The sequence below is a fragment of the Chloroflexus sp. MS-G genome (assembly GCF_000735195.1).
Taxonomy (GTDB): Bacteria; Chloroflexota; Chloroflexia; order Chloroflexales; family Chloroflexaceae; genus Chloroflexus.
In genome coordinates, this window is the sequence record NZ_JPIM01000005.1 from 1 (window position 1) to 57,671 (window position 57,671).

50 protein-coding genes and 1 tRNA gene are annotated in these 57,671 nt (G+C 53.3%); 28 read left to right on the forward strand and 23 right to left on the reverse strand.

The annotated features are described in order from the left end of the window. Window positions 1–231 precede the first annotated feature (231 nt). Window positions 232–972, forward strand: a complete 741-nt coding sequence (locus JE47_RS0101565; RefSeq protein WP_031458078.1) for an arsenate reductase/protein-tyrosine-phosphatase family protein — start codon at window positions 232–234, stop codon at window positions 970–972. An 84-nt stretch (window positions 973–1,056) separates the two neighbouring features. Here JE47_RS0101565 and JE47_RS0101570 read toward each other — a convergent pair whose 3' ends face one another. Then, entirely contained in the window at window positions 1,057–2,055 is a 999-nt protein-coding gene (locus JE47_RS0101570) for a fumarylacetoacetate hydrolase family protein (protein ID WP_031458079.1), read from the reverse strand. 749 nt (window positions 2,056–2,804) lie between these two features. On the opposite strand from JE47_RS0101570, the gene JE47_RS0101575 reads away from it, so the two are divergent. Next, entirely contained in the window at window positions 2,805–3,464 is a 660-nt protein-coding gene (locus JE47_RS0101575) for a hypothetical protein (RefSeq protein ID WP_031458080.1), read from the forward strand. Between the two features lie 3 nt (window positions 3,465–3,467). Here the strand turns inward: JE47_RS0101575 and JE47_RS20250 are convergent, their stop codons facing one another. Further along, the gene (locus tag JE47_RS20250) at window positions 3,468–4,241 is read right to left on the reverse strand and encodes an FHA domain-containing protein (protein WP_051871044.1); all 774 of its coding nucleotides are present in this window, start codon (window positions 4,239–4,241) and stop codon (window positions 3,468–3,470) included. Window positions 4,242–4,433: 192 nt separating this feature from the next. After that, window positions 4,434–8,042, reverse strand: a complete 3,609-nt coding sequence (locus tag JE47_RS0101585) for a substrate-binding domain-containing protein (RefSeq protein WP_031458081.1) — start codon at window positions 8,040–8,042, stop codon at window positions 4,434–4,436. 138 nt (window positions 8,043–8,180) lie between these two features. Here JE47_RS0101585 and nadC point away from each other — a divergent pair, with 138 nt between their 5' ends. Further along, window positions 8,181–9,032 carry a carboxylating nicotinate-nucleotide diphosphorylase gene (gene nadC / locus JE47_RS0101590; RefSeq protein ID WP_031458082.1) on the forward strand — a complete coding sequence of 284 codons (852 nt, stop codon included), beginning with the start codon at window positions 8,181–8,183 and terminating at the stop codon, window positions 9,030–9,032. Window positions 9,033–9,040: 8 nt separating this feature from the next. Here the strand turns inward: nadC and JE47_RS0101595 are convergent, their stop codons facing one another. Beyond that, on the reverse strand, window positions 9,041–11,020 hold the full coding sequence (locus JE47_RS0101595; protein ID WP_031458083.1) for an NHL repeat-containing protein: 1,980 nt from the start codon (window positions 11,018–11,020) through the stop codon (window positions 9,041–9,043). Window positions 11,021–11,334: 314 nt separating this feature from the next. On the opposite strand from JE47_RS0101595, the gene JE47_RS0101600 reads away from it, so the two are divergent. The 3 genes from JE47_RS0101600 to JE47_RS0101610 are packed head-to-tail and all read left to right on the forward strand — an operon-like array spanning window position 11,335 to window position 14,770. Next, window positions 11,335–12,459, forward strand: a complete 1,125-nt coding sequence (locus tag JE47_RS0101600; protein WP_031458084.1) for a glycosyltransferase family 4 protein — start codon at window positions 11,335–11,337, stop codon at window positions 12,457–12,459. Further along, window positions 12,456–13,568, forward strand: coding sequence for a glycosyltransferase family 4 protein (locus JE47_RS0101605; protein ID WP_031458085.1), 1,113 nt, complete (start codon window positions 12,456–12,458; stop codon window positions 13,566–13,568). The genes JE47_RS0101600 and JE47_RS0101605 overlap by 4 nt, the downstream gene beginning before the upstream one ends. Then, window positions 13,565–14,770: a glycosyltransferase family 2 protein gene (locus tag JE47_RS0101610; RefSeq protein WP_031458086.1), complete on the forward strand. Its 1,206-nt coding sequence runs from the start codon at window positions 13,565–13,567 to the stop codon at window positions 14,768–14,770. Before JE47_RS0101605 ends, JE47_RS0101610 begins: the two co-directional genes overlap by 4 nt. A gap of 329 nt (window positions 14,771–15,099) precedes the next feature. Here JE47_RS0101610 and JE47_RS0101615 read toward each other — a convergent pair whose 3' ends face one another. The 7 genes from JE47_RS0101615 to JE47_RS0101645 all read right to left on the reverse strand — a co-directional run bounded on the left by JE47_RS0101615 (window position 15,100) and on the right by JE47_RS0101645 (window position 20,754). Next, window positions 15,100–15,900: a hypothetical protein gene (locus tag JE47_RS0101615; protein ID WP_031458087.1), complete on the reverse strand. Its 801-nt coding sequence runs from the start codon at window positions 15,898–15,900 to the stop codon at window positions 15,100–15,102. 49 nt (window positions 15,901–15,949) lie between these two features. Next, window positions 15,950–16,798 carry an endo alpha-1,4 polygalactosaminidase gene (locus JE47_RS0101620; RefSeq protein WP_035418817.1) on the reverse strand — a complete coding sequence of 283 codons (849 nt, stop codon included), beginning with the start codon at window positions 16,796–16,798 and terminating at the stop codon, window positions 15,950–15,952. A gap of 2 nt (window positions 16,799–16,800) precedes the next feature. Next, window positions 16,801–16,932 (reverse strand): hypothetical protein, encoded by a 132-nt coding sequence (locus tag JE47_RS22400; RefSeq protein ID WP_269077975.1) that lies wholly within the window; start codon window positions 16,930–16,932, stop codon window positions 16,801–16,803. 174 nt (window positions 16,933–17,106) lie between these two features. Then, window positions 17,107–18,642, reverse strand: coding sequence for an O-antigen ligase family protein (locus JE47_RS0101630; protein ID WP_031458089.1), 1,536 nt, complete (start codon window positions 18,640–18,642; stop codon window positions 17,107–17,109). Window positions 18,643–18,683: 41 nt separating this feature from the next. Continuing rightward, window positions 18,684–18,827, reverse strand: coding sequence for a hypothetical protein (locus JE47_RS21915; protein WP_173424540.1), 144 nt, complete (start codon window positions 18,825–18,827; stop codon window positions 18,684–18,686). Window positions 18,828–18,829: 2 nt separating this feature from the next. Then, window positions 18,830–19,579 (reverse strand): CpsD/CapB family tyrosine-protein kinase, encoded by a 750-nt coding sequence (locus JE47_RS0101640; RefSeq protein WP_236631101.1) that lies wholly within the window; start codon window positions 19,577–19,579, stop codon window positions 18,830–18,832. A 134-nt stretch (window positions 19,580–19,713) separates the two neighbouring features. Further along, complete coding sequence (locus JE47_RS0101645; RefSeq protein WP_031458091.1) at window positions 19,714–20,754, reverse strand: LPS biosynthesis protein; 1,041 nt, start codon at window positions 20,752–20,754, stop codon at window positions 19,714–19,716. A 324-nt stretch (window positions 20,755–21,078) separates the two neighbouring features. Between JE47_RS0101645 and JE47_RS0101650 the strand changes: the two genes are divergently transcribed. Beyond that, complete coding sequence (locus tag JE47_RS0101650) at window positions 21,079–21,642, forward strand: acyltransferase (RefSeq protein WP_031458092.1); 564 nt, start codon at window positions 21,079–21,081, stop codon at window positions 21,640–21,642. A 570-nt stretch (window positions 21,643–22,212) separates the two neighbouring features. Here the strand turns inward: JE47_RS0101650 and JE47_RS0101655 are convergent. Beyond that, the gene (locus JE47_RS0101655) at window positions 22,213–23,469 is read right to left on the reverse strand and encodes a hypothetical protein (RefSeq protein WP_031458093.1); all 1,257 of its coding nucleotides are present in this window, start codon (window positions 23,467–23,469) and stop codon (window positions 22,213–22,215) included. 1 nt (window position 23,470) lies between these two features. Further along, window positions 23,471–25,072, reverse strand: a complete 1,602-nt coding sequence (locus JE47_RS0101660) for an alpha-L-arabinofuranosidase (RefSeq protein WP_031458094.1) — start codon at window positions 25,070–25,072, stop codon at window positions 23,471–23,473. 769 nt (window positions 25,073–25,841) lie between these two features. Here JE47_RS0101660 and JE47_RS0101670 point away from each other — a divergent pair. The 9 genes from JE47_RS0101670 (at window position 25,842) to JE47_RS0101710 (ending at window position 35,258) form a co-directional block, all read left to right on the forward strand. Then, window positions 25,842–26,585, forward strand: coding sequence for a sugar transferase (locus JE47_RS0101670; RefSeq protein ID WP_031458096.1), 744 nt, complete (start codon window positions 25,842–25,844; stop codon window positions 26,583–26,585). Between the two features lie 12 nt (window positions 26,586–26,597). Further along, complete coding sequence (locus JE47_RS0101675) at window positions 26,598–28,118, forward strand: WecB/TagA/CpsF family glycosyltransferase (RefSeq protein ID WP_031458097.1); 1,521 nt, start codon at window positions 26,598–26,600, stop codon at window positions 28,116–28,118. Window positions 28,119–28,122: 4 nt separating this feature from the next. Next, window positions 28,123–29,826, forward strand: a complete 1,704-nt coding sequence (locus JE47_RS0101680; protein ID WP_031458098.1) for a sugar transferase — start codon at window positions 28,123–28,125, stop codon at window positions 29,824–29,826. 53 nt (window positions 29,827–29,879) lie between these two features. Beyond that, window positions 29,880–30,218 (forward strand): STAS domain-containing protein, encoded by a 339-nt coding sequence (locus JE47_RS0101685; RefSeq protein WP_031458099.1) that lies wholly within the window; start codon window positions 29,880–29,882, stop codon window positions 30,216–30,218. Further along, the gene (locus JE47_RS0101690) at window positions 30,211–31,752 is read left to right on the forward strand and encodes a PP2C family protein-serine/threonine phosphatase (RefSeq protein WP_152555980.1); all 1,542 of its coding nucleotides are present in this window, start codon (window positions 30,211–30,213) and stop codon (window positions 31,750–31,752) included. Before JE47_RS0101685 ends, JE47_RS0101690 begins: the two co-directional genes overlap by 8 nt. Continuing rightward, window positions 31,749–32,198, forward strand: coding sequence for an ATP-binding protein (locus JE47_RS0101695; protein WP_031458101.1), 450 nt, complete (start codon window positions 31,749–31,751; stop codon window positions 32,196–32,198). The genes JE47_RS0101690 and JE47_RS0101695 overlap by 4 nt, the downstream gene beginning before the upstream one ends. After that, the gene (locus JE47_RS0101700) at window positions 32,195–32,581 is read left to right on the forward strand and encodes a response regulator (RefSeq protein ID WP_031458102.1); all 387 of its coding nucleotides are present in this window, start codon (window positions 32,195–32,197) and stop codon (window positions 32,579–32,581) included. The genes JE47_RS0101695 and JE47_RS0101700 overlap by 4 nt, the downstream gene beginning before the upstream one ends. Before the next feature lie 170 nt (window positions 32,582–32,751). After that, entirely contained in the window at window positions 32,752–33,720 is a 969-nt protein-coding gene (locus JE47_RS0101705) for a glycosyltransferase family 2 protein (RefSeq protein ID WP_031458103.1), read from the forward strand. Continuing rightward, a complete protein-coding gene (locus JE47_RS0101710) occupies window positions 33,717–35,258 on the forward strand; it encodes a flippase (protein ID WP_031458104.1) in 1,542 nt (513 codons plus the stop codon). The genes JE47_RS0101705 and JE47_RS0101710 overlap by 4 nt, the downstream gene beginning before the upstream one ends. Before the next feature lie 324 nt (window positions 35,259–35,582). On the opposite strand, the gene JE47_RS0101715 is transcribed toward JE47_RS0101710, so the two are convergent. Beyond that, window positions 35,583–36,944 (reverse strand): MFS transporter, encoded by a 1,362-nt coding sequence (locus tag JE47_RS0101715; protein WP_031458105.1) that lies wholly within the window; start codon window positions 36,942–36,944, stop codon window positions 35,583–35,585. Between the two features lie 165 nt (window positions 36,945–37,109). Here JE47_RS0101715 and JE47_RS0101720 point away from each other — a divergent pair, with 165 nt between their 5' ends. Further along, on the forward strand, window positions 37,110–37,661 hold the full coding sequence (locus JE47_RS0101720) for a CvpA family protein (RefSeq protein ID WP_031458106.1): 552 nt from the start codon (window positions 37,110–37,112) through the stop codon (window positions 37,659–37,661). Between the two features lie 81 nt (window positions 37,662–37,742). Beyond that, complete coding sequence (locus JE47_RS0101725; protein ID WP_031458107.1) at window positions 37,743–40,199, forward strand: endonuclease MutS2; 2,457 nt, start codon at window positions 37,743–37,745, stop codon at window positions 40,197–40,199. Window positions 40,200–40,348: 149 nt separating this feature from the next. Here the strand turns inward: JE47_RS0101725 and JE47_RS0101735 are convergent. Then, window positions 40,349–40,424 (reverse strand) — tRNA-Lys (locus JE47_RS0101735). Window positions 40,425–40,532: 108 nt separating this feature from the next. Here JE47_RS0101735 and JE47_RS0101740 point away from each other — a divergent pair. Beyond that, window positions 40,533–42,440 (forward strand): VanW family protein, encoded by a 1,908-nt coding sequence (locus JE47_RS0101740; RefSeq protein WP_031458108.1) that lies wholly within the window; start codon window positions 40,533–40,535, stop codon window positions 42,438–42,440. Between the two features lie 57 nt (window positions 42,441–42,497). Further along, window positions 42,498–43,145, forward strand: a complete 648-nt coding sequence (locus JE47_RS0101745) for a TIGR04282 family arsenosugar biosynthesis glycosyltransferase (protein ID WP_236631102.1) — start codon at window positions 42,498–42,500, stop codon at window positions 43,143–43,145. Window positions 43,146–43,228: 83 nt separating this feature from the next. Here JE47_RS0101745 and JE47_RS0101750 read toward each other — a convergent pair whose 3' ends face one another. Then, complete coding sequence (locus JE47_RS0101750) at window positions 43,229–43,693, reverse strand: GNAT family N-acetyltransferase (protein WP_031458110.1); 465 nt, start codon at window positions 43,691–43,693, stop codon at window positions 43,229–43,231. A 487-nt stretch (window positions 43,694–44,180) separates the two neighbouring features. Between JE47_RS0101750 and JE47_RS0101755 the strand changes: the two genes are divergently transcribed. The 3 genes from JE47_RS0101755 to JE47_RS0101765 all read left to right on the forward strand — a co-directional run bounded on the left by JE47_RS0101755 (window position 44,181) and on the right by JE47_RS0101765 (window position 47,315). Continuing rightward, complete coding sequence (locus JE47_RS0101755; RefSeq protein WP_031458111.1) at window positions 44,181–45,422, forward strand: multidrug effflux MFS transporter; 1,242 nt, start codon at window positions 44,181–44,183, stop codon at window positions 45,420–45,422. Window positions 45,423–45,910: 488 nt separating this feature from the next. Then, window positions 45,911–46,384: an SRPBCC family protein gene (locus JE47_RS0101760; RefSeq protein WP_031458112.1), complete on the forward strand. Its 474-nt coding sequence runs from the start codon at window positions 45,911–45,913 to the stop codon at window positions 46,382–46,384. A gap of 100 nt (window positions 46,385–46,484) precedes the next feature. After that, the gene (locus tag JE47_RS0101765) at window positions 46,485–47,315 is read left to right on the forward strand and encodes a DUF92 domain-containing protein (protein ID WP_031458113.1); all 831 of its coding nucleotides are present in this window, start codon (window positions 46,485–46,487) and stop codon (window positions 47,313–47,315) included. Window positions 47,316–47,407: 92 nt separating this feature from the next. Here JE47_RS0101765 and JE47_RS0101770 read toward each other — a convergent pair whose 3' ends face one another. From JE47_RS0101770 to JE47_RS0101780, 3 genes are all read right to left on the reverse strand, one after another. Beyond that, window positions 47,408–47,935: a PspC domain-containing protein gene (locus JE47_RS0101770; RefSeq protein WP_031458114.1), complete on the reverse strand. Its 528-nt coding sequence runs from the start codon at window positions 47,933–47,935 to the stop codon at window positions 47,408–47,410. 202 nt (window positions 47,936–48,137) lie between these two features. Further along, complete coding sequence (locus JE47_RS0101775) at window positions 48,138–48,383, reverse strand: hypothetical protein (RefSeq protein ID WP_031458115.1); 246 nt, start codon at window positions 48,381–48,383, stop codon at window positions 48,138–48,140. Between the two features lie 37 nt (window positions 48,384–48,420). Continuing rightward, window positions 48,421–49,002, reverse strand: a complete 582-nt coding sequence (locus tag JE47_RS0101780) for a macro domain-containing protein (RefSeq protein WP_031458116.1) — start codon at window positions 49,000–49,002, stop codon at window positions 48,421–48,423. 322 nt (window positions 49,003–49,324) lie between these two features. On the opposite strand from JE47_RS0101780, the gene rsfS reads away from it, so the two are divergent. The 4 genes from rsfS to JE47_RS0101800 all read left to right on the forward strand — a co-directional run bounded on the left by rsfS (window position 49,325) and on the right by JE47_RS0101800 (window position 51,672). After that, window positions 49,325–49,657, forward strand: a complete 333-nt coding sequence (rsfS, locus tag JE47_RS0101785; RefSeq protein ID WP_031458117.1) for a ribosome silencing factor — start codon at window positions 49,325–49,327, stop codon at window positions 49,655–49,657. Between the two features lie 8 nt (window positions 49,658–49,665). Then, a complete protein-coding gene (locus tag JE47_RS0101790) occupies window positions 49,666–49,881 on the forward strand; it encodes a hypothetical protein (protein WP_028458358.1) in 216 nt (71 codons plus the stop codon). A 122-nt stretch (window positions 49,882–50,003) separates the two neighbouring features. Continuing rightward, window positions 50,004–50,705, forward strand: coding sequence for an SDR family oxidoreductase (locus JE47_RS0101795; protein WP_031458118.1), 702 nt, complete (start codon window positions 50,004–50,006; stop codon window positions 50,703–50,705). A 100-nt stretch (window positions 50,706–50,805) separates the two neighbouring features. Further along, on the forward strand, window positions 50,806–51,672 hold the full coding sequence (locus tag JE47_RS0101800) for a PAS domain-containing protein (RefSeq protein ID WP_031458119.1): 867 nt from the start codon (window positions 50,806–50,808) through the stop codon (window positions 51,670–51,672). A 370-nt stretch (window positions 51,673–52,042) separates the two neighbouring features. Here JE47_RS0101800 and JE47_RS0101805 read toward each other — a convergent pair whose 3' ends face one another. Continuing rightward, window positions 52,043–53,083, reverse strand: coding sequence for an NAD-dependent epimerase/dehydratase family protein (locus JE47_RS0101805; protein ID WP_031458120.1), 1,041 nt, complete (start codon window positions 53,081–53,083; stop codon window positions 52,043–52,045). 15 nt (window positions 53,084–53,098) lie between these two features. Next, a complete protein-coding gene (locus JE47_RS0101810) occupies window positions 53,099–54,316 on the reverse strand; it encodes a DUF190 domain-containing protein (RefSeq protein ID WP_031458121.1) in 1,218 nt (405 codons plus the stop codon). A gap of 196 nt (window positions 54,317–54,512) precedes the next feature. Here JE47_RS0101810 and JE47_RS0101815 point away from each other — a divergent pair, with 196 nt between their 5' ends. Next, the gene (locus JE47_RS0101815; protein ID WP_031458122.1) at window positions 54,513–54,812 is read left to right on the forward strand and encodes an FHA domain-containing protein; all 300 of its coding nucleotides are present in this window, start codon (window positions 54,513–54,515) and stop codon (window positions 54,810–54,812) included. A gap of 61 nt (window positions 54,813–54,873) precedes the next feature. Here the strand turns inward: JE47_RS0101815 and JE47_RS0101820 are convergent, their stop codons facing one another. Both JE47_RS0101820 and JE47_RS0101825 read right to left on the reverse strand, forming a co-directional pair. Further along, the gene (locus JE47_RS0101820; RefSeq protein WP_031458123.1) at window positions 54,874–56,112 is read right to left on the reverse strand and encodes a hypothetical protein; all 1,239 of its coding nucleotides are present in this window, start codon (window positions 56,110–56,112) and stop codon (window positions 54,874–54,876) included. Between the two features lie 98 nt (window positions 56,113–56,210). Beyond that, complete coding sequence (locus tag JE47_RS0101825) at window positions 56,211–57,647, reverse strand: MFS transporter (protein ID WP_035418825.1); 1,437 nt, start codon at window positions 57,645–57,647, stop codon at window positions 56,211–56,213. Window positions 57,648–57,671: the final 24 nt, after the last annotated feature.

Sequence of the window (57,671 nt, forward strand, 5' to 3'; positions counted from 1 at the left end):
GGGGCGCGATCATCGGTAGTAAGGATGGGATCATCCATCGTCAGTGTACCTGCGCTGGTGCATCGGTGAACCGAAGCAGAGAACGCTGCCCCCTCTCTGATCCACGGTTCCGCTTGCTGGTACAAGATCTTCATCTACCCCAGTAAACACTCAATATAGACGAGTTGTCAAACTTTATCGGCGCTGGTATGCTAGGCAGCAGGATCACCTTGCAGATAAAAGCGAATCGCTATGGGTACAATATCTTCGCCATCAGCACTCACCGGCTTACGTCTCCTGGCCGACGAGACGCGATGGAAACTGATCACAATGCTGCGGGACAGTGATCGACCGGTTCATGAATTAGTAGCAGGCATCGGGCTGGCACAGAACCTGGTTTCATACCACCTGAACATCTTGCGCCAGGCCGGATTTATCAATATGCACCGCAGTGATGTAGACAAGCGCATTATCTACTATAGCCTCAATCTATTGGCGTTTACCGATTTGCTTGAGCAGATTGGGTACGAATTAGCGCTACCAAACACATTACCGCCTCGTTTACCGTCGATTAAAGTTGCATTTCTATGCCGGGCCAACAGTGCCCGTTCGCAAATGGCCGAGGCGTGGTTACGAGTACTAAGCGGAGGTCAAGTTCAGGCGATGAGTGCCGGTACGTCGCCGCAGCCGATTCATCCGCTGGCGGTTGCAGTGATGAAAGAGGTCGGCATAGCGATTGATCAGCAGATCGCCAAATCAATCAACGCCATTATCGATCAGCAACCTGACCTCATCGTGACGGTATGTGACATCGCCCGCGAGGAGTGTCCAGTGTGGCCAGAGGCTGTACGCTATATCCACTGGAGCATCGCCGATCCAGCAGCGGTAACCGGTAGTTATGAACAACGGTACGCAGCCTTCGTGGTTGCACGTGATGAATTGCGGGAACGGGTTCGTGGCTTGTTGGCGCTCCTGCCACGTTGGTTTGCCTAAAACACCTTCCTTCGCGCCGAAAGAGAGCTGGTTGAGCACCCGCCGCTGCCTAAGCAATCAGAGTATGAGCAAGAACCTACCAGACTACTCTGGCAACTGCCCGATTGACGAGCGCAATTGCCCCAGTTCAGCGCACACCAGCACCACCTCATCACCATGACGTAACCATGGCCCACTGTCACCGTGAATATCGAGTAGACACCCACCAGCAGCCACTCCGCTCACGATAATTTCCCCTGGCTGTAGCCAGGTATCCTGGCTGGCAAAAGCTATCAGTTCAGCGAACGTAAAACGCATCAAGCCGGTATGATAATAGCCAACTTCACGACCATTGATCATCAGACGTAACGTCAACAACAAACGGCCATCATCGTCACGGTAGTATTCGAGTTCATCGGGAGTTACCAGCCACGGCCCAAGCGAGGTTGCAAAATCACGCGGACGACGTGCATTCAGCAGCGGATCACGAACCGTCCAGGCATTCACCAACAGATACCCGGCAATATACGCATCAGCCTCTTCGGGCGCAATATCACGGCCCGAACGACCAATCACACACCCTAACGCCATACCGCAGTCGAGTGGCGCCATCGTTGGCAATTCGATCCGTTCATCAGGGCCGTAGATGGCCGTATGTCCGGCAAAACGGAATGCAGGCTGATGGCGATCACCGACCCAATACCCTGCCGCCTGACGTAATGCTGCGGTTCGATCATCAACGAACGCATCAAATTCGCGCAAGGCAATAACTTGAGGTAACGGTGCCACAATGCGCACCTGAGTAACGGGTAAAATCAACGCCGTATCACCGATGGTTAACCCACCGTGCCAATCGAAATCGCCGGCTGTGGCTGTATCGTCACTACCCATCAGATTGACCACAGCCTGCACAATCTCAGCGGCAGTCGCCAGATTAACCTCTGGGTGATCAGCGCGTAGCAGAGTGAGCATATCCCAGGACACATCAGAGGCATCCTCGCTCACCAAAGGAGCGGCAGCAGCCAGATCGATAATTGTGTCGCCGAGCAGGACGCCCGCACGGGCAGGTCCACCATTAGGCGGAATAAAACTGACGAGACGCACAATAGACTCCCTTTATCAAACTACTATGCTCTATCCCATATCATACCAGGTTGTGCTGCGTGGAGTACCAGCTAAAGGAGTTGGGAAAGAGAAAATAGGAGTGAGAGGGCGGGTTCCACAGCTGCCCAGGCCCCCCTCCCCTACCAGGTTGAGAGAGGACGAGGACCAGGGTGAAGGAGATGGGTAAGGAGAAGTTATGGATGAGAGAGTAGTTACAAATCTGCCCGCAGTGCGTGCGTCCAGACGCACGTTGGTGCACCGATGCTGTTCGGCGCCCAACCCACCCTTTTGGCGCGTTCCTGAGACGGTCGTGGGTTCTGCCAATGTAGGACACGGGCCCACGCACGACCCGCATACCTCGTTTTAGAAATAGTGATACCGGCTAGTCAATTAACTGCCGCTGCAAGACGCGGGCTAGCCACTCGCGCACCCAGGCCACCAGCGCAGCCAGAGAGCGGCGTGAGAGTGGGAAAGATGCGCATCAGCGAGCACAACCAAAAACTGCAAACGTTGAAAAGCCCTACCCATGCACCACAGGATGTAGAGATAGTCAGGACGAACGGCTGTCTAAACTGACCCGGTTCGGGCGAGCGTCGCGATAACGCTGTGCAGCATGCGGGCAAAAATGCACACATCTACGCAACAATTTGCAGGTTTCTGATCTAGGCAAACTGTGCAAAGCATGCTAAGATATTGCATATAAACAACTCTTGTACACGGCAATCAAAAACAAACGGAGTACTATCATTATGGAGTTTGAACTGACCAAACAATGCACTCTGAGTCGCCTGGATCAGTACATTCTGTTCTACTGGCTCATCTCATTGTTGATCGGCATCCCACTCCTGGGTGATTGGCTAAGGAGCTGGAACGTACCGCTAACCCTCGCGAATCCCTGGTTTGTCGTGTTTTTGCTGGTCAGCTTCGCTTTTAGTCAGGTACTATACGTGATGGTCGCACGCCACGATGGCCGACCCTTTTTGATGGGGCCTACCATCATCTTCAGCATCGGTAACGGCGTCATCGAAACATTGGCATTTGCTACTGTCTATCGCCTAGGAGACTGGATTGGCAACGGGCTGGCAGCTCAGTTCTGGCCGAGTCTGGTAGGACCACTAGGCTTTGCGGTTGGCTTTACCGCATTTGTGATATACGGTGGTGTGATTCACGGATTATTCTGGCTGCCATACCTCCCCCCTCACCTCGACGACTCGCCGCGCTCAATGCGGATTCGCAAGCTACGACCACTTGCCGAGATGGCATTGGTGTTGGGCTGGAGTCTGTGCCTCTATCTTTACCAAGACATCTGGACGGTTATTTTTATTCATATTCTGGTTGATCTTGGCCTTATGTTACGTGTGCGACCGCCGGTCTTTCTGATAGCAAGCCGTCAGAGTATGACCGAGTAGCGACTAGCGAGTACGTTCGCGAGTAAGCCGTAGACGCACAGTTGCGCCTAGCCAGAAATCTTCTTCGCCAACAGGCGTCGGAGTATGTGGACGGAGTCTTCTCCGTACCGGGCCGGTGAACACGCCAGAGTGACTGGCAAGATCAACGATCTGCACATTCGTCTCTCCGGCGATCAGGTGGGCGTGCCGCAGCGCGATGTCTGCGCCGAAGACAAGCAGGTGGCAGGCGGGATCGCTGCCTACGGTGAACATCCCGCTGGGGATAGCAACCGTTCGTTCGCCCTGCTCATCGCACAGATGCACATACCAGGTTGGTGCAGGTGCTGATACCGATGTCGGTATTGCGCTGGCCCGCCAACGTTTGACGAGCCGCACGCCCAGTAATCCGGCCACAACTAGCCCAACCAGGAACAATTCGCCCAACCACGACAGCTCGGTTGGGGGCGTCATCATGAGGGCAGCCTGCTGACCACAACCATAAATCGTTACCATCCTGGGTAACGATCCCGCGAATTGCGCTCGCCAGCGTGGATGCTCCAACGCGGTGAGCCGTTGGGGCCGTTGCAGAGCCCCATCTTTCGTCCAGATATACAGGTCTTGCGGCGGATAAGGACACTGCACCAGCAATGCCCATCCGGTTGAGGAGAGCTGTTCAACGCCGAGAATGAGGGGTGATGGCGGCGATAGAGGTACCGGAGGCGTTGTCGTAGCGGCTAGCAAAACCGGCCAGACAACGATCAGCGTAAGCAGGGCGATCGGTGGGATTCGACGATTCATAGGCTCTCCTCACACGGTTGTGCTTTCAATATATAAACCGTATGAGAAGGCAAAAAGTTACACGATTCTGACAGAGTTTTGATGGACAGTTTGCATCAGTAGACTCCCAACTGCTGTGCGTGCTGATCCGTCTCGCTACCGTCGGCAGGGTCAGGTTCGGACGATCGTCATGCGTGAAACCGATCATCACCGTTACACGGTTCCATTGCCGCCCAGCCGTCGATACTCTTCGGGTGAAAGCCCAACCTCCTTGCGGAACACACGACTGAAATAGCTACTGCTGGAAAAACCCACTTCCAGAGCAATGTTGGTAATGCTTTTGTCACTCTCAACGAGAAGCCGACGCGCCTGCAAAACCCGATACCGGTTGAGATATTCTACCGGCGTTGTACCCAGCTCCTGCCGAAAACAGTGGGTCAGATAGTCTTCACTCATCCCGACATAGTGTGCAATATCCTGGCGAGTAATCGGATGAGCATAATAGCTATGGATATAAGCCATTGCTTTCCGAACCAGGATTTGTGCCTGATCGCTCAGACGACGTCGACGTTCGAGGGCGGTCTGCAAATGGGCGAGGGTTTCACTCGCGCTGAACATACCTTTACTGAGCACGGTGGTAACCCCTTGACTGAGACGCGCCATGTCTTCCTCGGTAAGGGTGCGCCCGGTAATGACAATGACCGGAATCTCGCGCAACTGTGAATGTTCACGCATCATCTGCAACAAGGTAAAGCCATCCATCTCCGGCATCATCAAATCCAGCAACACCAGATGAACCGCTTGTTGGTGAAGGATGTTCAGAGCTTCACGTCCAGAACGCGCACACAATACCCGATGTAGTGCACCGTGCGACTGCACGATGCGGGCATGGAGTTCGAGCGTATCAGGATCATCGTCAACCACAAGCACGGTATAGGTGGTAGCCGCAGGATCGGTATTGAGCCAGTACTGATCAAGCACGCGCGTTAAATCGGCCAATTCAATCGGCTTGGTGAGATAATTCAACTCGATGATTGCACCGTGGTGTTCGCTCATTCCATAACATAGCAACGGCAGATTACGTGTAGCAGGATTGGCTTTGAGAACGCGAACCGTTTGCCACCATACCTGATCACCTTCAGTAGCATTGAGAACAACGGCACTGTAATTTCGTGCCGAAAGTTCGCTTAACCAGGCCGCACTTTCTTCAACGGAGAAGAAGTGCACAATAAAACCACGTTTTTCCAGATAGTGTTGAAGACGTTCATCGTTCCGTTTGGAAAGCAACAACACATGTGGTCGGACTGAGACAGACGACGGTTGACGACGTGGTTTCCCGATAGGTCGGGCAATTGTTGGAAGACGGAAGAAAAACGTTGATCCTTCACCTTCGATACCACTCGAATGCACACCGATGGTTCCACCGTGGAGCGCGACCAGTCGTTTACAGATTGCCAATCCCAAGCCGATACCGCTGTAGCCACGCTCGATACTGCGCTCTGAACGCTGAAACTCATCAAAAATATGAGCCTGCTCGGCTGCCGAAAGACCAAGCCCGGTGTCACGCACCGAAATGGTCACGGCATCGGCTTCGGTCGTCACCGAAAGACTAACACTCCCCTGACTCGTGAATTTAATCGCATTGACCACCAGATTCAGCGCGATCTGATGTAAGCGTGTGCGATCACCCCACACCCACGGCCCTGCGGCTGGAATGGCATCATGCCAGACGAGATGTTTATCGGCGGCCATTTGCCGACCGATATCGGCTACGGCGCGCATAACCTCACCGACATCAACAACCTCATAAACCAAACGTAACTGACCAGCATCACTACTGGTTAGATCAAGGACATCACCGATCAAGCGACTGAGATGGCGGGCATGGGCATGAATCCGCTTTAGATCATGACGAACCTGCGTCGGCAATTGCTGAACGCCTTCAGCACTCTCACGTAACAGCAAATCACTCATCCCGACGATGAGATTGAGCGGTGTTTGCAATTCATGGCTTACCATTGAAAGAAACCGGCTTTTGAGCCGATTCGCTTCTTCAGCCAGACGGCGTCCTTCGTTAGCCGTGCGATGGAGCTGTGCCGCATTCAGTGCAGCACTGATCTGCTGTACAATAGTGCCATAGAGATCAAGCTGTGCACAGTCAAACACCACAAAACCGGCCTCACCATCAACCCTAGGTAATGGGATCAGAGTAAGACGAAATGGCTCTCTGCTATCCAACCATTGTGCAGGGGGAAAAGTACGGCTCCGAATACGGATGACCGGCTGTTGCGGCATTGTAATCGCCCGCAACCGACACCACGCCACTGGATCATCGCGTTCTGTTTCAAAAAAACCGATCCACAGCAATGGTATCTGTAATTCAGGTAAATACCTTGCCAGGATGTCGTAAATATCGCTCTCGGCCAGAGCAGTCAGTAAACGCGCCGTAAGACGACCAACCCGGTTGCTGATTTGTTGTTGGCCATAACGGTAATGCCAGTGTTGAAAACGCATTGCCGAACTTATGGTGATACGGGCTTCATCGAGCAGCTTCTGTGCCCGCTCATGAAGGGAAGCATTGAGCAAACGGGGGTATACATCGCGTAGAAACGAAATCGCTAACTGCCAGTCGTGAGCATCAGCACCGGTTAAGGCCACCTGTTGCAGCAGCCGGGCAAGAGTTGCGCGAAACCGGTCAGGATCGGCAGATTGAACACTTGCAAGGAATGATTCGAGCAATTGCTGGCAGAAATGCGTAAGCTCCTCACGAGTAAAGCCATGCAAACGTTGACCGAGCAGCTCAGTCATTGACAGAATAACCGACGCCTGCACATTGGCATACGCCAGTGCATCAACCTGGAGAGTAATCATTTCCAGGGTATCGGCCAACACTGCATTCTGACTACACCCGCACGACTCACGAATGATCAGCCGGGTTGGTACCTGTATCAATGTCGGCAAAAGTTCGCGGTCGCGGATATGACGTACCATAAGTTCCAGCGCCTGATAGCCCAGCTTGAACAACGGTATCTGTACTGAGGTCAATGCTGGCTCGGCCAATAGGGCTTCAGGTCGATCATCAAAACCGATGATGACAACGTCATCCGGTATCCGTTTTCCATGGTCGCGGAGAGCGGCCATCGCACCGAGTGCCGATTCATCGTTACTCGCCAGAACAGCCGTAAACGGCACATGAGTGGCAAGCAACCGTTTCATGGCACTGTAGCCACCAGAGAACACATGATTCCCAAAAACGATCAGGCGTGGATCAACTTCGATACCAAATCGGGCCATTCCATCCTGAAAAGCGCGCAGCCGATCCCCTGTGTCACCTTCCAGATCGTGTTGGCTACCGGCAATAAAGGCAATCTGCCGATGACCATGCTCGATAAGATGGTGCAGAGCCTGTTGAATACCGGCAGTATTATCGGCAACAATGGTTGGCCCCACTTCCCCTGAACCGACAAAGATGATCGGATGGCCAGCCGCACGGATCGCCTGCACCATCTGCGAACGTTCTGGCCGTTGGAGGGGGTTGATAACAATCAACCCATGGGTATTCCATGGCCCAACCGGAACAAAATTCGTTCCCTCAGCAACCGCAAACCAGGCCGGTTGTGGTGGGTCGTCAATCTGTGCCGATGGCCCCATTCCGCAGGCCAATAGCAAGTTACAACCCATGTCGTGTGCTGCCTGACGAATACCGAGATAGATTGGACTCAGGTAGCTCATCGTCAAGGCAGTACCGTAAAATTGCCAACCGGCGATAACACCGATGGTTGGGCGACGCGAGCGATGCACCATTGCGCGAGTTTTTTGCATAGGCTTCTTGAATGCTACGTGCCGATATATTCTATGATAATACAGTTTCGCATCATCGGTAGATAAGTGCATGACGGTATCAACATACTTGGATACAATAGATGGTGTTTGAGACGAACCAGCAATAAGGATGAACCCATGGAACTTCCTCTTCACATCATTGAAGCCGTTGTTGCCCAGGCCCTGGCCGAAGACATTGGCCACGGCGACCTCACCACCCAAACGGCTATTCCGGCAGCCGTTCAGAGTACAGCACATATCGTCACCCGTGAAGCTGGCGTGGTAGCCGGTTTGCCGGTTGTGATCGCCGTCTTTCACCAACTCGATCCCAGGCTTAAAGTACTGTTACATGTCGATGACGGTGCAACGGTCGCTGCGGGAACCAAACTGGCAACTGTTGTCGGCTCCGCACGCAGCATTCTTAGCGGGGAACGGGTCGCGCTCAATCTGTTACAGCGCCTAAGTGGGATTGCGACCATGACCGCTCAATACGTAGCGGCGGTAGCCAACACCAAGGCAAAGATTCTCGATACGCGCAAGACAACACCCGGCTTGCGCGCACTGGAAAAATATGCAGTGCGGGTTGGTGGTGGCTACAACCATCGATTTGGCCTGTACGATGGCGTGATGCTCAAAGATAATCATCTGGCTATCCTGGCCGCGCAGGGTATTGATCTGGTTAGTGCGATCAAGCAGGTGCGACAGCACCTTGGGCCAATGGTACAGATCGAGGTTGAGGTGGAAAGTGTTGACGCGGCAATCGCGGCTGCTGAAGCCGGCGCCGACCTGATTTTGCTCGATAATATGCCCCTCGACCAGCTACGTCTGGCTGTGCAAGCCATTGCCGGACGTGCCAAAACTGAGGCCAGCGGTGGTGTCACGCTGCAAACGGTACGAGCCATCGCCGAGACGGGTGTTGACTATATTTCAGTTGGGGCGCTTACCCATTCGGTACGTGCCCTCGATATTGGTCTCGATTGTGAGGGGTGATCAACGTTTCACGGAACTCCGATCAGGGCCACCGCATCGATTTCACTCCAACTACCATCACGTTGCTCCAACGTGATACGTGCGCTCGTTACACGGGTCAGTGTCTGGTCGAAGGTGATTGTCTGGATAAACGGACACTCTGACGCTGCTGTCGGTTCAGCCCGATAAACAGTCTGAGCCGTACCCTCCTCGTCAATCACTTCGACTAGCGTCACATAGCCGGGCTGATGATTCTGGTAGATAACCAGACCGGTGGCAAATACCGGCTGCGCAAAGCTCACCGTGAGTATCTCGCGACTATCAGGAGTGGCCGGTGCCCAGGCATTCGGGCTATCCTGACAACCGCCAACATCAGGTGGGCCAACAACCCCGGCAGGATCGTAATCAGGAGCGTAAAAGCTACTCGCAGTAGCAGTCGTCGCCCACTGCTGCGTTGTCTCGCCAGTTGGGAGACTTGTCGTCGGTGCGAGTGCTACCACCGTTGCCAGCGCCGCTGCATCGGTTTGCAAGCGAAAGGCCGAAATGGCACTGTACTCACCACTATTGTCACTGACCCAGACAACACCTCCAGGTGCAGCTACGATACCGTTAGGCAGACTGATCTCGCCGGGGTTGGGAATGCTACCGGCAGTAGCCGGTTGCCCGCCACGAGCAACAATCGTACCATCAGGCGATAACCGTAGGATGGTACCAGCATACGTGGCAAGGTAGAGATAACCGGCACGATCGAGATCGATCACCGGCCCCGCCAGGAGCGTTGGATCAGCGGGATCACCTAGCCGGGCCAGGACAATGCCATCAGGTGCAAGTTTAATGATGGTACCGGCAAAGCTCTCGGCCAGATAGATCATGCCATTCGGATCAACCACCAGATCGGACGGCGCCACATCGTTCGGTAACGTTATTCGTTCGATGAAACGTCCTTCACCGGTGAAACGTACAATACTGCTCACAGCCAATCCATCGTCACCGAGACGTGTATCAAGCGCATAGACACTGCCGTCGGCAGCGACAGCAATCCGTTGCGGCGCCGAGAGACCAAACTGTTCGGGAGCATTCCCATGACCACCCCAACGCCCAAGTAGCGTCCCCGTTGACGTAAACCGGACAATTGCATTTCGTCCGTAATCAGCCACATACAGATCACCATCAGGGCCGAGTGCAACATCGTAGGCATCGAGCAGCTCATCGGCGCCAAACGTAGTACGTAACGTACCATCAGGCGCAAATACCCAAACACCCTGCCCACTCTCGGCCAGGTAGATGGTCCCATCGGGTGCCGCAGCCAGACCACGAGCCGCGATGAACCGACTGTTGGGAGGACCACTGCGACCACCAAGCCGTAACACAAAACCGGGTGGCCCTGAACGAACAATCTGCGGCTGCGCAGCCATAACCAGCGGAGTTGGTGTTGGTGTTGCTAGCGCCAACATTTCAATAGAGGCCAAGACCTGCTCAATCGTCGCTTGTTCGGCCATCCAGCGCGTGAGTGCCGCCTGAGCCAGAATGCGCAAAATCCGCGTCTCATCAACCAGTACGATGAGACGCCCATGGCCGTTCGGGCCACTGAGATCGGCAACCACACCTTGCGCACGGCCAATCTGTACCGATTGTGTCGGTGAGATTGTATAACCCGCCGACTGAATAGCACTGCTCGCCAGCTCAAATACCGTCTCTGGATGAGCGGTTCCATATTGAGCGGTGAATATGGCTACCGGTATGGTATCGATCAGCAACAGCGGTGCATCAATAACTGTTGCATCAAGCGCTGCTGTTGTCGCAGCAATCCGTAACGCCTGACCTTCCAGCCGGCTCTGCCAGCCTGCCGGTAAACGGAGCCGCAGACCAAGCTCAGCAACGGTCAGGTCTTGTTCCAGAATGATCGCCGTCGGACTAGACGGCAGCGAGGTTGGCGTCGGCGCTGGCGGTGCAGTACAGGACACGAAGACACCAGCCAACAGGATAATAGCGAATAGATAGCACCGCATGCGATCCCTTCTGTCATCAGACCGTAAACGAAGTTGATTGAATAAACCGGCTTTCGTCTTTATCATAGCAAATGCACGCTATCCGATTCTTCAACCCACCGTCTTGTGCCTATCGTACAACAAACCACCGGCACAACCTCTGGCAAACAAACAGCGCACCGGCAGAGCTACTTCCTGCACTCACGATATGACAACATTGCAAGCACCATACCTATTTCATTAACGCTAAGGTTATACCTTTTCGTTATACTAAACGTAGCTCGCTGCGCCGTGCCGTTTGGTGAAGTGCAATATCAATTCTGACAGGCTCCGTTATGAATGGTGCAACTTTGTACAACATCGGTTTTGTCCTTGAACAGGCGCTCGGTCACGTGACCCATGCCAAAAACCTTCAGGCGAACATCAGTCACGATCCCGATGTGCGACCACATTGGGCACTGATTCCTTTCGAGACCTACGGCCTTGCAGCGCGCATTCCCATTTACAAGAGTAACTGGACAGTGCGCGCCGGTTTACGAGCACGACGCTCGTTACGTCAACTGGTTGGAAAAACGACCATCGACGCCCTGTTTTTTCATACCCAGGTACCGGCAGTACTGGCCGCCGATTGGTTACGTCGTTACCCCAGTATCGTCTCACTCGATGCCACACCCTTACAATATGATCAACTTGGCCCTTATTACCAGCACGAATCGGGGCCGGCATGGCTAGAACGGCTAAAATGGCACCTAAACCGACGCTGCTTTAACCTGGCCCGCCATCTCGTGACCTGGAGTCAATGGGCAAAAGAGGGCTTAATCGAAGGATACGGGGTACCGCCTGATAAGATTACCGTCATTCCCCCTGGCGTCAACGTACACGAATGGCAGCGTCCAACACCGCGTAGCCATCATGAAGGGCCGGTAAAAATTCTGTTCGTCGGTGCCAACCTCGAACGAAAAGGTGGTTTTCTGCTCCTCGAAGCCTTTCGTGCACTACGTCCACTCGGAGTTGAACTCCATCTGGTCACCAAAGATAACGTCCCGCCCGAACCTGGTGTCTTCGTCTACCACGGCATGCAACCAAACAGTGCGCCTCTGAAAGCCCTCTACCACCAGGCCGACATCTTTGCGTTACCCACCTTCGGCGATTGTCTGCCGATGGTACTTTCTGAAGCCGCCGCTGCCGGATTACCGGCAGTGAGCACGCGCATTGCAGCCATTCCTGAAATTGTGCGCGACGGAGAGACCGGGCTGCTCACGCCGGTCGGTGATGTACAGGCGCTCACAGAAGCACTTCGGCGTTTGATTATGCGCCCCGAAGAACGTTTACACTTTGGCGAACAGGCAAGCAAACATGTGAGCCGAGCGTATGATGCTCGCCACAATGCCGGTCGCCTGCTTGAATTGATTAAAGGTGAAGTTGATCTGGCGCGTATGCAAGAGAGGATCGCGGCGTGAATCAAGTCTTGCTGACCGTTTCTGGCGTTATTCCACCCGATCTCGAACAACAAATTGCTACCGGTAAACGACCACGGGCCGACTACCTGGAACTGGCACGCCACTTTGGGGCCGACATCATTGATTATCGAGTGGCCCGCCAAACCGCTGGGCCGATTGGTCGCTTCTTCGAGCGACTGGGTGGACCAAATCTCCTACTAGCATGGGCGTGTTTTACTCGCCGCCACCGTTATCAAGCTATTTTTACCGACGGTGAACAGGTTGGATTACCCCTGGCTGCACTCCTCAAGTTTTTCAGCCCCAATCGTCGACCCCGCCATCTGATGATCGTGCACATCCTGTCGGTGCCCAAAAAGATGGTCTTTCTCGACCGCTTCGGCGTACAGAGCCATATTGACCGTTTTATCGTCTATTCGACGTGGCAGCAGCGGTTTATCACCGAACGTTGGGGCATACCGATTCAGCGCGTACCGTTTACACCGTTTATGGTGGACGACCAGTTTTTCCACCCCCGTTACGCTCCACCACGCCCCACGCCACGACCGCAAATCTGTGCAGTCGGGTTAGAACGACGTGACTATCCAACCCTTCTCCGTGCAGTAGTCGGCCTCGACGCTGATGTGGTTATCGCAGCAGCCAGCCCCTGGTCGAAACAACGTGATTCGACTCAGAATCAACCGATCCCGCCGAATGTCCGGGTACAGAAATTCAGCCAGTACGACCTGCGCCAACTCTACAGCGATAGCCGCTTCCTGGTCATGCCACTTGAACCGGTTGAGTTTCAGGCTGGTGTGACCGCTATCCTTGAAGCGATGGCGATGGAACGTGCAGTGATCTGCACAGCTACACCCGGCCAGACCGACATCGTCGCAGAGGGCAAGACCGGCCTCTACGTACCTCCGCACGACCCGACAGCATTACGAACAGCGATCGAGCAACTTCTCGCCGATCCGGAAACAGCAGTACGTATGGGAAAAACTGGACGCCGCCTGGTTGAGGAGAGCATGAACCTCGACCACTACGCGGTTCGTCTGAGCAATATACTGTACGAGACGTTAACTGAGACCGGTGCCGAACCGCAGCCGATCAAGGACAAGGAGCAGCTATGATGGGGTTGATATGGTGGTTCATCATCGTTGGCTATTGGCTTGTGGGTGGCATACTGGCCTTCATCGTGGCTTATCTGCTCATCCTGACCGGCGCCGCCTTCTTCGCCCGCCGTACAACACCGGTGCGGGCGAACCCTACCACTCGCTTCGTCATCATGATCCCGGCCCACAACGAAGAGCGGCTGCTCCCCGATCTGCTCACGAATCTCAATCAGCTCGACTATCCGCGTGAACTCTACACCGTACACGTCGTAGCAGATAATTGCACAGACCGTACTGCGGCAGTAGCCAAAGCCCACGGCGCCATTGTACACGAACGGTTTGATCAAACACTGCGCGGTAAGGGGTACGCCCTCGAATGGTTATTGCAGCAGATATGGGATCGCAATGAGCCACACGATGCCGTGGTCATCCTCGACGCCGATTCGGTCGTCTCTACCAACTTTCTGCGCGTGATGGACACCCGACTGGCGCGAGGTGAACGGGTCATCCAGGCATACTATGCCGTGCGCCAACCAGAAGGCGCCTGGAGTGCCGGCATTCGTGCAGTTGCCCTCATCGTCTTGCACTACCTGCGCCCGCTCGGTCGCATGGTGCTGGGTGGATCGACCGGGCTAAAGGGCAACGGCATGGTCTTCGCCGCCGATATTCTACGGCGTCATCGCTGGACGGCCTCGTTAACGGAAGACATTGAATATCATATGCGGCTCATTCTGGCCGGCGAGCGCGCAATGTTCGCTCCTGATGCCATCGTCTGGGCTGAGATGCCCGATAGCCTGAGAACCGCACAGACACAAAACGAACGCTGGGAACGAGGACGAATGGAGATGATTCGCCACTACGTTCCACATCTGCTCCGCGAAGGGCTGCGACGACGGAGCTTCTTGCTGATCGATGCCGCTATCGAGCAACTGATTCCACCTTTCTCGGTAGTAACCGGTCTCAGCATCCTGGTACTGTTCATCGCACTGATACTGCGTGATCCGTCCGCCCTGGCGATGGCTAGTTTCATCCTGGTAGGACAAATTATCTACATCCTCAGCGGATTGTTCCTGGTCAGAGCGCCGTGGCCGATCTACCGTTCGTTACTCTTCACCCCCTTCTTCATCATCTGGAAACTGTGGCTGTATGTGCGACTGTTGCTTGGGATCAAGCCGCATGATTGGATCCGTACTGCCCGTAATCGCGCACCGAAGTCGTAGGGCATAACCGAATAACCGTCTCACGGTGTAACGGATGCAACCCATCGATGGATGTAGGTAGGAGCATAGCGCTGCTGTCCTCTAAAGCGCTGGGCCTCCACCGATCTGCTCCTGCGACAGGATAGGTTGAATCGGCGCTCTGTACCCCTCGCCGTGGACACCGGTAGAGACAACGCCTCGCTCCTCCTCGTGAATTTCGCGAATCGTATTTCATCCATCGCCGAGGTTCATCCGTCGTGATGTCATGATGGATTATTTGGATAGGCTCTCAGGTGTGTGGCTAGAGTCCATCAGTTAACGAATCGTTCCCACCGGTCTTGTTTCCCTGACTATGGCTGATCGCGCACAAGCCATTCGATCTGATCAACATAATATTTCGGCACCAGATCACTGCTCGTCTTGAGGTAAAAACCGGTCACATAGGTATATTCCGGTTCGTAGATTAAATCATCGAGCCAGACATATATTTCAGCCCATTCCCCGGCAGCAATCGCCCGATTAAGACCGAGAAAGTAGAGCCGGGTCTCTGGAAACAATGGCTCAGTACTATTGGTCACCCGCCCTTCTAGCGTCACCGAATCGTCATTGGGTAGCCAGTAGGGCACACGATTGCTCCCTACCACCGAAATCGTCATAGCGTCATTGGCAATCGGTGTATCACCACCGCTGAGCCGTAAGCGCAAGGCTGCCACCTGATCGCGCCGTAGTACAAGCCCGCTATCAGGCGTAATGGTAAAGAACAAAACACCGGTACTCTCACTAGGCGTCACCGCAATTGCATACCGACCCAGCGCCACAATGTTGGTCTCGGTCAACGTCAAACTAGTGAGCAATGCACTGTTGGTAATACTCCAACCGGTACTGAGCGCATCGCGGTACACCGGTACAACCTGCAAATTGCTGATGTCATTGGTAGTACTGCCCGCAGCGGTTGGCGTCCTTGGTGGTTGAGTAGGCAGCGGTGTACGGGTTGGTGGTGGAATGAAGGGCGTGGCAGTAGGTCGATCTTGAAAAAAGGGCGCAATAGTTGGCGTCGGTGCAGCGGCAGTCGGTATATCAACGCTTAGACGACGACCACAGCCGGTCAAGAGTAAGATAAGGCACAGAATGTAGATTATCCGCACACGCATACGATGGTTATCCTAAGTATCACAGTTATTAGCGATGATTGCAACGTGCCTATTGCGCAGGAAACTGTTGACAATCGGTTCGGTAAGCGTCTAATTCCAGATGCTTATGGAGGGCATTCAGCGACATTTGATTGGCTTGCGAGCAAAACGCTTGCGGTGGAAGTTGGTACTCTATCACAAAGACAGGCTTTCCCGACTGAACGAAGGGAAGAAGTTTATCACACTCCTGAAAAGTGAAGCACTCTTCATTGAGCAGCCAGTCGAAGTAGGGTAACAAATCAGGGATTTGTGCGAGGTCATTTTTTAAGCCAATGGCAAGGCCAGACGCATGAGCGGCCTGAGCAAGAAAGATATTGTAAGCAAGCTGATCGTCATACGTCAACGGAAAACCTGTATCGTTTACATAACCATTCACATTGTCCGGATCAACACCATCGCAACCCTTCTGCACCGCCAGCTCGAGTCGCGCTTCCATTATAGGGGCAAGAACGTCGAGACGACGAATATCAAGCCATCGCTCCCCTGGCCATCCCACCATCTCTTTGCCTAAGATTTCGGATGGAAATTGGGAAGCATCGGGTCGCCAATCCTCATAAGAACCTGCACTAAAATAGCACATTACGAAAATACCACGTTGGTGTAGTGTTTCTATAATATCAGATGGTGTATCAAATAAATCCAGATTGAACATCTCTACGTTCTCATCAACATCGATCGCACCGGTGTATTGAATTTGCCAGGAAACTTTTAACGGCAGCATCCGATGCCTGATGCCCATTGCTGTGGATGACAGGTCAGAACTGCCGCCTGACAATGGCGTCACAAGAGGTACTTCAGATACACAACTCGACAACATCATCCCAGCCAACACGAAACCCACGACGAGCGCGTATCGCATGTCTAGTGCCTCCCAGGAATCTCACCGTTCTTGTCTTCAATTACAACGATAAATACAACCTTCCTGTAATCGATGGCTAACGACTGCTCAATCTCATCACCGTTGAGCTGTGGTTCGGCTCCCAAACGACTCATGACTTCACTGCAAAAAGGTGATCTTCTCACCACAGAGACCACGGAGATCACAGAGACTAAAGATAATTTTATCTTTCATTGAACATATCCTTTTATTCACAAATCTTAAACGCTCTGCGTGCTCCGTGGTAAGTTTTTGCAGTGGACTCACTCATACGAAAAATGCACAAAAGGCTAAACCCTATTCTGTTCTACCGGCTCAGCCTGAAAGACACGCCAGGGCCAGGCTGGTGCAGGACGTACAGCCGCGATCTGAGGCAGAGCGTTGATCACGCCCATCATTGTGCCGACAAAGACCATACTCCCGCCTTCCCACGACATATCAACGTAGGCGTAGACGAAGTGAGTAAAGATGTAGAGGGTAGCGGTCAACGCAAAGACTCGTAGTTGACCATGCGGCATCAAACGTACCATACGGGCGCCGTAGAGCATCGTCAGTGCCAGCAAAAGGATCAAGGCATAAAATCCGATCACGCCAATCTTCATCCAGACCCACATGATCGAGTTATGCGTGATATACTCCCACCACTCGAATACACTGATGTCGGGAAGGGGAACGAGGAGATGAAACTTGTTTCCAAAGCCAATCCCGGTCAGCGGTGCATTGCGAATAGTAAACATAATGTTAATGTTTTCCAGATCGCGATAAATGTTTGATGCTGCGTCGCGGGCACTGGGCTGACCGATAACTGACCGGACTGCTCTTGCAAGCATCCCCAGCGGCCCCTGATTGTTCCAGAAGACCACCAGGTAAGCTGCAAAACCGAGCGCACTGGTTGGCGCAATAATGTAGAAGAGGCGTCGCTTCTCGATATAGAGCAGCAGAACGATTAAACCAAGGGCCATACCGAGAGTAAGAAAACCGGCCCGCCGAAAATTAGCGATCAGACTGAACAGTACAAACGGCGCCATTAGTGGCATTAAGAAGCGCCGGATTGCGCTGTCGCGATAGAGCCAGGCTGCAACCAGTAAGACGAAAAAGAAGTTGAAGTGAATGGACATCGCGTGCTCGGCGATCCGTTCTACCCCTTCCAGATCCCATTTCAAAACGTCATGCACGTACCAGACGCCAGCGACCCCTTTGGCAAACAATGCAATTGTCGCCACCCAGAAGAGTGTATTCAGTTGTGCACGATTCTCTATTAGATTCCCGGCCAGCAACAACATCAGCGGCAGATAGAAGATTGCTCGTACTTCCCATAATGCAATGACCCGATTCCCACCATTGGCTAATCCGTATACCAGACCAATTGCATTAAACACCAAAAAGACTGCCGCCGGCCAGAACAGAGGGCCAAAGTGGATTCGTAGTCGCCGCTCGGTAGCTGATCGTACAATCCAGACTAACAGAGTCCAGACAATCGTCAGTTCCTGCGGACTAAACGAGAACGAGTCGGATACAAACATGATCGATTCGCGACTCGACAGATTTTTGGTGAAGGGATACCACGGATGGAGGGAACGATCTCCAAACAGGGTTAGGCCGAGGATCGCATACACACCAAAGCGAGGCTGGATTGCCGTTGCGATCAGAACGCCGCCAAAGATGAGAAACGATAACACCGCTTCAGGACTCATGCGGCGGCGCAGGAGTACCAGTACGACTCCGCTCAGGACACAAATCACCAGGAAGAGGATCCACCAGCGGCGTTCGTTACGCCGGGCAACCGTCATGACATCAGGATAACGCGGAACAAGAAGATCGAGCATAGAAGTATAAGTATCCACCGGTTACGCAACTTGCTTACCGGTCAAATCAGGTTAAAGAAGTAGTACCCCGCAACCACCAGCGCACTCAAACCGATCATGATTATCACCAGATCACGCAGACGCCAGTGTGGGGTAAGGATACCGATGAACAGACACAACACGAGAAAAGCCACGAAGAACTTCATAGCTACTCCTGAGGGATCAGGCGCAGAATCCAGCGTGGAGTGGCAATCTGAGCCTGGTTGAGAATAACCCCCAACACCGGCACATGCTTTATATCATTGAGTGCACGTTGAACTTCGGTAACTGGGGTTACTCCCTGCCGCACCACCAGCGCACAGGCCTGGGCCAAGGCCGCTAACGCCAGCGTATCGCTGGTCTCGATCACCGTCGGTAAATCGAACAACACGTGGTCGAACTGCTTATCCAGCGTTTCAACAAGTGTTCGTAGCTCATTGCCACGTGCGAGCAATGGCCGCTGATTGGCCGGCGCCGATCCGGCCGGCAACAGACAGAGACCATCATAATTTGTCGCTAGTAACGCTTCAGCGAGGGTTGCCTGACCACGCAACACCTCAGCAACGCCAGGCAGAGCGGGGATTGGACGCGGAGCAGGCGGTGGTTCACGACGTCGGCTTCCTTTTGGTTGCGCTGGCGGTGGATTAAGCACACTCAACATACCCGGTGCAAGCCAGTTCAGCTCCACGACACAAACCCGCTTACCGGTATCGTGAGCCAGTGTCACGGCAGTGGCCAACGTAATATAACTTACACCTTCGCCTCGCAATGCAGCCGTAAACCCGATCCGACCCGGCAAACGCTGCTCGACGATCAGGTCAGTTAACATCCGCCGGATCTGGGCGATCTGCTCACCGGCGAAGGAGCGGCGCAGATTACCGTCAGCCGTCTCGATGGTTAATGCCAACTCTGTTGGCATCTCATGGGTCTGTTTTTTCCGCAATCTAAACATAGGATCGCCTCACATATCAGGCTGCACCGTGTGAGCCAAAGATTATCTTTGCCAGTAATGAAGTGAAACGCCATGCGACCATCTGATAAACAGCAGCACCGTTACACTTGCGGTTGCAGTGAAGGCTGATCTGCTTCGACAGCAGTAGTCACAGGTGTCGGACTCGGCATCTCAGCGCTTGCTGGGATGAATGCCAGCAATGGCACGCCAAGACCGTTCTGGACATCAATTGGGAAGCGAAGACTGCGATCGAGAAACGCGCCCCCACCGATCAGGCTAGCCGATAAGAATACGCCGATTGCGACAAAGATGATCATGTTCTTAATAAAGCCGGTCAGCGAAAACTCGGCCCGCAATGGAATTTCAGGCTGATCGATAATCTGGTACGTCTGGCGGATCAGACTCTCATTCTTTACCAACGCCAGCCGGGCACTCTCTTCATTCTCTTGGGCAGCACTGAGCCGTTCTTCAGCGCGAGCCAATGCCGCCTTCAACTGATCGAGCTGGAACTGTTCGCCGGGCGGACGATCACCGCGTACCGGTTCAGGATTTGCGCTCAGAAAATCGATCAGTGCCTGACGGGCAGCATCAACATCGGCCTGGTATGGTGCGATCAGCTCTTCAAAAAACTTCTGCGCCGCCATACTCTCTTGAAAATCGTTGTTCATCTTCCACTTTAGATACGTGTCCATCGTCGCCGTGACCATCTGGTACGACAGCTCCGGATCATCGGTTGTGGCCCGAATCTCAACGAGCTTGTCGCCTATTACATTCACGCTAATGGTCTCACGGAAGAAGGTGAACGTTTCCCATACAACGTCTGGGCCGCCAGCCATCAACGGTTCGAGCTTGGTCTGCTGAATTGCCGAGCGCACGAAGGCGTTGGTGGCCAGTAATTCCTGGATTTCATTGGTCGTCGCCTGCGCCGGTGTGACCCACCACGAAACATCACTTTTCGATGAAGTCAGTGATGCCAGCAGACTCTCTTTCTCCACATAAATCTTACCGCTCGAAAGATATTCTGGCGGCGACAAGAGAATGTACCCAACCCCGATTGCGATAGCGAGCATAAACGGGGCGAGACTAAGCAGAGGCCGACGGAAGAAACTTTCCAGGAGCCGCAGAATGATTAACCGTACCATGCCATAAACCTCTTTGCATTGAAATGTCAGCACATGACGTGCCACCTTTTCTACCTACATCATACCAGTAATCACCTTTTGAGAGGTGAACGGAAGCTGTTCAATTCTTCATTCATCACATGAGGAGCCTTACGAAGGTGAGGGCGGTATAGTGCATCAATATGATATATTTTTATACACATCACTCTGCCAACACAGACTACGGTACCGAAGAGTCAGTTAACAATTTCGTTAGTCTGATCCTAATCATATAGCATTCAGTGAACCAATCTGGCACAATGAACACAACTTTATTATCATTGTTATCGATTGAAGGACTTGTCGATGCAGAAACACACCTCACCCAAGCTCTTACGGATTCTCTACGAAGAACTCGCTGCGGCGCAACCGCGTATGTGGTTAATCAGTGGCCTGATTCGCCTTTTGCCGCGCTACACAGCTTCCCGTGTGCGTCCGCTGTTGCTCCGCCTGGCCGGTTTTCACATTGGCCGCAGTACTATCATTATGGGACCGCTACGCCTGCACGGCTTCGGTCCGATTCACAAGCGACTCCGTATTGGTTCGTACTGCATCATTAATACCGACTGCTTTCTCGATCTAAACGATCAGATCACGATTGCCGATCACGTTGGGATTGGTCACGAAGTTATGATACTTACCACTTCCCACCAGATGGGCGGGGCAAATCATCGGGCCGGCCCATTAACAACTGCTCCGGTCACGATTGAAACAGGAGCCTGGATCGGCGCACGAGTATTAATTCTGCCAGGTGTTCAGATTGGCGCCGGGAGTGTGGTGGCTGCTGGGAGTGTTGTCACACGACCAGTACCGGCCAATACGATGGTTGGTGGTATACCGGCCAGACCAATCCGTTCTCTGGCAGAGTAGGCATAATCCGACATCACGGCTATAGATTGCTCTTCGTGGGAACGAACAAGTTATCGCCTGCGATACACCTTCCTTATCTTCAAAGCGAGAGAGAAGTGAGTGGAGGAAAGGTGCAGTGCATTCAGGCACTGCACCACGATGCGTTGCAGAACATTGTCAGACAATAGCTCAGACCGGTTACTCACGACAGGACGTCGGCCAGCGGCCCGCGCTCCCAGGGAAGACGCGCATGTTCAGACACCCTATCCTGAAGCATGATTAAAAAACCTGGACGTTTGATCTGGTTCTACAATGGCATTTCAAACGACTGATGGGAACCGTTGGCAGGCAGAGCATGCATCGCACCTCCGCGATGGCAGAGTTGTTCAATGTGTTCCGTACCCGTGCTGCGGAGTACGCCTGGCGGCCCTCACCTTCCCCCTGGCCCCCTTCCTCTCCCCATGGGGGAGAGGAAGGGGGGAACATTGGGGCTGGAGAGAAAGAACGTTGGCAACCTCTCACGCAATGGTTGCACAGGCATGGTACGCGCCCAATGAGAAATCTGGGTTTTTGATCAGGCTCTTATAGCGTCTACCCGGCGCTGCCCCGCGACACAACCGGTACCCAGATGCGGTACGGTGAAAAGATGGTAATCGTCGCACCACTCTCCTCTTCTTCTTTCGGATCACCATTATCATTAGGATCGGGATCAAGACCGGGATTTGAAATATCCGTGACAATGACGTTCCCTGAACGTGCCGTAATATTCACATAATTGGAAAAGACAATTGGACCCGTAGGCGGCTTAAGCCAGATCACCAACCGTAGACGAGCAGTCTGACCGGCGGCCAGGCTCTGATTAGCGGCCAGTAATTCACGGTCGGTTCGACCATCAAAATTGGGATTAATAGCCAATGCAGTGAAGCCACTTCCACTGATAACGCTTAACTCAACTAGTTCCCAGGTCTCAGCACCGGCAAAGACGGTCGCCAGATCATCGGTAGCCTGTAGCTCGGTGACCGGATCGGCGCCCAAATTACGGATCGTGATCAGGTACTCTAAACGGTAGCCATCCTGATCGTTGCGCCGTTCTTCAACAGCCGGAAACACATATTTGGCAGCACCAACGCCACTCACACATTGCTTGAGATTAATCTGGGTCATAGCGAAATCATCACCGAAGGTGTTGTTGGTTAGACTATCGATCTGGAGTGTAACACTGGTAACACCGTTACCAGTGGTAAAGGCATATTGAATGGGAACCCACCGATCTGGCGTTTTCGACACGACGGTCGTACCAACCGACGTACCATTCACCCGCAGTTCAATGACCGGATCGGCTGCACCATTTGCACTCTTCACCGGATCGAGCAGATTGTCAAAGTAGGCAAAGAAGTTGTAGGTTGTGTTAGGCGCTACTGTAACGACTTGTGTCCACAGGTTAACGCGACCGCCACCAGCGCTGTAATTATCAGCACTCGGATTAGAATAGAAGTAGGTATTGGTAGCCGGAACATCACGCTGGACATCACCCGGAAACGGACGCCCGAAAATGTAAGGGTTTGCCTCGAAGGGGGGATACACAACACTCCCGTTTTGGATAGAGAAGCCACCGCCATTATTGTCATCAGGATACACTCCTGGCCCGCGATTGATGAGCGCCGAGGTAAAACCGGTTGCGCCCTGAGAAAAATCACCATTTTGGACCAGATTGTCTCCTCCGACTACCGTGTTTGCCGGACAGCCGCCAGGACCAATGTTCTGAATGGCAGCACTGGCCGGTTTGAATGGCAGCATGCTTCCCCATACGGTGATAATGACGAGTAAGAATGTGAGTCGTCTGGTCATGTCAACCCCCTTCAGGAAGAAATGTGAGTAAGGTCACAGAGTATGGTGGAAAGGTATAAGGACGATCAGAACGGTGTGCGGTCGGGGTCTCTTCACGAGCGAACGATACCGTCTCGGCCAACAAATCAGAAGCACCTACAACCATCACCTGGACTTGCCAATTTCCCGCCGGTAACCCAACAGAACCTGTAATCGACTGAGCGGTCTTATTGATTGCCAGAACTGACAGTCGCCCATCAGTATGACGTCCGGCGTACACACTTAAGGTTGTAACCGGATCGAGGGTTGTCTTCGTGGTCAAGAGTTCATCACCGAATCTACTCCAAAGCATTAGTGCGTAGTATTGGGGATGTGGTTCAAAGGTATCGGCATGAAGAAGACCATAATCGGTATCATTAGCCGCACGACCATTTGCCAGATCCCATTGATTGGCAATCGCCACGCCATGCACTGCCATCTGCCCAATCGTATCGGCCACAAAGAGCAGATTAACGGCCCGTCGCATAAGTTGGGAGTTATCTGCATCCTGAAACGAAATCATGTTGTACTCGGTCACAGCAATCGGTACCTGGCGGCCTAAATGACGCTCAAAAGCCGAGCGCAGCCCTGCCGTGATCGTTGCCCAACCGCGTTGCGGTTGTTGCAGCGCACCCGCCGGATTTTCAGGCGGTTGAAAGTAGGGATAGTAATGGACAACGTAGAAATCAAGTCGATCACCGGCACCAGCGATCACCCGATTGCCCCAATCATTCCATTCATCGGGGTTCTCAACCCCAACTGCACCGATCTGAATAGTCGGATCAACCTCCTTCATTGCCTCGTAGAAAGCCAGATAACCATCGTAAGAAATACCATTGACGGTGGCGCCGCGTAGGTACTCATCGGGGTCACACGTCCAGACGTCTTCCCAACCCCATTCTGAACAATTTGGACCAACATCGCGTTTCGCTCCGTAAACCTCGTTGCCAACTTCCCAGTATCGAACCGGAAAGGGATCAGGATTGCCCGATGCGGCGCGCAGCCGTGCCCAATGTCCCACCGTTTTCCAATCACGTCCCCGTGCATCAGTACCTATCAATCGCTCATCATCAACTGCACCGTTAAAGAACGCAACGAGCGCTGCCGCTTCCTGCGCAGAACCATTGATCGAAACTGTCCAGATAATCTCAGCTTTGACAGCACGGGCAAAGCGGAGAAAATCCGATGGCTTCGCTGCCCACGGCCAGTAACATCCATCGCCCCCGGCCTCACAATCGGCCCAGGCATAGGCATTACTCCAGCTTCCCCCTGGCATCCGCAACAGACTCAGCCCGAGATCGGCAGTACGCTGAATGAAGGTTTCATTATCCAGCCGGTATGGATTCAGCCAGGCAGGAACGTTAGTCCCTAACAGACGGCGGTCAAATGGTAGCGCGGTGGTCGGATCAATCACAATGAGATGATCAGACACGGCAGAAGCAGTAGGAGCGACGTTCACCGGAGCCGGTGTCGGTGTTTCGGGCGCAGGAGTTGATACAGCAGGTGTTGGTGCTGCGCTTGGCGCGTTGCAGCCTGTCAAAATAGAGATGAGCATCATGAAAAGCAAGAAACGATAAAACATCATTGAAAACCTCTTGAAGCTGTTGCGATAATACGAACGATCGCAATCAGCATACTACACCGGTGCAACATATCATGCCATTGCAAGTTGAAAAATGGATGTTAGCCGTAGTCAATCACGTAGACAGCGTTATAACGTGTTCTGAGCAGTAAAAAGGCAAACGCACGATTGTTGCAGATAACGTTTTTGTCAATTGAGCGGATAGAGATGATGACAGTTTCCACGCTCGAGCACGTTAGTAGAAGAAGATTAAGCAGGGCGCAGCGCTGCTGCGCTCGTACATCCATCGATGTATTCCATCCGTTGGACTGTGAGACGATGTGCGGATAAGCACTTAGTTGAAACGGAGTTTCCAGCGTCTTTAGAACCTTACCTGGATGCGCTGGGTACGCGGGCCTCTGGCCCGCATGGTGAGTACCGCGCCAGAAATCACCTTTCGTTGTTATCGTTACTACCTGGTAGAGATAGATTAGGGGCCTATCCGAAATATCCTGTCGCAGAATGAAGATCGATCGGGGACAGCGGCGCTGTCCCGTCTATCCATATGATGGATTCCATCCGTTGAACCATGAGGCGGGGATTCGGATAGGCACTGAGTGAGCAACCACCCATCGTATGTCTGTGCATATAATAATAGATATACCTGCGTTTATCTCTGTGAGGACGATTTCGCGAGTGACATATTCTTCACGCTTTTTCAAATCACTGTAAGGATTTTGTTCGCACGATCGTGTATAGTGTTAGCGAATGTAGACTCAGAGAGGTGATTTCCATGAGCACTCCGAAATCGAGCCAGACGAATCCTGATGTGAAAAGTCAACGCATGGTTGCTATCTTTGCCGAACGCCGCTTTCAGCGTACCCGCGCCAATCAACGTCTACGTTTAGCCTTATCGTGGTGGGTCATACGTACCAAGCTGATGTCGAGCCTCAAGCGCGTGTTAGATGTTACAGTGGCAATTATTGCTATCATTTTAACCGCGCCGATTATGCTGATCACCGCAATCCTCATCAAACTCGAATCGCCGGGGCCGGTCATCTTTAAGCAGGTACGGGTTGGCAAGGATGGTGAACATTTTTATTGCTACAAATTCCGCTCGATGTACGTCGATGCTGAACAACGGCTGCGTGAACTACAAGCTAAAAATGAAGCCGATGGGCCGGTCTTTAAGATGAAACGCGATCCCCGTGTGACACGGGTGGGTCGGGTTATTCGCAAGCTGAGCATCGACGAACTCCCCCAGCTCTTCAACGTATTGAAAGGTGAGATGAGCCTGGTAGGTCCACGCCCTGCCTTGCCCAGTGAGGTAGCCAAATATACCTACGAGCAGATTGGGCGGCTCCATGCCATTCCCGGTATCACCGGCTTACAACAGGTATCTGGGCGTAGTGATCTTGATTTTAAGCGCTGGGTCGAACTCGATTTGCAATACATTGCTGAACAAAGTATCTGGAAGGATATTGAAATTTTGTTACGTACCATCCCGGCAGTCATCCTCGGTCGTGGTGCATACTGAGAGAATACGATCATGCGTAAACTTTTGGTGATACTGGGTGTGCCGATCGACAATCTGACAATGGCTGAAGCGCTGGATCGGTGTGATGAGTTTATCGCCGAAGGACGGGCTACCGGTCGTCTCCATCAGATTGCGACAGTGAATGCCGATTTCGTTGTTAATGCGCTGCACGATCCGGAGCTACGTCGTATTTTGCAAGAGGCCGATATGGCAACTGCCGATGGCATGCCATTGGTCTGGGCTTCGCGACTGTTGGGTGGGCCGTTGCCCGGTCGTGTTACCGGCGCCGATATGGTACCGGCGCTGGCTGAACGAGCTGCTCAGCGTGGTTATTCCATCTTCTTTCTCGGCGCTCGCGAGGGTGTTGCGGCGAAAGCTGCGGCGATCTTACAAGAACGTTATCCAGGTCTGCGCGTTGCCGGTGTGTTATCGCCGCCACCTAGCTCGGTACTGGAAATGGATCGCTCGGTGGTTGAAACTGTCAAGGCAGCCAACCCTGATATTTTGTTGGTCGCATTCGGTAACCCCAAGCAAGAGAAATGGATTCGGATGTACGCCCACGAGTTGCGTGTACCGATAGCGATTGGGGTTGGCGGGACATTCGATATGATTGTCGGTGTCACCAAACGAGCACCACTCTGGATGCAACGCATTGGTTTAGAGTGGGTGTATCGCCTGATTCAGGAACCGCGTCGGTTGTGGAAGCGATACGTCCATGATTTTGTGTATTTCGGCTATTTCTTCTTCCGCCAATGGTGGGCCATGCAACGAGGAAGCGCACTGAGCATGGTTCCGATCGCGTCTAAGGCGGAACCGGCAGATGCCGCTCCGCCGCCACCGCCACCTCCATTCCCGTGGCCGGTGCTGACTGTCGGGAATCGGCTTGATGTCAGCAATCTCGACCCATTTACCCAAGAAGCCTATCGCCTGCTGGCTACTCATCAGTATGTAATTCTCGACCTGAGCATGACCCAGTTCCTCGACAGTTCAGCCCTGGGCGCACTGGTAGGATTAGCCAAACGTGCGCGCTCGAACGGTGGCGAAATCTTCTTGTTGAATGTGCAAGAACCGATTTTACGCCTCCTTGATTTGCTGAAACTGGATCGGTTCTTTGAACAATTCCCCGATCTTACAGCAATCACCCAACGGATCGAGCAGTCAAAACCGGTCTCCACCACGTCGTCTACAACAATTCACGGCTGGACGATCTTTCCCGCCCCGCGTTTGTTCGATGCAGCAACGGCAGACTCCTTTCTCAGTCAAGCTAGCGAGGCCATCAAACAGGGTAAACTGCTCGTCATCGACTGCACCGGAACGACATTTATGGCTAGCGCCGGGATGGCTGCTCTGGTCAAACTCGACCGTCTGGCCCGCGAACAAAATAGCGCACTGCGCATTGCCGGTTGTAACCACGACGTGCTACGGACGCTCCAGTTGGTACGTCTCGATCAGGTCCTATCGATCTTTCCCGATGTAACAGCCGCAACAACGGCGCCACTGCACAAGAACCATGTGACTGCTGAAGGAGACTGAGGCGATGACCATTGCCTTTCTCATCGCAACTGCTGAAGATCGCCGGTTACCACCATTAACCGATGTCCTGCCCGATGTTTTATTGCCGATTGTCGACCGACCGGTCATGGCGACTACGATTGAAATTCTGGCCCGTGCCGGTATCAAGCGCATTCTTGTCGCATTACACGAACAGACTGCACCGATTACCGCAACGTTTGGCAGCGGGAAACGTTGGGGGGTTGAGATTGAATATGTATCGTTGAATGAGGCCTGGGCTGATGGTGGGGCACTACGCTGGGCAGCGCCGTTGATTCAGGAAACGTGTCTGGTATTACCCGGAAATGCGATTATCGACCTCTCGATTGAGGCAGCGCTCGATCATCATCAGCGTCATGGTGCTATGCTGACAGTGATCACCCATGCTCCCCATACGCATCAGCACACGCCATACGCTGTTGTTGATGCCCAAGGACAGATCAGCGCGGTAGTTTCCCAACCCGACTCAACGGAGGCCGTGGCGCTAACTGATGCCTACATTGTTGAGCCGTCGCTCCTCGAACAGATTCCCCTCCGCAATCGCTATTGCATTGCCACCGACCTGATTCCTCATCTCATTGCCCAACACATACCGGTTCACAACTTTACCTTCAGTGGCTACTGGAATCCGCTCACCACACTGGCCGATTATTACGCCGCTCAGCAGGTGTTCCTGTACAGCGCCTACCGCACTACCGATCCCACGGTTACAGAGGGGCCAGGCGAAACAGTACGCTACCCTTCAATTAGCGGGCGTAAAATTGCACCAGGTATTTGGGTCGGCCGTAACGACTCGATTCATCCCAGTGTTCGGATTGCCCCACCGCTGTACATCGGCGATAACTGCTGGATCGGGCGTGATGCCGAACTGGGACCGGGCACGATCATCGGCGCCGGCTGCATGATCGATGATGAAGCCACGGTCACTGCCAGTACGATCTGGGCCGACACGTATGTTGGTCAACTGGTCAACATCAACCAGCGTATCGTTTACCCTGGGGTCATCGTTGATCCGATCACTGCCGAGCAGACAGTCATCGTCGATGCGTTCTTGATCGGACGGGTATCGGCGGTAACGGCTAGTGTTAGTAGGGTTGCTGGTCTCCTTAACCGGATAGGAGCACTGGTATTGTTGATTCTGCTAAGCCCCCTACTCATACTCACCGGAATCCTGGCTACCATTGCCAGTGGTGGGCGCCCCCTCATCGGGTTACCGCGAATTGGCGAGCGTATACTGCTATCGAACGGTCAAACAACATTACGGCCATTAACCCTCTGGCATTGGCGCACACGCCACGCTGACGGACGCTACCTGTGGTTTGGGAGATGGCTGGAAGCGTATGAATTTCACCGTTTGCCAGAGTTATTCAACGTACTGCGTGGTGATCTCCAACTCGTAGGGGTCAAACCACTCACACCCAATGAAGCAGCCCTCTTGCAGGAAGAATGGCAACAACGACGCCACGAGGTTCCCCCCGGTGTCACAGGCTTGTGGTACATTCAGGATTCCTCTGGCAATCTCGATGCCGTTGTCATTGCCGATGTATACTATAGTGCAACCCGATCGTGGCGAAGCGACCTCAGCCTATTGCTACGTACACCGTTAGCCTGGTTACGCCGGATTAGGCAAAACAACAAACCCGTCGGTCAATCGTTGAGCGTTGATCTTTCGCCGCCATCCGGCGGATAAGGAAAGCTGCCATAAGCGATCACCCACTGCTTGCACTAAAGGAGGTTTTTAATATGGAAATGAAGCCACGAACAGTCGGGAATGTGGCTGTGCTCGCAATAGAAGGACGGTTCGACGCCAATACTGCCCCTGCCGTTCAACAATGGCTAGAACAAGCAACGGCGGCACCTGGTGCACGGGTACTGGTTGATCTTTCAGAAACCACCTTTGTTGATTCAACAGCGCTGGCGACGCTGGTATCGGCGATGAAGCGATGTCAACAAGGCCAGGGCGCATTTGCCCTGTGCGGACTACGCCGTCCGGTCTTGATGATTTTTGAATTAACTCGGCTTGACAAAGCCTTCAACATCTTTGTGGACGCCGATCATGCCTTAGCTGTTTTAAATGCCTGAGAAACAAACTATGCTGGTCTCGGTGCTAAGCTCACAATATCCTCGCTTTCAGGCACTTGCTGAGGCCTGGCTGGCCCATGGCGCGCAGACCTTCGGCATCTACGAGCACGGTCGGCCGTTAGCCTGCTGGCCGGCAGGACAGCGTCTCCTCACACCTGATTTAACGGCTGCCATCTATCGTTACGATGAAGTGGTTGGTGAGTTGCGCCTGACCGGCTTGCGTAACGAAGCAGCGCGACAACGGCTCCAGGCAGAAGCCGCATTGATCAGCTATATTGTGCAGCTCGAATATGAGTTGCAATGCATGACCGCCGATCTGGTGACCAGTCAAGATCAGCAGTTGGCACTGTATCGCTTAACCCAAGCCATGCGTGATCTGGTAACCATCCGCGAGACCCTGCAAGCAGTCGTGAACGAGGCGTTACGGATGCTAAAGGGCAAGGCGGCTTTTGCTACATATATGTCCACAAATGGGAGTGAGCCGTTGGTTGTACACTCTCCTGATTGTCCATTGAGTCATGAGACTATCTGGCACTTGTACTGGCAGCTCCAAACTGAAGATCGCCCACTGCTCATCAGAAAAGAAGAAAGTGACACGCGATGGCCGCCGGGTATCAGAAATCTCCTATTGTTACCGATTCGGGTACGTGGCACGATCATGGCTTGCCTCGGTATTCTTGATCGGGTTGAAGGATTCGGGACACCAGAGCTGAAATTGGGACGAGCGATTGCCGACCATACCAGCGCCCAGATCGAACGCATCTTGCTCTACCAGGAGATGATCGAGCAGACCCGGTTACGCAGTGAAATGGATTTGGCACGACGGGTACAAACTGATCTCTTACCGCGCACCTTACCCATCGTCTCAGGATTGGATATCTACGCCTGCTCACGTCCGGCGCTCCAGGTTGGCGGTGATTTTTTTGATTTCATTCAGACACCCAACCATCCATTTATCTTTACGATTGGCGATCTCAGCGGAAAAGGCGTATCTGCAGCATTACTGATGTCGATGACGCGCACTGCCCTGCATAGCAAAGCTCAGTTCATGCCGTCACCAACACCGGCATCTGTGATGCGCCAGTCGAACGAAGACCTTTACAACGACTTTACACGGATCGGTGTCTTTGCAACAGTCTTCGTTGGTATGTACGATGACCGGAATCGTGAAATTGTCTATGCCAACGCCGGCCATGCACCAGTGATCTATCGCCCAGCCAACGGCAGCGCAACCTTGCTGTTAGCCGACAACACCGCGATAGGTATCCTGCCCGTCAATAATTTTCAAAACCGTCATCTGGCAATGAAGCCGGGTGATCTCCTTGTCGTCGCGACTGATGGCTTCCATGAGGCGCGCAACAGTGAAGACGAAATGTTTGGGATAGATCGTTTATTGCATGCAGTAGACACGCTGGCCGAACAATCAGCACAGACAATCGCTGATGGGCTATTTCATGCAATTGATCAGTTTAGCGCCGGTCATCCGCAAGACGATGATCAAACCATTATCGTGATCAAAGGAGCCGCAACGTGAGCCTGCAACACAGTGAAGTGATCCGGCTCGATCTGCCGGCCCGCCATGCCTATCTACATTTGCTGAGTGAAACGATAGCCGAATTATTACGGCAGGCAGGTGCATCGAATGAAACTTTGGTCTACAATATACAATTGGCGGCGCATGAAGTCTGTACAAATATTGTCAGCCATGCCTATCGCAATCGTCAGCGTAATGAAGACCGAATTAACGTGACTCTTACGTTCCATCCACAACCACCTTGCCTGGAAATTGAGTTGCATGATAACGGCGAGACGTTTGATCCAGAACTGGTGCCACAACCAAATCTCAGCGAAGCCCAGATACACGGCTATGGTCTCTTCTTAATTCGCCACTTGATGGATCGCGTAATCTATACAGCGCGTTCCGATGGAAACTACTGGCACCTAGTGAAGTATCTGGAACCCGGGAGACCACAATTATGACAACGATTATGATTGTTGATGATTATGCACCCACGCATCGACTTATGAGCTTTGTGCTTGAACAACACGGCTATACGGTTATTACCGCCATCGACGGTGAACAAGCGTTAAGCCGTCTTTATACCCATACTGTTGATCTGGTTGTGACTGATCTCACCATGCCTCGTATGGACGGCATTGAGCTGGTTCGAGCAATCCGGGCCGATGAACGTTATACTCGCTTGCCGATCATTATGATTACCGGTACTGTCAAAGAACAAGACGAGGTAAAGGCAGCAGGTGTTGGGGTAAATGCCTTCCTCACCAAGCCGGTCGATTCGGATGACCTGGTCAACGAAGTTGATCGCTTGCTCCATCAGGAGTCCTCACGGTATGGAACGTAGCTTCGGCATATTCGATGGCGTGAGACTAGGAAACTTATCACCCGGAACGATAGAAAACAGCACGTGACGTTCTCGTTAACTCCAGATAGCCATACATTCAGCGAAGTGTTAACTTCCAGGCGTACACTGCCTCCGTCAATACGGGTACCGAGTAAGTGGGCAGCACATGTATGAATACGCTAACGGTTGATATTGTTATCTCAACGTATGGACGCGGCACGGCTATTGATGCCACCATCGCTAGTCTCCGTCAGAACACCTATCCCCACTTTACGCTCTGGGTGCTTGATCAGAGTGAAGACGACACGACCGAGCAATGTGTACGAACTCATGCTGAAACTGACGACCGGATTCGATACGTTCGACGGCCAGTCCGCGGTATCTCGGCAACCCGCAACGCTGGTGCAGCAATGGGCAATGCTCCGTACATTCTGTTTACCAATGATGATTGCGTCCTTGATTCCAACTGGATCAGTGCCCTGATCACAGAGTTACAAAACGAACAAATCTGGCTGGCCTTCGGCGCTGTCTTACCTGGACCACATTTGTCGAATCCTGATGAAATTGTTCTAGGCACCTGCAACGGCCTCCGTCGAATATTTCACCACAACTGGTTCAATTTAGGATTTGGTCATGGTCATAATATGGGTGCACGCCGTGAGGCCTTTGAGCGGCTCGGTGGTTTTGATGAACTAATCGGTGCCGGTGCGCCGCTGGGTGCCTGGGAGGAGCGTGATTTGGGATATCGCGCTTTGAAGGCAGGAGGTACGATTGTCTTCACTCCACACGCCATTGCCTACCATCACCACTGGCAGAGCTGGCACAGTGCTCGCCGCAGCTTTCGCGCTTACGGGATCGGTGCCGGCGCAGTTGCAGGCAAATATATGCGCTGCGGTGATCTCGGTGGAATAGTGATCTTGACTGAGTGGTTGTTTAGTCAGGGATTACGCCAGATTGCTTCAGGCATCTTCAAATGGCATCGTCGCGATAAAGTTTTGCTCGGTCTTGATCAGCTTTATTACCCGTTCGTTGGTTTACGCAAAAGCCTTGACTATCAAATTGATCGGGGAACGTGTTGTTATATCGCACCATACCGACTGAGTAACACCGATCGATCACACAAGGGAGTCGTACCGTGACTAGCGAGGTCTCGACCAATACACCGCCACCTTCACCAATCAGTGGGGCACGTATAGCGCGCAATGCTGGCGCTATGATGGCTGCCCAACTGTTGACCTGGGCAATGGCTTTCGTGGTTGCAATTTTTCAACCACGCATCCTGGGGCCATTAGCAATCGGACAGCTTTCGATTGCCTTCTCCATCTGGATGATTGTCGGTGTATTGATCACCTTCGGTATGGATACCTACCTGACCAAAGCAGTTGCCCGTGAGCCACAACGCACCGGTGTGCTGGTCGGTACCAGTTTGGTAGTACGGATCGGTCTGTGGCTCCTTGGCTGTCTAGCTGTATTTGGCTACGACCTGTTTGCCGTCAACGCCGATCCTACGCAAACCGCATTGATCTGGATCATCGGATTGATGACCCTCTTTTCGGTGTTGAGTGGCGGCCTCATCGCTACTCTCAATGGTCTCGAACAGGTTCATTATGTATCGCTGGTCACTGTTTTGAGCAAAATGGTGTTGACGGTTGTGAGCCTTGCCCTCCTGTTTGCCGGGTTCAATGTGATCTGGATCGGATGGGCGAACGTGCTGGCAGCGCTGGTTGCCTTCTTGGGTGATGCCTTTTTTCTCTTCCGCCAACACCGACCACGCTGGAGTATTGATCTGGCAGCCGCTGGCCTGATGCTCAATGTATCAAAACAGTATCTGGTTACTGCACTAACACTGATGGTCTATCAGCAGATTGACCGTTTATTCATCGCTCTGTTCGCCTCTACTGAAGCGGTTGGCTGGTACGGCACAGCCGTTAACCTCTTCGGAACACTCATGTTCTTTCCGATGGCAATTGGAACAGTCATTTTCCCCACGCTGACCCGTCGCTTTGCGGCCGGTCAAGAGCATCTGGCAATGGCCGCACGGCCGATTTTTAATATTATGCTGGCGCTGAGCATACCGATTGGACTAGGATTAGTTGCGATTGCCGAACCGGTTGCGTTGTTGCTGTACGGTGAAGCCTTCCGCCCCACCGGCGTCGTCCTGGCAGTGTTGGGGATCGTTTTGATCTGTACGTATCTTAATACCGTTCTGAGCCAGTTGTTGATTGCAGCCGATCGCACTGCGGCGCTCAATATCATTATGATTGCCGCCACGGTTGCAACGCTTCCTCTCGATGCAATCCTGGTACCTTGGACCAATCGAGTGTTTGCGAATGGCGCATTAGGTGGTGCCCTGGCTTACACGATTACCGAATTGGGCATCTTGATCGCAGCCATTAAAGTGCTGCCAAAAGGAACGCTCGGTGCCCAGAACTGGCGCGTGGGTGTGCTCACCGGTCTAGCCGGAGCTGGGATGCTGCTTGCCATCTGGTGGCTACGCGAGTCGACGTTCTTCTTCCTGGCCGTACCGTTAGGCGCAGCCGTGTATATCGGTCTGGTGTTGGCGTTTCGTGCCTTGCCTGACGACGATCTGACAATCATCAAAGAGGCGCTGAGTAAGTTGATTGCCCGCTTGCCCTTTATAGGTCGTAAGTTGAAACCAGCTCAACCTGAAGCGTAAGACTACCCCTGAATAAACATTCGCCTGTACCATCTTCAGGGGTTGTGCTGCAATGTGCGCCTGACTCCCCTGACATTCTTTTGCTTACCGTGTGGTAGAGAAAGAGAGGTTTTGCCACGCCAGGCAACAGTTTACCCTACACACCGCAAGTCGCACATCGGAGGCTTTTGCGGCTAGGGCAATAGCGTGGGTAAAGAGCATCACCAGCAAATGTGTGATGTTCGTCGGTTTCATTCCGTTTGTGAGCAATTCGGTCATCGTATCTAACCCGAAGCTGAGCACGTTGCACAAATCTTGGCGACGGTACGAAGTGAACTTCAGCGGCTACTCGCTGTCAGCCAACACTCGCCAGAAAGCGCCAACCATCACCACACGACCGAGCATTGTGCCGACAAACAAGACCGCCAAGTCTTTTATCAGGAGTGGCCCTAAATGTAGCAACGTACCGGTCATCGCCTGACCCAATACCCCACCAATCAATGCAGCGATCAACGTTCCCAATCCGGTGAGGAGGCTGAAGATCGCCACGGCAACCCCGCGTTGAGCAGCCGGTGCTCGTGCCATAAGCAGATTACTCAATCCTTGGTTGACGCCCAGCCAGAAGACTCCGGAAAAGATCGCAGTCAACCAGAGGGGCACAATATTTTCTGGCGTCGAGAGAACCCATCCCAATGGGAGCGGAACCGTCCCCAACACACAAGCAGTGACAACCCGTCGGTAGCCATAGCGATCCATCAACCACCCGACAAGAGGTGAAAAAATGAGGGCAACCGCACTGGTTACGATACCGGTCAAGGCCAGCAGCGAGAAATCAAGCTGGAGGGTTGTCAAACCGTAGGCGTTAAAGAATGGGGCAGCAACCCCGGTCACCAATGCCCAACCAGTAGCCAGGATGGCAAAATGCCGAAATGCAGCTTCACGAAGTGGATCAAAAAGGAACGAACCAATACCGCGCCAGTGTACCGGAGCGAGTGGAGGTTCGGGCTGACGAGCAATCAGCAGCGCTGCACCAAAGGCGGACAATACGGCAATCCCGAAGATCACGGCATACCCTTGTGCGGCGGCGCCTTGAACACGAAAATAATCCAGGATCAACCCCGCACCGTAGATGCTCACCATCGCACTGATTCCCGCCACGGTATTGCGCAAGCCGAAATAGCGCCCTCGTCGATCTGGAGGTACCAGATCGCTCATCCAGCTCAGCCAGGCATTACCGGCCATCCCGTTTAGCCCATACGAACAGCCCAAGGCGATGAAGAACACCGCAAGCTGCCACTCTGTTGGCCAACCGGTAAACGGCAGACAAAGTAGCAACGCCCAAATTGAACGGCCTGCCAGCGCCGAAAAGAGCACAATTGCCCGCCGATTTGCGAAACGTGCTTCGAGGTATGCGCTGAGAAACTGCATCAATTGACCGATAAACGGCAAAGCCCCCAGCAGACCAATTTGAAAATTGTTGGCTCCCAACAAAAGGGCAAATCCACTCAGGAAAACACTCCCACCAATTGCACCGGTAATGCTGATGTGGATATTCGCAACCGCTCCTTCCCAGATCGACAGGAGCAAACCTCGCTGTACTTCGGAGGGTGATAGTGGTTGGGGTGATACGGTAGTCTGTGTGGTCTCGGCGGACGCAACCTGCACACCAGAGGTCGCTGTCACGATTGTAGGATTGGTGCCGGTCATACATGAAACCTCATTTCACAAAAGGCTGCTGCCAACAGGCATTCAGCAATGAAAGCACAACGACGATATGCGACAGCTCATCCCTGTCAGAACGATATGCTATAATCGGCTTGCAGGTCTATACTGAAAAACTGGCAACTAGTATGAGCGCCGGGAGAAATTAACATGAACGTCATCGATCTCCTTTTTGTTGTGCTCTTCTTCGGCGCATTGGCCGTAGGATTCTTTCAGGGCACGATCCGACTAATCATTGTTATTCTCGCGTTCTACCTCGGTACCGTGTTGGCCAGTCTCTACTATCAAAGTCTGGCCGACATCTTCGTTCGCGAACTGGGTGGGCAGCGTTTCGTCAGTCAGTATGTCGCCTTTGCTCTCATCCATCTGTTCAGTTTTATTGTGCTGACATGGGTTGGTGTATATAGCTTTCGTTATGTACATACACCACACCATCTTGAAATGGTAGACCGTATCATCGGTACGGCATTGGGGGTGATTATCGGCGGCATGATTCTGGGATTATCGGCAGTACTCCTCTGGAATCTGTTTATTGTACGTGGTTTTGCTAATATTGATTACCCAATTACGCGATGGTTAGGAGGACAAATCGGCGCATCACTGATGTTACGCTTCTTCGCTAACGCTATCTTGCCCAGCCTGTATGAAATCATCGATCCATTCTTGCCGGACGCAGCACGCATCATTTTTCAAGTTCAATGATCCACCTGTAGCCCGATGGCAGACATCCGTTATCGGATTAGTCTGGAAGCGGAACAACATTTTACAGGTACGAGTGTTGGTATGTCGATCCCGGAATCTACGCTCATCACACTTGAATTCGACGTTATTCGCAGTCGTCTAGCGCAATATACCGCTTTTTCAGCCTCGCGTGAACTGGCCTTAAGTCTGACTCCAGCCACCGATCTGGCTGAAGTCCGCCGACGGCAGGCGCTTACGGCCGAGGCCCGCTTGTTGCTGGAAGAGTGGCCGGAGTTGAGCATCGGTGGTGCCCGCGATGTGCGACGGGCAGCGCTCCATGCTGCCCGCGGCGGTATTCTTGACGGAACGACCCTCCGTGAGGTGGCAACAACCTTGCAGAGTGCGGCGTTCGTCCGTCAACGGTTGAGTCGCCTCGATGCACGCTTTCCCCTCTTGATCGATCTGGCTCATACTCTACCGCCATTGCCGGCTTTGATTGACGCCATTGAGCGAGCAATCGACGAGGATGGTCAGGTTGTGGATAGCGCCAGCCCTACGCTTGCTCGGTTACGCCAGGAAGTCCGCGTCGCTTTTAACCGTTTGCAAGAGCGGCTGCAAAGTATGATCCATTCCAGTGCCCTGGCCGGTGCGCTTCAGGAACCAATTATCACGGTACGCAATGGTCGCTATGTGATTCCGGTGAAGGCCAGCCATCGCCGTGAAGTGCGCGGCCTGGTACACGATCAGTCGGGGTCGGGGGCTACGCTCTACATCGAGCCGCTAGCAATCGTCGAATTGAATAACCGCTGGCGTGAATTGCAGTCGGCTGAAGCCGAAGAGGTGCAGCGTATCCTGGCGACTTTATCAGAGCAGGTTGGTGCAGCAGCCAGTTTGATTAGTAGCACGATTGATACGCTGGCAAAGATTGATCTGGCTTTTGCATTGGCTCGTTATGCGATTGCTACGAACAGTACCGCCCCACAGATCGTAGACTGGCGACCCGATAACCCACCATCTCCCGAGCCGCCGTTGTACCTAACCGGCGCCCGCCATCCATTGCTCCCCGCTGAGAAGGTCGTACCAATCGATCTCTGGCTGGGAGGTGAGTTCTCATTGTTGCTGATCACCGGCCCTAATACCGGTGGCAAAACAGTGGCGCTGAAAACGACCGGCCTGCTCGCGCTGATGGCACAAGCCGGTATGCAGATACCTGCGGCGCAACCGTCGCGTTTGCCGGTCTTTCAATACATTTTTGCCGACATTGGCGACGAGCAGAGCATCGAACAGAGTCTGAGTACCTTCTCGTCGCATATGGCAAATATCATTCGTGTGCTGAATACACTGGCAAACGCTCAACAGGAACCGGTCATCAGCGACGATCATAAACTATTCGCGCATCATCGACCGGCAGCACTGGTACTCTTCGACGAGCTAGGCGCCGGTACCGATCCGGTTGAGGGTGCTGCCCTGGCGCGAGCGATCATTGGCCGCCTGCTCGAATTGGGGGTGTTGGGCATTGCGACCACGCATTACGCTGAATTAAAGGCATTTGCGTATGCTACGCCGGGTGTTCAGAACGCCTCGGTTGAGTTTGATGTCGAAACCCTGGCGCCCACCTATCGCTTGAATATCGGCATCCCTGGTCGTTCAAACGCGCTGGCAATTGCAGCACGGTTAGGGCTAGACCCGGTACTCATTGAACAGGCCCGGTCATACATTGACCGCAAAGAGGCACAGGTTGAAGACTTGCTGGCCGGGATTCAGCGTGAACGGGCTGCTACTGCTGCTGAACTGCAACGCGCTGAAGAGCTACGGATCGACGCCGAGCGCTATCGTGATCGGTTGGCTGCTGAACAACAGGCCTTTGCTGCCGAACGCGAAGCGGCACTCGCTGCTGTACGTCAAGAGATTGAAGCTGAACTGCGCGAGGTACGACAGCAATTACGGCGGTTACGCGAAGAGTTCCGTACCGTGAACCTGTCGCGTCAGTGGCTGGAAGAAGCAGAGAAACGGCTGGCGGCCACGGCTGAACAGGCGCAGAAGGCGATAGATCACCTGCGTCAGCAGGCAACGCCGGTAGCGCCATCGCTAACTGAACGACCACTTCGCGTTGGCGATGTAGTACATGTCGCTTCAATCGGGCTGAGCGGCGAGATCGTTGCCATCGATGAGGAAGACAATACGGCTACCGTGCAAGTAGGCGGCTTCCGCATGACCGTCAACCGTAACGAATTGAAACCTGCCAAGGGGCAGTCTGCAACCGATCAACGCTTTACGCCATCGCAACGAGACGTTCAGCTTCCCGCACCACCCGATGTATCAATGACCTTTGACATACGCGGCTGGCGGGCGTCGGAAGTAAGTACCCGCCTAGATCGCTATCTCAACGACGCTTATCTCGCCGGTCTGCATCAAGTCCGTTTGATTCACGGCAAAGGTACCGGCGCCTTACGACAGGTTGTACGTGAACTTCTTGCCAGTCATCCGCTGGTGGCCTCGTTTAGTAGCGGTGATCGCGACGGTGGCGATGGCATAACGATTGCGACCCTGGTTGATTAGAAACGAACCTCACCGAACAGCGGTTTGTACAGATTGAGACGCCGTGGCATAGTCGTTCATCGGCGTCTTATTGTGCATCCAAGCGCAGCGCAACCCAGTTCAAAGTCACCGCTTGAATCAAAAACACCGGTTCAGCACCGGTGTCATAGTGGTGGGCCCCGTGGGACTCGAACCCACAACCGATTGATTAAGAGTCAACTGCTCTGCCAATTGAGCTAGAGGCCCGCTGAAAATATACAACAACCCTGGCAAATTGTCAAACCGGTCACTTGTCGTAATGAGCGGGATTTTGTACAATGGCCGTGTCTCACAATGAGCCGGGTAAATAATCCTATGCCGAACGATCGCTATTACCAGGAATATGGTCCTATCTATCGCCGCCGGGTCAGGCAAGGTCTCACCTCTGCTGATGAAGAACGAACTCCGGAAGCGCCACGCCGACCGCGAACGCGCCGACCGCTACGTCATCGGCGACGTACACCGCTATGGGTCTGGTTTGTGATCGTTGGGTTTTGCTTCGTCGGGTTTCCCCTCGGCATGATCTACGCGATTGATATCATATACCCTGAGACCATCTTGCCGGGGGTTTCGATACGGGGTGAACCGGTCGGCGGCTATTCGCGGGCCGATCTCATTATCGAATTACGCCGGCGCTATCGTGCGTTTGAACAGCGACCGGTCACGCTTACGTTTCGTGATCGAAGCTGGCAACCAACCCTCACCGATTTGGGAGTTACATTCGATATCGAACAGCTCGTGAATAACGCTTTTACCCTTGGACGCAGCGGCGATCCGTTTACTCGTGCGTATGAACTCTGGCTGCTCTGGCGCGAAGGTATCGATCTGACACCCCGCCTGACCGTCGATCTCGCCCAGACTCAGCGTTATTTACTAGGTCTGGCTCCGCACATTGAGCAGATACCGACCGATGCTGTCCTCAGCCTGGCCGATGCCCGCGTCGTTGGTCAACCCAGTCGGCCTGGCACGCAACTGTTGGTCGATGCCACAGCAAATGATGTGCTGCTGGCAATCCGGCAATTGCAGCCCCAGACCGTCGTGATGCGTACTCGTCAGCTCACGCCTCTGATTGATGACACCGATCTGGTGATTGCCCAACAGATTGCCACACAGTTACTGCGCAGCCCTCTCGAACTAAAGGTAGCAGACCAAACGATCATCTGGACACCAGAACGTCTGGCTGAATTACTCCAGGCGACTCCCATTGAGGGTCGGTTGGCGATTCAGGTACATTCCGAACGCCTGAACCGTGCGGTGGAAGGATTAGCGCAAGTTATCGATTCCGGAACGGCTGAACCACGACTGCGTTTCAGCGATGGACGACTGCGCATTGTTGCTGAAGGACAGGCCGGACGACGGCTGCGCCAGGCTGAGGCGGTAACGGCAATCACCAACCTTCTTACGCAACCATCACCGATCACGCGCACGCTTGTCTTACCGATTGAACAGATCGAACCCCACATTACCGCCGAAACGCTCGATAGTCTTGGCATTGTCGAACTGGTTGCTGAAGGACGCAGCAGTTTTGCCGGTTCAGCACCGTATCGAATTACCAACATTCGCGCCGGCGCCGCCCGTATGAATGGTGTGCTCATTGCACCAGGTGAAGAATTTTCTTTCAATCGCCAGTTAGGCGAAGTGAACGCGGAAAATGGTTTTGTCGAGGGTTACGCGATTATCGGCAATCGAACCCAACTCGAATGGGGCGGGGGAGTATGTCAGGTAAGTACAACCGTGTTCCGGGCCGCCTTCTGGGCCGGCCTTCCGATTACCGAACGTCACGCGCATTCGTTCTACATCAGTTGGTACGACCGCTTTGGTCTCGGCCCTAACGGCGATGGTCAGGGTCTCGATGCGGCTATATTCACCGGCGTACAAGACCTCAAGTTCGTGAACGACACTGGTCACTGGCTGTTGATGCAGACCAGTATTGACGAGCAAGCGCAGGTATTGGTCGTCCAACTGTACGGCACTCGTCCCAAGCGAGAGGTGCGGATCGAAGGCCCAATCATTGCTAACGAGGTGCGAGCGCCGAGCGAGCCGGTGTACATCGATGATCCCTCGTTACCACGCGGTACGTTGCGCCAGACCGATGTCGCACGCAGTGGTCGTGAGGTTTCAATCTATCGCATCGTGACCAACGCTAATGGTCAAGAACGACGCGAGTTATTCTTTACCCGCTTTCGACCCTGGCCCAATATCTTTGTTCGTGGCACGAGATGAAGAGCAGCAACTGTGATGAATCCTTCTACCGTACAACTTAACAGGAGCAGCCATAACTTGCCAGTTCTTGTGATGATGGCGCGCCGGCCTGAAGCCGGGAGGGTCAAAACTCGTCTTTGCCCACCACTGACCCCAGAGCAGGCAGTGATGCTTTATACGGCCTTCTTGCACGATCTGGTTGAATTGTTACGTCGTATACCGGCAGTGCACCTTCTTATTGCGTACACCCCAGACACGGCTGGCGATTATTTTGCTGCACTTGCCCCCGACATTGCCCGCCGTCCTCAGCGTGGTATCGATCTGAGCGCAAGGCTCGCTACTATCACTACCGATCTCTTCGACGAAGGCGCGCCGGCGGTCGTCGTCATTGGAAGCGATAGCCCGGCACTCCCGGCGGCATCCATCGAAGAGGCCTGTGCCGCCTTGACGAACGGCGCCGATCTGGTGTTAGGGCCAGCCGATGATGGTGGCTACTATCTGGTGGGCTTACGTCAATCAATGCCGGTCTTGTTCACCAACGTTGTTATGAGCACAGCCACGGTATTGCACGATACGCTGGTGATCGCCGAACAACTTGGTCTGCGTACCACCCTGCTTGCTCCGTGGTACGATGTTGATACATTTGCCGATCTCAAACGGCTATACGACGATCCGGCGCCATTGCCGCATACACGCCCCTTGCTCAACCGGATTTTCGGGACATGAGAAGAACATTGCCGTGCCACGACGCACAAGGTTGCTGGTACACTTGCCCATCCTGACCAAGACGACCACAACCTGAACGAACGCTATCGCAACGGCGCCAGATCAAAGCGTATTCGCGGTATCGGTCGCTGCCACTCCGAGATACTTTCGCCAATAACCCGACCACCCATCCGCAGATAGAAACCCACAGCATTCGGATCGGCATCCAGTTCCATCTGGGTGACACCGCGAGCCTGGCATTGAGCAATAGCGTGCTCGAACAACGCTCGTCCAATTCCGCGACCGATCCACGATGGCATAACCCAGAGGTCTTCAAGGATCGCAGGTGAACGATCTGTAAGCAACCGATACCATCCAATCGCTTGCTGAGCGTTATAAGCTACGTAGACCGATGAACGGGCAATGTCCATCGGTGAGATAATCGGTGAAGCTGCCCATGCGGCGATAAGGTGTTCGGGATACCCCCAGTAACTTTTTGCTGCTATTGCAATGAGCTTTAGCGTCGCAGCATCGTGCGGTTGCGCACGAACAATTTCAATCGCTGACATAATATTCAGAATCTGGTTGTATAAACCCGGCTGTGCAGATTATACCAGAACACTCCTTCCATACCAGAGACTGCGAGCCTATCCAAAACATTTCTGAGAGCACTGCAAAAACTCACCACGGAGCACACAGCGTACACAGAGCGTGCAAGGTTTATGAATAAAGAGCGCATGGAAGAAAAATGTTCACAACCCTCTGTTCAATGAACGATAACATTATCTTTCGTCTCTGCGATCTCCGTGGTCTCTGTGGTGGAAAGATCACCTTTTTGCAGTGGAGTCATCTCTGTTTCGAGAGACGAAGGTCATCCTTTACCCGTACTCATTGGAACGCAGTAGGGCTGAGGTATGCCAATGGCTGAAAGGCCAATGTGATGCCCGTTGTACACACCATGGTTGACGACAAATGACAAACCAATGATTGACTTGTCAAAATCACGAACAAACGCGATAATGCTCGAAAAGAAGCAAAGCAAAGGAACACTCGATTATGTCATCACCCAAACCAGAATCCGGGCCGCACATTGGCGAATTCATTGCCATAATGGCGCTCATGACATCACTGGTTGCCCTCTCCATCGACTTAATGCTTCCCGCACTGGCCGATATTGGCACCGACCTCGGTTCGCCACACGCAAACGCCAACCAACTGGTGGTCACAATGGTGTTTGCAGGATTAGCGATAGGTCAACTAGTATATGGACCACTTTCAGATAGCACCGGGCGCAAACCGGCGATCTACCTGGGGTATGCTGTCTTTGGGCTAGGTTCGTTACTAACGATTCTGGCGGTCAATTTCCCCATGATGTTAGCCGGGCGTCTCCTGCAAGGATTGGGGGCGGCCGGGCCGCGAGGTGTTTCTATCGCACTGATCCGCGACCGCTTTGCCGGGCGAGAAATGGCACGGGTGATGTCATTTATGATGGTCGTATTCATCGTGGTACCAATCATTGCCCCAGCATTAGGCCAGGCCATCCTACTCGTTGCCGCGTGGCGAACCATCTTCGTCTTTCTGCTAGGGATAGGAGTTGTATCACTGATCTGGTTTGGGATACGGCAGCCAGAGACCCTCGCACCGCAGCGAAGGGCTCCGTTGTCGGTAAGGCGGATGAGTCGTGCCTTGCACGAAGTCATCCGCAATCCTACTGTCCTCGGTTATACGCTGATGGCTGGAACAGTAGCAGCTATGCTTCAGGCTTACCTCGCCTCAGCACAGCAGATATTTCAAATCCAGTATGCACTGGGGTCACTCTTTCCACTATTCTTTGCCATCAATGCCCTGGCAATAGGTCTGGCCTCGTTCGTCAATGGGCGGCTGGTAATGCGATACGGAATGCACCTGCTGGTAAAGATGGCGCTCTTTGCACTGTGTGGACTGACTATTCTTTTTGCCGGCACAACACTGGTAACCAACGGACAGCCGGAGCTGTGGATGTTGATGGCGTATCTCATCCCATGCTTTTTCTGTATGGGGATTCTTTTCGGCAACATGAACGCCCTGGCGATGGAACCGCTCGGCCATATTGCCGGTGTTGGCGCAGCCGTTGTGAGTTCGCTTTCCACCTTTGTCGCTATTGCACTGAGCGCAGTTATCGGTCAATCGTACAATGGCACTACAACACCGCTAGCGGTCGGCTTTGCTATTCTGAGCCTCATGGCGTTAGGCCTGATGCATTGGAACGAAGGAATGCAACATGCTCCTACCCCCGATTCTGAACCAATGGAACCTTGACAGTCGCGCCGGTCTGTGGTATTATTAACTAATTAGAGATATACAGCATGCTCTCCCCCTGCATCAGTATCATCCACCGCAGTGAGTGCAAACTGTTTGCACTCATACATTGATATTCACATAGCACGGTCTATAGACATACATTCGCTGTAACCTCTTCCGTGTTCAAGATGGACAGGAGTTTGCAGCGTTTTCATTGCTCTACTGTGAAGAGGAGCCATCTCCCCGTATCCCCTCTACTTTCCAGTAGTGGAATGAAGAGCGTTGAACACCCGCTTGCACCGGCACGGTGACGGCCATTACTGCCACGAAACGCCTACCATCAGTGATGGTTGCCTCTTATTTCATTCGTCTATGGAAGCAACCAAGCCAGTTGCGCGGAACATCATCGCTCGCAGAACTGATATGTATAAAACTATTGACATTGCTGTGCAAAGATGGTATGATAACTGTGCAAAGCATTAACAAACCAGAGATAGGAGAATCTCATGATTAAAGTAGGACGGCGCTGCCACATTGAAGGTGTAACCCCTGAGCAAGTATTTACTACACTTTCTGATCCATCCCTGATCGGCCAAATTTTGCCACGTGTTCAGAAGACCGAGTTACACGACCGTGACGATGTTGCCCGTCATGCAAAGCTTGTCACCCATATGTCGATGGGTGGCCTGTTCGGAACCATTCGCTGCGAAGGCGACTTAACATGGCAAGATAATCGCGAGATTGTGTTCACCGTTCGCACACCTCTGCCTGTTGAGACACGCTGGGTAATCAGTCCGGCAATCAACGGTACAGACGTTCAGGTGGTGATGGGCATTGATCTGAAACCACTGCTCGGTGCTATGGCCTCATTTGTACCTGAAAAGACTGTAGCAGACATGTTAGGTTCCGATCTTGAAACAGCACTGCGTGGTGTTGCCAAACAGACGCGGCAGACAGTTTTAGCACGCGCCGCTGCGTAATCATTGTAACTCCCTATCTCTGGTATAATCGCAGAGTACCTGCTCATAGGTGCTCTGCGATCTTTTTTATACCGCTCCGGCAGATGGGTCGGGGGAGACTATGATTGACCTTATGCAGATCGGTCTTGGGTTCGTGCTCAGCATTGTGATCGGCGGGATTGCTTTTGCCCGGCGTTCGTTGAGTGAAAGTGGCTGGTTGGGTGCGATACTGGTTGGAACACTCACGTTTGGGTTTGGCGGTTGGCCCTGGGGTCTGACCCTCATCGTCTTCTTCGTCAGCAGCAGTATCCTCTCACACTACAAAGAATCGATTAAAGAACGACGTGCAGCAGAAAAGTTTGCTAAAGGTGGACGGCGCGACTTTTTTCAGACAATTGCCAATGGTGGACTAGGTGCGTTATGTGCAGTTGCGTATGCGTTGGGTAATCAGCCTCCAGCCCTCCTGGCGGCATTTGTCGGTCTGATGGCAACGGTAACCGCTGACACCTGGGCGACCGAGCTAGGGGTGTTAAGCCCGCATCAGCCACGCCTGATTACGACTCGCCAACCTGTTCCACCAGGTACGTCAGGTGGAGTGACACTCATGGGTACGACCGCAGCCGCAGCAGGTGGATTGTTGATTGGGATAACGATGTTTCTGTTCAGTTGGCTAACGTTACCCGGCGGCTCCCTTCCCTGGTGGATGATTGTGGCAGGATTACTCGGTGGATTGGGCGGCGCACTGTTTGACAGTCTGCTCGGCGCAACGGTACAGGCGATTTATGTCTACCCCGACGGGCGTGAGACCGAACGTCGGATCGCCCGCGATGGAACACCTAATCGCTTCCTTCGCGGCTGGCGCTGGATGGATAACGATCTGGTCAACCTGATTAGCTCAATCGGCGGCGCTGTTATTGCGATAGGCATTGCCGCCCTGGCAGGTGTGCTCTGAACCGGCACTTATGTTCTTCAGCCATTTGCAACGATGGTTGCCCGGCATCTGAACAACAGGGACGGATTCTAAACCCGTCCCTATTATTGCACTCAGCGGCTCCGCCGTAACAAAACCAGCCCGGCAACGATCAATAACAGTGGGAAGAGCAGCGATAGGTTAACACCCAACTGTTCCAGCAAGATAATACCACCTACCCCTATCAAGATCATACCGAGTAAACTCCAATTACGACGGCGTGATGGCGGTGGTGAAAGCTGAACCGTCTCGCCGGTGGCCGGCCCACCAATCGGCTGCCCGGTAAGCGGGTCAAAGCGATACGAGGGATCGGGCGCGTACCCAACACGCGCCTGCCCACCCACTTGACTCTGACCAACAAAGACCTCCTGGTTTACCGGCATCGCACCAGCAGCAGTCGGCATAGAAGGAGTAGGTGGTGTATCCTTCGGCATAATCAACCATAAGACCAGGTAGATTGGCAGGCTAATCCCATTAATGAAAAAGACTAGCACAAAGATCAGGCGAACAATCACCGGATCAACCGCAAAGTAGCGCGCTAATCCGCCACAAACGCCCCCAATCATACGATCAGTGCTGCTACGTGTAAGTCGAGTCTGCATGTATCGGCTCCTTCTAGCCAGGTCATAACGAGTATGTTTATTCATTCTGTCAATTTGACGAAAGTTCTACCAATTGGTTGCAGCTCTGACTGTTATCAAATCTGAAAATGGCGTGGCCGCGCCTATGGCATCACGTCTCTTGCATCCGCCAGTTAAAGGCTTGCACGATTCGCAGGTGCTAAATGCACTTATGCCAATGCAGTTACTCAGCACTTGGTAGCATCATACTGACTGCGGCGTACACCAATCCCTTTTGTTCACCGCCTTCCTCGCACTGACGCCTGCGTTTGGTGAGTGGAACATGGGTTTCACCGCTAAAATGCGTGGCTAGAACGATGGTAACCTGAACAAGGTGAGAGTGCTGTAGACTGCTGAAGCGTAGCTTCAGCAGCCCAAAGAGCGATCCGCTTGCCGACAATTCGGTCACGTAGCACGCAGCAACATCCATGCCAACTGCGGGAAGGAGTTTGGCACTACCATCACCGCTACACAGATTGATCCCGCCCTTGTGATTGCATCCTGGCCCGAATCTGCATCAGCGCATCACGATAGACCGGGAACGTATCGTGCCACAACACCATGCGTACCAGCGTCGGCGTCTGATGTGTTTGCAAATCATCAATGATCGCACGTAATACCAGCGGTGCAGCTCGATCAACCGGAAAGCCATAAATACCGGTTGCGATACTGGGAAAAGCAATACTTTGCAGACCATACTGACGAGCCAGAGCCAGACTTGAGCGGTAAGCACTGATCAACAATCGATCGGCCTCTTCTGGCGGATAGTGTTGAAAGATCGGCCCGACCGCGTGAATAATGTAGCGGGCCTTAAGCGCAAATCCTGGTGTGATCCGGGCTTGCCCGGTTGGACACGGCGCCACCGCAGCGCAGGCCTGTTGTAGCTCAACAGGACCGGCAGAACGGAAAATAGCGCCGCACACACCACCACCCTGTAGCAACTGCTCATTCGCTGCATTCACAATCACATCAACATGCTGGGTCACAATATCGCCCGCGACTAATTCGAGCCGTGAGTGACCGATTGATAATTCTACCGTGTCGTTCATACCCTTCCTCCTTCCCACACGTCTCCATCTCTCTTACCCCGAAGCGTGTGGAAGATTAGAACCCGCTCCTACCGTGCGCCGACGACACTGATCGGCGCACCAACGAGTGGCCTGGCCGCAGACCACGGTCGAAACAGGAAACTGCTGCTCCTACCCACATTTCTCTTCCACCTTCTCTCCTCACCGCTGCCGGATAGTTTGACACAATTTTACCCATGAGCCTTACGATCCTGGTATAATAGTTTTACAAGGTGCGTCAAATATGTTAGGATTCAAGCAAACACATTCACGAACACAGGAGGAGAGAACTATCGAGACCGGAATGATTGCTCGCCGCATCGTCGAGCTGGTCGAAGACAAGCAGGCACACGATATTATCCTGCTTGACATTCGCTCGCAGACAACGATTGCCGATTATTTTATCATCTGCACCGCCGATAACGACCGACAAATGCGTGCGATCATCGACCACGTTGACGAGAAGATTGCAATTGAGCACGGGTTAAACCCGCGGATGGAAGGCAGTGCTGACACTGGCTGGGTTGTGCTCGACTACCGCGATATTGTGGTACACATTTTTAGCCAGTACCAGCGTGAATACTACCGGTTAGAGCGTCTCTGGAGTAAAGCAATACCGGTAGTTGTAGTACAGTGAGGAAACGTATGGGCAAGGAGACTGCGCGGCGCAGAGCAGCGTCGCGGCGTAAACGGTTTGTTCTGTTCGCCAGTGGGGCAGCGCTTGGTAGTGCAATAGGCCTGCTCGTCGGTTCAGTACTGACGTTCTGGATCGGTGAAGGTGCTGCCCGCGCCATTCAGCGTGGCCTGCGTCGGCTAGGCGGCGATGATGGACGACCGCATTTCGACCTGCTAATGCAGTAAGGCATACTGAAATGGGTAACGATGAGGTTGCCGGCAGGGGATGCTCTCCGTTTGTCTGGGCATAGAGGCAACTCTGGCGTTGTTGTGCGCCAGAGTTGTTTGTATTCACGAAAGGCAGCGGTATGGATCTGGCAGGAAAAGTTGCGATTGTTACCGGTGGTACCGGCGGCTTAGGCATTGCTGTGGTAGATCGTCTGCTGACGGCTGGTGCTACTGTTATCATTCCCTATGTGCATCAAGAGGCCTTTCAGGGTCTGGCTGAACGATTGCCGGCGGTGATCGGCATCCAGCTCGATCTCACCGACGAACCGGCAACGCGCTCGGCATACGCGACGATTGCCAATGATCACGGTGGCATTGATATTTTGGTAAACGCCGCTGGTGGCTTTGCCGGTGGTGAGCCGGTACATCAGACCTCGTGGGAACTCTGGCAATCGCAAATCGATATCAATCTGAAAACGGCAGTTATCTCGTGTGCGGCAGCCATTCCACACCTGATTACTCGCGGTGGCGGCGCTATTGTCAATGTCAGTAGTCGTACTGCTACACAATCCGGTGCCAACCTGGCTGCTTATGCCGCAGCGAAGCGGGCCGTTTTGCAATTAACGGAAGCCCTGGCAGTTGAGCTACGTCCGCACAATATCACCGTCAACGCTGTCTTACCAAGCGTGATCGACACACCGGCTAATCGAGCGGCGATGCCGAAAGCAAATTATGAGGTGTGGGTCAAACCCGCCGAGATTGCCGATGTGATCCATTTTCTGGTTAGCCCTGCCGCCAGAATTATTAGCGGAGCGGCGATACCGGTGTATGGGCGGGCGTAGGGGAAGATTGACAGTTTACGACACCTTCTCTACAATCAACCGTAGCCGCGCTGCCTAACGACCAAGGCGTCAGTCTGTCCGTGCCAGGAAGGGAATGGTTATGTCAATCGACACCCAGGGTCTGTTCCGCGAACTTAACGATCTTCGTCATCGTTATGCGATGCTTGTGCGGGCACTACGTCTAATGATTTACGACTATGATGTCGCCACCGGCAACATTACCTGGAGTGGTGAAACAGAACACGTGTGTGGACGCTCGATCAACGAGCTTGATGGCGGAATTGCGCAATGGGAAGCGCTCATCCATCCCGAAGATCGTGAACGAGCCGTTCGCCTGTTGGGTGAAGCCGAAGCCAGCCTGAGTGAATACGACATTGAGTATCGCTTTGCTCATAAGAACGGCTCGTATGTATGGATTCTCGACCGTGGCTACTTTCTGGTCGGGCCTGACGGTAAGGCGGCCCGGATGGTCGGGATGATGCAGAACATCAGCGATATTAAGGCGATTGAGTTCGAGCGCCTTCAGATGCAGGAAGAGATTATTGCTGCCCAAGAGCGGGCATTACGTGAGTTGAGCACGCCGTTGGTGCCGATTAGCGATCAGGCGGTAGCGTTGCCACTAGTGGGATCAATTGATCAACGCCGCGCCGGGATGATTATCGAGACCTTATTAGAAGGGGTTGCTGCCCGTGGGGCCGAGATTGTGATCATTGACATCACCGGTGTAACGACGGTCGATACCTTTATCGCCGATGCTCTGATTCGGGCAGCACGGGCAGTACGTCTGCTTGGTGCTCAGGTGGTGTTGACGGGGATCAGCCCTGAAGTCGCACAGACGCTGGTCAGTCTTGGCGCAGATTTAAGTGTCTTCGAGACCCGTGCGACGTTGCAAGATGGGATTGCACTGGCGATGAATGGTATCACGCGCAGCAGATGGAACGACCGTGACAACGAACGTCAGTATTAGTGCCGTTCCGAATAATCGTCTCACCGTGCAACGGATGCAACCTATCAATGGATGTACGGGCGCAGCGCTACTACAACAGGAGATGTCGGATAGGCGCTCCGTGACTATCGTCGTGGAACTTCGGAGGAGCGAGGCGACACCTCGCCCCTACCGATGATCGATTTTTCGGATAGGCGCTTCATAGCCGTTGGGTTGATAACATCTACCCTTTAGTCAGGGTTTCCAGACCTGAATGAGAACATTCTCTATCATCGGTGTATCAGCCACACATACTGGCCTTGAACTACAGAAGAAACGTGGGCTACTGCGACCGCTCTAGCAAAGAGCGGTCGGTTTGGGTAGCCCATCAGGGAGACGTTTGACCCTACTCCTAGAAAAACAGCTTTGCAAAGCGCAAGATACCCTGACTCCAGGGAACACGGTGCGATACACCGGTCTGCTGACCGAACTTATGCGCATTTTCGACATACCATTTGAAATTACGCACCAGTGCCTCTTTGTTCGAGTATTTTGGTGTAAAGCCTAATACCCGCTCGGCCTTTTCTACCGACACAAACGAGTCTTCGGTAACGGTACCGTAAGCCCATTTGTAGACTGGCGATAATTTCAGTTTTTCCAGAATCGCCAAAGCCCAGACCATTGGTGCTGCCGGAAAGGTAATAATCTTCTTACCATAACCCGCAGCATCGAGCACTGCTTGAAAATCCTCTTTGATGGTTCCGAACTCTTTTGCACCGATGTTGAAGGTATCGTTGACCCGATCGCGATCAAGGCGTAGGCAAAGAACAATTGCCTCACAGAGGTCTTCAACATCGAGCAACTGATAGCGATTTTTGCCATTTCCCGGCAAGGGGAAGTTCCGCCCATCCATCGCCCAATCGTACAGCATAGCGAAGATGCCTAACCGTTCGGGACCAACGAACGATTTCGGGCGGAGAATCGGAACACACATTCCGGCCCGGCGAAATTCGAGACACAGCTCTTCGGCTTTGACCTTCGCCTCGCCGTAAGGGCCAACACCACTGAGCGGATCGGTCTCCAACAGTGGATGATGATCGGGAATGCCGTACACTGCCGTTGAGGAGATATGGACCACCCGCTCAACGCCGTGCTCACGCGCCGACTCGAGGACATTGCGCGTACCGTCGATGTCGGTTGAGAAGATGTCAGCCGGTGAATAGAGTGGGAGAGCGGCTGCGGTATGAACTACAAAGCGCACATCTTTCATTGCCCGGTCTACCGCTGCCCGGTCGCGAATATCGCCGGTATGCTCTTCGATCTGATTGCGTTCGGGATAATCGAAAGGAGCAATATCGAGCGAACGGACAAGATACCCGCGCGCCAGTAAGTAACGGGTGAGATTGATCCCCAGAAAACCGGCGCCTCCGGTGATTAAAACACGATCAGCCATAGCTTTTCATTCCTACTATTGTTGTAGTAAGGCCCTGATCAAGGCCCCACGTGCGATTATACCCGATAGTCGGCCATCGGGATCAACCACCGGCAGTCGTTCAGCTTGATGGACTAACAACTGCTGTGCAGCCAGACTAAGCCCGGCATCAAGTGCAACTGTCGGCAGTGACGGCTCTACCAGTTCATCTATCGTTTGCCGGGCACCGGGTAGAGCAGTAACCGGCGTTGGCTGAGTACGACGTAATGCCGCCAGGAGCAGGTTCCGTTCATCACCTTGCACATACGACAACACCCGCGTGAGTCGTAACACACCGACCAGCCGTTGCTGATCATCAACTACAAATGCCACGTGACCGGGTGCAGTGATTAAGATCGCCAGAGCTGTGGCCAGCGATTGACCAAGCGCAACTCGGGCAGTAGCCGCCTGCATGACCATACGTACCCGCACTTCACCCTGCTCGGTGGAGGTTGACTGTTGTGCCGCTGCCTGTAAGATTTCGTGGTGACCAAACATCCCAACGAGCCGCCCCTGTTCATCAACCACCGGCATCTGGGTATACCCCCACTCGATCATCACTGCCAGTGCCTGCGTGATCGGCGTCGTCTGTGCAACACCCCGCACATCACGATTCACAATTTCGCCAACGGTACGGCCTTTCAACGACGCTAGCACTGCTGTGCCCTCTGCTGGTTCTAATACCTTGAGCAGTTCCGGCGCCAGGCGCAACCCGGCCCGCCATGCCAGCTCGCGAGGAGAAATAACGCCAATCACAGCATCATTGTCGATCACCGGTAACAATTCGCTGCGACCGGCTACAAAATGCTCTAACACCTCAATCAGTGGAGTGTCAGGTGTGATGATCCTAGACGGTTGCTGCATCAGTTCAGACACCATCTCAACATCAAATGGCCCACTTGGGCGCAAGATGCCCTGCGCTACGTCCACCGGCTCAACCGTGATCAGCGCACGCGGTGCAAGCTCGCTGATATACGGTAACAGACGTTTAATTCGCCCAACCGAATCAACCCACTCGATAACTATTGGCTGACGTTCAGCTTCTGGCGCAACCTGACGTTGTGGCCCGAAGCCGGTTAATGCAGCCAACACTGTCGCGCCGGTTGCGCCACTCTGCCGCAAAATGGCAAGCACTGCTTTGTACAACGGTCGATCACCAGCCCAATCCTCGCCATTCAAGTATATGCGCACCCGTTGGATTGCTGATTTCGTCATTGCGTGCTCCTTCCCTGATGGGATGGCAGATTTCCCGACGTAACGAGGCTCCCCAGGTAATGTGATCTGCTCTCTATCGTGCTCGATAACAGACATTCTGCAATAGCCCAAAGGTCACTCTTGACAAATGAGATTTTAATGAGAATCATAAGGCTATATCGTTGTATCGCACTAGTTATGTTCATTGGAGGCCGCTATGAGCCGAGAACTTACCCTCATCGGCGTGTCCGGATCGCGAACCGGACAACAGATTGTGGTCAATCGGCGTAGCATGGTGATTGGCAGTGCCCGTCAGTGTGACATTGTGCTTTATGATCGGCAAGTGCTAGAGCGCCATGCTGAGATTGCCCAGGCACTTGAGCGATGGTTTGTGACACCACTCGACCATAGTGCTCTGGTTGCCCTCAATGGTCAGCGGATCAATTCTCGCCAACGGCTGAACCACGGCGATCTGCTGTCGATAGGCAGCGCGACCTTTAAAGTTGCCGACCGCTAACCAGAAGTACCTCCCATGGACAGGACATCCTCGGTGATGGAGGGTGTCCTGTTCTTTTACTTCAGAAGCCAACATCAATGATCGTGCGCCCGGTCCGATCTTGAAAGAAGCCTACTCCATCTTGAATTAGCCCGACGTAGAAGCCCATCCGTGTTTCGCGCTGTAAAATACGCACTCGCCCAATAACCTCGGCCTCTTCACCAGGGTAGAGAAAATCTTCCACAAAGGGCTGCGCCCACGCTTCGGGTGGACGCGGTGAAATAGCCCAGCGATACGGGTATCGCTTTGGCCCACCGCCACTGTTAGCATCCCAATCCATTCCCACGCGCCAAAAACCACCAGCCTGAGCAGCATACCTCCCATCTTCAACTGAAGAGAAGACTTCGTCGGTCGTATATTCGTACCCGCTCGGTGGCCCATAGGTACGAATTGGAACGGTACCGGTATTGCGCACCCGAATAGTGACAGTGATGACTTCGCCCAGCATCACTCGCTGCGGCGCAATCATCGAGTAGACGATCCGTGCTTCTGGTTGACCGACATCGACCAGCGTGATCTGGCCCTGGCGCTGGACAACATTCCCAAAGGTATCTTCAGCCCGTACCGTGTAGGTATAGACTCCAGCATCAAGTAACGACCCGTTGGGTCGCTTGCCATTCCAGACGTGACGCTGCTCGTAGGGGCCTTCCTCTTCGCGGGTCACAACCGGAATGATCTCGCCATTTGGCGCCATAACCTCAATATTGATCGTCGCACTGACAGGTAGCCGGTAGGTAAATTCGGCAACATCATCGATTGCATCGGCATTAGGAGAAATAACTGGTGGCCAGACCATCAAATTTTCGATTTCAGGTGGTTCAATTGGTTCCCCATCGATGATCAAGGGAAGCCGTCGCTCGTCGCTGGCAGTACCTTCAGCGGCCCGTGCTGCCACCACCAAGGTATATTGACCTGGAGGTAACAAACGGCGCAAGACTTGGGGATCATCAGTCGGTACACTCCCATCGAAGCGCAATATGTAGGGATCAGATGCTGCTGCTCGTGGTTGTGATCGACGCAGTTCATACCGTTGACCGGCAGCATCAAGGATGTAAATATCGACCAGAGCCGCTCGCCCAACCTGATACTGGATCGCTAAAGGGGTATCACGCCCTGGACTGTAACGTTCGGCAGTTACCACAACCTCTCCTAGCAATGGCGCCGTACTACATCCACTTAGGCCGAGCATCGTGATCCAGAGCAGGACAATTCCACCGATCACAATGAGCGGTTTTGTAGCACGCCACACAATGTTGCTCATCTGCTATCCTCCATACCCATACTCGTTACTGTAATGATCGTCACCACAGAGACCACAGAGAAAGCTCATGGGTCTTTCGGGTCTGCATTCCCTCCCTCTTAATCGGCTACCGGCTGTTTCACCGGCACGAGCTGGCGTTGTAATGCCCGACCACCGAACAGCGATGGAACAATTGCCAGAGTGGCGATCAGCGCGGCAACACGCATTGCCACATCGTAGCCACCGGCCAGGATTGTTGGCGGAGCAGCCGTAATCGGTGTGACCGGAGCACCATTTAAGGCAAAGACTTGTGAAGCCCATACTGCTCCAGCCAGAGCAATACCACCAGTTTGGCCGACAGTACGCACCACCGCCAGCAATCCACTCGTGACCCCTAACGCTTCTGGAGGAGCATTTCCTAATATCGTACTGTTATTCGGACTTTGAAACAAGCCTACTCCAATCCCGAGCAACACCAGAAAGCCCACCATCTGCGGAAGCGGTGTTGTTGGCGTGCTGAAGCTTAAGCCCAACAATGCCAGTCCGGTTACAATCAGGCCAGCGATCGTCAATACTCTTGAACCAAACCGATCTGACAGCCGACCACTGATCGGCGAGGTCAGCGACAGTGCTATGGGCAGAGACATCAGCATAAAACCGGTTCGCTGGAGGTCGAATTGATACACCAACTGAAAAAAGAGAGGGGTGAGTAGTAAATTGAATGAAATGCCTAGAAAAAGCACCAGAGCTGCCAGCAAATTAAGCGAAAAGGCGAGACGCCGGAAGATACGCAATTGCAACATCGGCTGCGGGTAACGCAATTCCCAGAAGACAAAGAGCACACCACCCATCAGTGCGGCAACAAAGAGACCAATAACTCGCGCATCACGCCAGCCCCATATCGGCCCTTCAGTTAGCCCCAACAACAGGAAGAACAAGGCAGCCGCCATCAGGAACGCGCCAACCAGATCGAACCGCTGTCCGGGTCGTGTCGTTTGATCGGGAGCAATCGCACGTATCGTTAGCCACCAGCCAATGATGCCAATGGGCAAATTTACGAAAAAGATCGCTTCCCAACCAACATAGCGCAGCAGAATCCCACCTAAAGCAGGACCAATCAGAATACCGGCAGCAACAAATGAACCGATGGCTCCCAGCGCCAACCCACGCTCGTGAGCAGGAAAAGCCGTTACCAGCAGAGCCGGACCGACGGCCTGGATCATTGCGGCTCCAATACCTTGCAGAACCCGAAAGGCAATCAGTGCTGTTATCGAAGGAGCAGTTGCGCAGAGCAATGAAGCGACGGTAAAAAGGCCAAATCCGATCAGGTATATCCGCCGCTTGCCGTACATATCTCCCAGTCGCCCCATAATCAAGAGGCTGCATGCAAGGGTCAGCAGATAACCCAGGACAACCCACTCCACGATGTTCAGATTGCTGCCAAATGCCTGCACGAGGGTATTAAGGGCAATATTGACAATCGAGCCGTCAATGGTCGAAACTAATACGCCACTACCAACTGCCGCTAGCGCCCACCACTTACGTCGTTCGTTCACATACCACCTCATCTCTTTTGTAAC

Coding starts and splice junctions, on each gene's coding strand:
- JE47_RS0101800 (WP_031458119.1), top strand. CDS start 50,806: ATGTCAATCGACACCCAGGGTCTGTTCCGCGAACTTAACGATCTTCGT.
- JE47_RS0101655 (WP_031458093.1), bottom strand. CDS start 23,469: ATGACCAGACGACTCACATTCTTACTCGTCATTATCACCGTATGGGGA.
- JE47_RS0101640 (WP_236631101.1), bottom strand. CDS start 19,579: ATGCCAACAGAGTTGGCATTAACCATCGAGACGGCTGACGGTAATCTG.
- JE47_RS0101700 (WP_031458102.1), top strand. CDS start 32,195: ATGACAACGATTATGATTGTTGATGATTATGCACCCACGCATCGACTT.
- JE47_RS0101780 (WP_031458116.1), bottom strand. CDS start 49,002: ATGAACGACACGGTAGAATTATCAATCGGTCACTCACGGCTCGAATTA.
- JE47_RS0101610 (WP_031458086.1), top strand. CDS start 13,565: ATGATGGGGTTGATATGGTGGTTCATCATCGTTGGCTATTGGCTTGTG.
- JE47_RS0101685 (WP_031458099.1), top strand. CDS start 29,880: ATGGAAATGAAGCCACGAACAGTCGGGAATGTGGCTGTGCTCGCAATA.
- JE47_RS0101675 (WP_031458097.1), top strand. CDS start 26,598: ATGCGTAAACTTTTGGTGATACTGGGTGTGCCGATCGACAATCTGACA.
- nadC (WP_031458082.1), top strand. CDS start 8,181: ATGGAACTTCCTCTTCACATCATTGAAGCCGTTGTTGCCCAGGCCCTG.
- JE47_RS0101760 (WP_031458112.1), top strand. CDS start 45,911: ATGATTAAAGTAGGACGGCGCTGCCACATTGAAGGTGTAACCCCTGAG.
- JE47_RS0101820 (WP_031458123.1), bottom strand. CDS start 56,112: ATGAGCAACATTGTGTGGCGTGCTACAAAACCGCTCATTGTGATCGGT.
- JE47_RS0101750 (WP_031458110.1), bottom strand. CDS start 43,693: ATGTCAGCGATTGAAATTGTTCGTGCGCAACCGCACGATGCTGCGACG.
- JE47_RS0101715 (WP_031458105.1), bottom strand. CDS start 36,944: ATGACCGGCACCAATCCTACAATCGTGACAGCGACCTCTGGTGTGCAG.
- JE47_RS20250 (WP_051871044.1), bottom strand. CDS start 4,241: ATGAATCGTCGAATCCCACCGATCGCCCTGCTTACGCTGATCGTTGTC.
- JE47_RS21915 (WP_173424540.1), bottom strand. CDS start 18,827: ATGAAGTTCTTCGTGGCTTTTCTCGTGTTGTGTCTGTTCATCGGTATC.
- JE47_RS0101585 (WP_031458081.1), bottom strand. CDS start 8,042: ATGCAAAAAACTCGCGCAATGGTGCATCGCTCGCGTCGCCCAACCATC.
- JE47_RS0101630 (WP_031458089.1), bottom strand. CDS start 18,642: ATGCTCGATCTTCTTGTTCCGCGTTATCCTGATGTCATGACGGTTGCC.
- JE47_RS0101725 (WP_031458107.1), top strand. CDS start 37,743: ATGTCGATCCCGGAATCTACGCTCATCACACTTGAATTCGACGTTATT.
- JE47_RS0101600 (WP_031458084.1), top strand. CDS start 11,335: ATGAATGGTGCAACTTTGTACAACATCGGTTTTGTCCTTGAACAGGCG.
- JE47_RS0101705 (WP_031458103.1), top strand. CDS start 32,752: ATGAATACGCTAACGGTTGATATTGTTATCTCAACGTATGGACGCGGC.
- JE47_RS0101650 (WP_031458092.1), top strand. CDS start 21,079: ATGCAGAAACACACCTCACCCAAGCTCTTACGGATTCTCTACGAAGAA.
- JE47_RS0101690 (WP_152555980.1), top strand. CDS start 30,211: ATGCCTGAGAAACAAACTATGCTGGTCTCGGTGCTAAGCTCACAATAT.
- rsfS (WP_031458117.1), top strand. CDS start 49,325: ATGATTGCTCGCCGCATCGTCGAGCTGGTCGAAGACAAGCAGGCACAC.
- JE47_RS0101660 (WP_031458094.1), bottom strand. CDS start 25,072: ATGATGTTTTATCGTTTCTTGCTTTTCATGATGCTCATCTCTATTTTG.
- JE47_RS0101575 (WP_031458080.1), top strand. CDS start 2,805: ATGGAGTTTGAACTGACCAAACAATGCACTCTGAGTCGCCTGGATCAG.
- JE47_RS0101645 (WP_031458091.1), bottom strand. CDS start 20,754: ATGGTACGGTTAATCATTCTGCGGCTCCTGGAAAGTTTCTTCCGTCGG.
- JE47_RS0101765 (WP_031458113.1), top strand. CDS start 46,485: ATGATTGACCTTATGCAGATCGGTCTTGGGTTCGTGCTCAGCATTGTG.
- JE47_RS0101565 (WP_031458078.1), top strand. CDS start 232: ATGGGTACAATATCTTCGCCATCAGCACTCACCGGCTTACGTCTCCTG.
- JE47_RS0101720 (WP_031458106.1), top strand. CDS start 37,110: ATGAACGTCATCGATCTCCTTTTTGTTGTGCTCTTCTTCGGCGCATTG.
- JE47_RS0101670 (WP_031458096.1), top strand. CDS start 25,842: ATGAGCACTCCGAAATCGAGCCAGACGAATCCTGATGTGAAAAGTCAA.
- JE47_RS0101620 (WP_035418817.1), bottom strand. CDS start 16,798: ATGCGATACGCGCTCGTCGTGGGTTTCGTGTTGGCTGGGATGATGTTG.
- JE47_RS0101815 (WP_031458122.1), top strand. CDS start 54,513: ATGAGCCGAGAACTTACCCTCATCGGCGTGTCCGGATCGCGAACCGGA.
- JE47_RS0101790 (WP_028458358.1), top strand. CDS start 49,666: ATGGGCAAGGAGACTGCGCGGCGCAGAGCAGCGTCGCGGCGTAAACGG.
- JE47_RS0101775 (WP_031458115.1), bottom strand. CDS start 48,383: ATGGATGTTGCTGCGTGCTACGTGACCGAATTGTCGGCAAGCGGATCG.
- JE47_RS0101680 (WP_031458098.1), top strand. CDS start 28,123: ATGACCATTGCCTTTCTCATCGCAACTGCTGAAGATCGCCGGTTACCA.
- JE47_RS0101805 (WP_031458120.1), bottom strand. CDS start 53,083: ATGGCTGATCGTGTTTTAATCACCGGAGGCGCCGGTTTTCTGGGGATC.
- JE47_RS0101595 (WP_031458083.1), bottom strand. CDS start 11,020: ATGCGGTGCTATCTATTCGCTATTATCCTGTTGGCTGGTGTCTTCGTG.
- JE47_RS22400 (WP_269077975.1), bottom strand. CDS start 16,932: ATGAGTCGTTTGGGAGCCGAACCACAGCTCAACGGTGATGAGATTGAG.
- JE47_RS0101795 (WP_031458118.1), top strand. CDS start 50,004: ATGGATCTGGCAGGAAAAGTTGCGATTGTTACCGGTGGTACCGGCGGC.
- JE47_RS0101770 (WP_031458114.1), bottom strand. CDS start 47,935: ATGCAGACTCGACTTACACGTAGCAGCACTGATCGTATGATTGGGGGC.
- JE47_RS0101810 (WP_031458121.1), bottom strand. CDS start 54,316: ATGACGAAATCAGCAATCCAACGGGTGCGCATATACTTGAATGGCGAG.
- JE47_RS0101740 (WP_031458108.1), top strand. CDS start 40,533: ATGCCGAACGATCGCTATTACCAGGAATATGGTCCTATCTATCGCCGC.
- JE47_RS0101755 (WP_031458111.1), top strand. CDS start 44,181: ATGTCATCACCCAAACCAGAATCCGGGCCGCACATTGGCGAATTCATT.
- JE47_RS0101615 (WP_031458087.1), bottom strand. CDS start 15,900: ATGCGTGTGCGGATAATCTACATTCTGTGCCTTATCTTACTCTTGACC.